The sequence below is a fragment of the Plantactinospora solaniradicis genome, from assembly GCF_042658085.1.
Lineage (GTDB): Bacteria > Actinomycetota > Actinomycetes > Mycobacteriales > Micromonosporaceae > Plantactinospora > Plantactinospora solaniradicis.
Window position 1 is genome coordinate 1 of the sequence record NZ_JBHSPR010000046.1, and the last position, 44,663, is coordinate 44,663.

General features: G+C 70.4%; 37 protein-coding genes and 1 riboswitch. Of the genes, 9 read left to right on the top strand and 28 right to left on the bottom strand.

From position 1 onward, the window contains the following. Positions 1 to 188: 188 nt before the first annotated feature. From ACFP2T_RS35920 to ACFP2T_RS35950, 7 genes are all read right to left on the bottom strand, one after another. Positions 189 to 740, bottom strand: coding sequence for a hypothetical protein (locus tag ACFP2T_RS35920; protein WP_377429861.1), 552 nt, complete (start codon positions 738 to 740; stop codon positions 189 to 191). 30 nt (positions 741 to 770) lie between these two features. Next, entirely contained in the window at positions 771 to 2,162 is a 1,392-nt protein-coding gene (locus ACFP2T_RS35925; RefSeq protein WP_377429863.1) for a glycosyltransferase, read from the bottom strand. Continuing rightward, positions 2,159 to 2,767 (bottom strand): hypothetical protein, encoded by a 609-nt coding sequence (locus ACFP2T_RS35930; protein ID WP_377429866.1) that lies wholly within the window; start codon positions 2,765 to 2,767, stop codon positions 2,159 to 2,161. The genes ACFP2T_RS35925 and ACFP2T_RS35930 overlap by 4 nt, the downstream gene beginning before the upstream one ends. Positions 2,768 to 2,778: 11 nt before the next feature. Continuing rightward, complete coding sequence (locus ACFP2T_RS35935) at positions 2,779 to 4,023, bottom strand: glycosyltransferase family 4 protein (protein ID WP_377429869.1); 1,245 nt, start codon at positions 4,021 to 4,023, stop codon at positions 2,779 to 2,781. Between the two features lie 103 nt (positions 4,024 to 4,126). Continuing rightward, positions 4,127 to 5,194: a Gfo/Idh/MocA family protein gene (locus tag ACFP2T_RS35940; protein WP_377429871.1), complete on the bottom strand. Its 1,068-nt coding sequence runs from the start codon at positions 5,192 to 5,194 to the stop codon at positions 4,127 to 4,129. After that, on the bottom strand, positions 5,191 to 6,300 hold the full coding sequence (locus ACFP2T_RS35945; RefSeq protein WP_377429873.1) for a DegT/DnrJ/EryC1/StrS family aminotransferase: 1,110 nt from the start codon (positions 6,298 to 6,300) through the stop codon (positions 5,191 to 5,193). The genes ACFP2T_RS35940 and ACFP2T_RS35945 overlap by 4 nt, the downstream gene beginning before the upstream one ends. A gap of 151 nt (positions 6,301 to 6,451) precedes the next feature. Further along, on the bottom strand, positions 6,452 to 7,120 hold the full coding sequence (locus ACFP2T_RS35950; protein WP_377429876.1) for a TetR/AcrR family transcriptional regulator: 669 nt from the start codon (positions 7,118 to 7,120) through the stop codon (positions 6,452 to 6,454). A gap of 162 nt (positions 7,121 to 7,282) precedes the next feature. On the opposite strand from ACFP2T_RS35950, the gene ACFP2T_RS35955 reads away from it, so the two are divergent. From ACFP2T_RS35955 to ACFP2T_RS35975, 5 genes are all read left to right on the top strand, one after another. Beyond that, positions 7,283 to 8,179 carry an ABC transporter permease gene (locus tag ACFP2T_RS35955; RefSeq protein ID WP_377429879.1) on the top strand — a complete coding sequence of 299 codons (897 nt, stop codon included), beginning with the start codon at positions 7,283 to 7,285 and terminating at the stop codon, positions 8,177 to 8,179. Next, positions 8,172 to 8,993: an ABC transporter ATP-binding protein gene (locus ACFP2T_RS35960; protein ID WP_377429881.1), complete on the top strand. Its 822-nt coding sequence runs from the start codon at positions 8,172 to 8,174 to the stop codon at positions 8,991 to 8,993. Before ACFP2T_RS35955 ends, ACFP2T_RS35960 begins: the two co-directional genes overlap by 8 nt. A gap of 238 nt (positions 8,994 to 9,231) precedes the next feature. Then, positions 9,232 to 10,833, top strand: coding sequence for a D-ribitol-5-phosphate cytidylyltransferase (locus ACFP2T_RS35965; protein WP_377429884.1), 1,602 nt, complete (start codon positions 9,232 to 9,234; stop codon positions 10,831 to 10,833). Positions 10,834 to 10,890: 57 nt separating this feature from the next. Further along, entirely contained in the window at positions 10,891 to 12,582 is a 1,692-nt protein-coding gene (locus ACFP2T_RS35970) for a CDP-glycerol glycerophosphotransferase family protein (RefSeq protein WP_377429887.1), read from the top strand. 13 nt (positions 12,583 to 12,595) lie between these two features. After that, entirely contained in the window at positions 12,596 to 13,423 is an 828-nt protein-coding gene (locus ACFP2T_RS35975; protein WP_377429955.1) for a GNAT family N-acetyltransferase, read from the top strand. Between the two features lie 209 nt (positions 13,424 to 13,632). On the opposite strand, the gene ACFP2T_RS35980 is transcribed toward ACFP2T_RS35975, so the two are convergent. After that, positions 13,633 to 14,478, bottom strand: coding sequence for a C39 family peptidase (locus ACFP2T_RS35980; protein WP_377429890.1), 846 nt, complete (start codon positions 14,476 to 14,478; stop codon positions 13,633 to 13,635). Between the two features lie 407 nt (positions 14,479 to 14,885). Continuing rightward, positions 14,886 to 15,026: riboswitch (cyclic di-AMP (ydaO/yuaA leader) on the bottom strand. Positions 15,027 to 15,282: 256 nt separating this feature from the next. Between ACFP2T_RS35980 and mdlC the strand changes: the two genes are divergently transcribed. Then, a complete protein-coding gene (gene mdlC, locus ACFP2T_RS35985; RefSeq protein WP_377429892.1) occupies positions 15,283 to 16,884 on the top strand; it encodes a benzoylformate decarboxylase in 1,602 nt (533 codons plus the stop codon). 37 nt (positions 16,885 to 16,921) lie between these two features. Here mdlC and ACFP2T_RS35990 read toward each other — a convergent pair whose 3' ends face one another. Together ACFP2T_RS35990 and ACFP2T_RS35995 are read right to left on the bottom strand one after the other, a co-directional pair. Then, the gene (locus ACFP2T_RS35990; protein WP_377429895.1) at positions 16,922 to 18,526 is read right to left on the bottom strand and encodes a flavin monoamine oxidase family protein; all 1,605 of its coding nucleotides are present in this window, start codon (positions 18,524 to 18,526) and stop codon (positions 16,922 to 16,924) included. Between the two features lie 203 nt (positions 18,527 to 18,729). Next, the gene (locus tag ACFP2T_RS35995; protein WP_377429897.1) at positions 18,730 to 19,977 is read right to left on the bottom strand and encodes an NADP-dependent oxidoreductase; all 1,248 of its coding nucleotides are present in this window, start codon (positions 19,975 to 19,977) and stop codon (positions 18,730 to 18,732) included. Positions 19,978 to 20,116: 139 nt separating this feature from the next. Here ACFP2T_RS35995 and ACFP2T_RS36000 point away from each other — a divergent pair, with 139 nt between their 5' ends. Continuing rightward, a complete protein-coding gene (locus tag ACFP2T_RS36000; protein ID WP_377429900.1) occupies positions 20,117 to 20,617 on the top strand; it encodes an aminoacyl-tRNA deacylase in 501 nt (166 codons plus the stop codon). A gap of 45 nt (positions 20,618 to 20,662) precedes the next feature. Here ACFP2T_RS36000 and ACFP2T_RS36005 read toward each other — a convergent pair whose 3' ends face one another. The 4 genes from ACFP2T_RS36005 to ACFP2T_RS36020 all read right to left on the bottom strand — a co-directional run bounded on the left by ACFP2T_RS36005 (position 20,663) and on the right by ACFP2T_RS36020 (position 28,218). Beyond that, a complete protein-coding gene (locus tag ACFP2T_RS36005) occupies positions 20,663 to 21,742 on the bottom strand; it encodes a tartrate dehydrogenase (protein WP_377429903.1) in 1,080 nt (359 codons plus the stop codon). Then, on the bottom strand, positions 21,742 to 23,358 hold the full coding sequence (locus ACFP2T_RS36010; RefSeq protein ID WP_377429906.1) for an SLC13 family permease: 1,617 nt from the start codon (positions 23,356 to 23,358) through the stop codon (positions 21,742 to 21,744). Before ACFP2T_RS36010 ends, ACFP2T_RS36005 begins: the two co-directional genes overlap by 1 nt. 161 nt (positions 23,359 to 23,519) lie before the next feature. Further along, positions 23,520 to 26,045: a DNA gyrase/topoisomerase IV subunit A gene (locus tag ACFP2T_RS36015; protein WP_377429908.1), complete on the bottom strand. Its 2,526-nt coding sequence runs from the start codon at positions 26,043 to 26,045 to the stop codon at positions 23,520 to 23,522. Positions 26,046 to 26,121: 76 nt separating this feature from the next. Next, positions 26,122 to 28,218: a DNA gyrase/topoisomerase IV subunit B gene (locus ACFP2T_RS36020; protein WP_377429957.1), complete on the bottom strand. Its 2,097-nt coding sequence runs from the start codon at positions 28,216 to 28,218 to the stop codon at positions 26,122 to 26,124. Positions 28,219 to 28,433: 215 nt separating this feature from the next. Between ACFP2T_RS36020 and ACFP2T_RS36025 the strand changes: the two genes are divergently transcribed. Continuing rightward, entirely contained in the window at positions 28,434 to 29,381 is a 948-nt protein-coding gene (locus ACFP2T_RS36025; RefSeq protein ID WP_377429911.1) for a nucleotidyltransferase domain-containing protein, read from the top strand. Positions 29,382 to 29,421: 40 nt separating this feature from the next. Here the strand turns inward: ACFP2T_RS36025 and ACFP2T_RS36030 are convergent, their stop codons facing one another. From ACFP2T_RS36030 to ACFP2T_RS36040, 3 genes are all read right to left on the bottom strand, one after another. Then, the gene (locus ACFP2T_RS36030; RefSeq protein ID WP_377429914.1) at positions 29,422 to 30,465 is read right to left on the bottom strand and encodes an SDR family oxidoreductase; all 1,044 of its coding nucleotides are present in this window, start codon (positions 30,463 to 30,465) and stop codon (positions 29,422 to 29,424) included. Positions 30,466 to 30,533: 68 nt separating this feature from the next. Continuing rightward, entirely contained in the window at positions 30,534 to 30,941 is a 408-nt protein-coding gene (locus ACFP2T_RS36035; RefSeq protein ID WP_377429917.1) for a DUF4345 domain-containing protein, read from the bottom strand. 209 nt (positions 30,942 to 31,150) lie between these two features. Further along, positions 31,151 to 32,197, bottom strand: coding sequence for a questin oxidase family protein (locus ACFP2T_RS36040; RefSeq protein ID WP_377429919.1), 1,047 nt, complete (start codon positions 32,195 to 32,197; stop codon positions 31,151 to 31,153). 64 nt (positions 32,198 to 32,261) lie between these two features. Between ACFP2T_RS36040 and ACFP2T_RS36045 the strand changes: the two genes are divergently transcribed. Then, entirely contained in the window at positions 32,262 to 33,263 is a 1,002-nt protein-coding gene (locus tag ACFP2T_RS36045; protein ID WP_377429921.1) for an ArsR/SmtB family transcription factor, read from the top strand. Between the two features lie 37 nt (positions 33,264 to 33,300). Here ACFP2T_RS36045 and ACFP2T_RS36050 read toward each other — a convergent pair whose 3' ends face one another. The 11 genes from ACFP2T_RS36050 to ACFP2T_RS36100 form a co-directional block, all read right to left on the bottom strand. Continuing rightward, positions 33,301 to 34,629 carry a cation:proton antiporter gene (locus tag ACFP2T_RS36050; RefSeq protein WP_377429923.1) on the bottom strand — a complete coding sequence of 443 codons (1,329 nt, stop codon included), beginning with the start codon at positions 34,627 to 34,629 and terminating at the stop codon, positions 33,301 to 33,303. Between the two features lie 39 nt (positions 34,630 to 34,668). After that, positions 34,669 to 35,031 carry a chorismate mutase gene (aroH, locus tag ACFP2T_RS36055; RefSeq protein ID WP_377429925.1) on the bottom strand — a complete coding sequence of 121 codons (363 nt, stop codon included), beginning with the start codon at positions 35,029 to 35,031 and terminating at the stop codon, positions 34,669 to 34,671. A gap of 107 nt (positions 35,032 to 35,138) precedes the next feature. Then, on the bottom strand, positions 35,139 to 36,638 hold the full coding sequence (locus ACFP2T_RS36060; protein WP_377429928.1) for a tryptophan 7-halogenase: 1,500 nt from the start codon (positions 36,636 to 36,638) through the stop codon (positions 35,139 to 35,141). A 27-nt stretch (positions 36,639 to 36,665) separates the two neighbouring features. After that, positions 36,666 to 38,069, bottom strand: a complete 1,404-nt coding sequence (locus ACFP2T_RS36065; RefSeq protein ID WP_377429932.1) for an aminotransferase-like domain-containing protein — start codon at positions 38,067 to 38,069, stop codon at positions 36,666 to 36,668. 322 nt (positions 38,070 to 38,391) lie between these two features. Further along, positions 38,392 to 38,658 carry a hypothetical protein gene (locus ACFP2T_RS36070; RefSeq protein WP_377429935.1) on the bottom strand — a complete coding sequence of 89 codons (267 nt, stop codon included), beginning with the start codon at positions 38,656 to 38,658 and terminating at the stop codon, positions 38,392 to 38,394. Between the two features lie 213 nt (positions 38,659 to 38,871). Further along, complete coding sequence (locus ACFP2T_RS36075) at positions 38,872 to 40,068, bottom strand: ABC transporter permease (protein WP_377429937.1); 1,197 nt, start codon at positions 40,066 to 40,068, stop codon at positions 38,872 to 38,874. Next, a complete protein-coding gene (locus ACFP2T_RS36080; RefSeq protein WP_377429940.1) occupies positions 40,065 to 40,832 on the bottom strand; it encodes an ABC transporter ATP-binding protein in 768 nt (255 codons plus the stop codon). The genes ACFP2T_RS36075 and ACFP2T_RS36080 overlap by 4 nt, the downstream gene beginning before the upstream one ends. Next, positions 40,829 to 41,926, bottom strand: coding sequence for an efflux RND transporter periplasmic adaptor subunit (locus ACFP2T_RS36085; protein WP_377429943.1), 1,098 nt, complete (start codon positions 41,924 to 41,926; stop codon positions 40,829 to 40,831). Before ACFP2T_RS36085 ends, ACFP2T_RS36080 begins: the two co-directional genes overlap by 4 nt. A 68-nt stretch (positions 41,927 to 41,994) precedes the next feature. Beyond that, the gene (locus tag ACFP2T_RS36090) at positions 41,995 to 42,606 is read right to left on the bottom strand and encodes a hypothetical protein (protein ID WP_377429946.1); all 612 of its coding nucleotides are present in this window, start codon (positions 42,604 to 42,606) and stop codon (positions 41,995 to 41,997) included. 182 nt (positions 42,607 to 42,788) lie between these two features. Further along, positions 42,789 to 43,370 (bottom strand): hypothetical protein, encoded by a 582-nt coding sequence (locus ACFP2T_RS36095; RefSeq protein ID WP_377429949.1) that lies wholly within the window; start codon positions 43,368 to 43,370, stop codon positions 42,789 to 42,791. 17 nt (positions 43,371 to 43,387) lie between these two features. Then, on the bottom strand, positions 43,388 to 44,663 hold a 1,276-nt coding region (locus ACFP2T_RS36100; protein WP_377429952.1), incomplete at its 5' end, for an alpha/beta fold hydrolase.

Below are 44,663 nucleotides of genomic sequence, written 5' to 3' on the forward strand. Positions count from 1 at the left end.
TGCCGATCCTGGGCGTCGGACTCATCGTGGTCGGGGTTCAGTCCGTGCTGTTGTCGATCATCGTCGGGCTGACCCGGGTCGACGACCTGTAGCAGGCACCTCCACCGGCGGCCGGGCACGGCCCGGTCGCCGGTGGATTCGGCGCTCTGTTCGTCGGCGCTGCTGGCGGCGGTGCCGCCTCGCACTGCTCAGCCGGTCGAGCGGTGCCTCTCGTGCAGGTTCAGGTCGAGCTGCATCGTCGCGACCAGATGCGGGTACCGACGGGCGAGCTGCCAGCCGAGCGTCACCCCGTAGAGATCGGCGGCCACCACCCGGTCCACTTCGGTGAAGTCCACCTCCGCGAGCCGCTTGTGGAACGTCCGGGCCAGCAGACGCGGCCGATTCATCCGGTAGAACGGCGTGAGCACCCGGTTGTGGACCCGGCGCACCGGGTGCCGGCGCTCGGCACCGTCGAGGGTGTACACCCGCAGCCGCGGATGGCGACTGACCTCGGCCCACTGCTCCGGCTCGGGCTCGGCCCAGGCGTCCGTGTCCAGCATCGCCAGGTCGACCTCGACGCCCTCGGCCAGCAGGTTGACGACGTAGTTGCGGACCCGCTCCGGCACGTGGTGGTCGAACGCCAGCAGCACGACCCGAACCGGGGCGGCGGACGACTTCCCGGATGCCGCCACTCCGGTGCCGCCGGGGTCGACCGGGCCGTTCGACGGGGCTGGATCGACCGGTTCCGCGCGCTCGCCCATGATCACTGACTCCTTCTCCGCACTCACGGCTCAGCCCTCCGACCCGGGCGCCGGCAACGGTCGCCGGACCAGCGACCGCATCCGCTCCTCCAGGGGAGCGAGCAGCCCGTCCCGGGTGAAGCCGTCGGCGTGCCGCCGGGCCACCGCCCGCTGCTCGGGGGTGAGGTCGCGGGCCGCCTTGCCGGCCTGGACCATCGTGTGGGCCACCGCGTCGACGTCCAGGCTGTCCGCGTTGAACCAGAGTGGGTAGCCCGCCAGCACGTCCTTGGCGGCGATCCCGGGCGCGTGCACCGAGACGATCGGCCGCCCGGTCGCCATGTACTCGAAGATCTTGCCAGAGGTGACGTAGCGGCCTCCGCCGGCGAGGAACACCAGCACGTCGCTTTCCTCGTAGACCCGGGCGACCTCGGTCTTCGAGACCGGGCCGCGGTACCGGATGCCCAGGTCCGGCCCCTCGAAGCCGGCCGGGTCGTCGCCCTCCTCCGGCGGCAGGCCCAGCCGCTGCCGGAGGTCATGGTGGGCATTGCGGAAGAAGCCGAGGTGACCGTGGATGTTCAGCTCGGCGTCGGCCAGGTCCGGGTGCCGGCGGGCCCGCGTCCACGCCTCGGCCAGCTCCTTAACCGGCTGCTTGCTGGTCATGGTGCCGAGGTAGTCGAAGCTCAACGGCCGGGTCCGGTCCGTCGGCCGGTCGCCGGGCGACGAGGTCAGCAGGTCGGCGTCCCAGCCGTTCGGCACCACCATCATCCGGTCCGCCACCCGGGGGTAGCGCTCGGCGTGCCAGCCGCGCAGCGCCTCGTTGACGAAGACCGAGGTGGCGGCGCCGCCCAGAATCCGCTTCTCCCACTGCCAGGCGGGATGGCCGTCGGGGAAGGCCGGGCTGTCGGTGAACAGGTCCAGCGTCCACGAGTCGCGGTAGTCGACCACGTACGGCACCCCGGTGATCCGGCTGAACAGCCAGGCCGCCCCGAACGACGCGAACGGGTTGCCGGTGGCCAGCACCACGTCGAACCGGTTCCGGGCGTGCAGCTTCAGCCCCCGGGCGACCGCGTTCAGCCCCCACGAGGCGTAGTTCTCGGGGAAGCCCCGGTCCTGGCTGAGGTTGTACAGCTTCTGGGCCAGCACCGGCATCGAGCCACGGAACCGGCCGTACTGCCGCAGGTCCTTGTTCCAGGCGAACTGGTTCAGTGACGGGCGTTCGACGCTGACCCTCGGGTCGATCGTGGCCGTCAGTTCCTCGTCGACGGATCCGATGACGTTGTAGAGGAAGTCCAGCGGTGCCGCGCAGGCGGTGACGTCCCAGCCCTTGGCGGCAAGATGGTTCGCGGTCGCCCGGGCCCGGTAGACGCCACTCGCCCGCGAGGGCGGGAAGTAGAACGAGAGGTACAGGACGCGCGGGCGCATCGGTGCACGCCGGACTTTCATCTGCTTTCCTTTGCGGCGGCGGAAGCGTGGGAAGGGGGCGCCGGGACAGCCGGCTGACGCGGGACGCGCCCGCCGGAGCCAGGGTAGTCATAACGGTAGGCGACCCTCGGCGCAGGCGAGTCGGTGCCGTCAGGCTCCGCGAGGAGACGCGCGGCCGGTGGCATCGACGCCGGGTCGCTCACCACGAACAGATCGAACGGCGGCCTGCCGGCGAGTACCTGGCGACGGATCAGGCGCAGCCGCAGTTCGGCGGGATCGTCCCCCTTCCGGAACATCAGGGCACGATGCACCGGCGAGGCGATCCGGCGCTCGTACGCTCCGCCGGCCCGGCGGACGAACGTCTTCATCGGACCCCGGCCGGCCGCCCGGAACACCAGTCCCGGGCCGCTGAACAGCAGCGCCCGCTCGACCTTCCGGATCGGACCGCGCGTCTCCAGCCTGGTGAGGTCGACGACCTCCACCTCGGGGTGGAACCGTTCCCGGCTCCACGGCCTCGTCGCCGCGACCAGGACCACCGCCCGCCCTCCGTCGGCCACCACCTGGGCGGACTCCTCGATCACGGCCCGCCTGCGGGTGGCGCCCAGCGCCAGGAAGAGTACGTGCATGATCGCTCTCCTCAGGACCGTCGCGCGGGAACCGACAGGGCATCGGAGGTTCCCGCCGGTGCGTCGGCGAACCAGATGCGGTGGTGCGCCCGCGCGACCGCGGGATAGCTGTACCGGGCCGCGAGTTCGCGGCGGGCCAGCGACAGGTCCACCCCCTGCGGGAAGCGCGACCGCAGCCGCCGGTACCCGGCGACGATCCCGTCCGGGGTGTCCTCGACGTCGATCAGCTCGCCGGCCGACTCCTCGACCCCGGCCAGCGTCTCCTCCGGTCCGCCACACCTGGTGACCAGGACCGGCATGCCGGCGGCGGCGGCCTCGATCACGGTCACCCCGAAGGTCTCGAAGCGGCTCGGATGCACCAGCAGATCGTGCTCGCGCATCAGCCTCAGGGCCTCGTCCGGCGCGACCGCCCCGGTCTGGGTGACGGCACCGGCGACCCCGAGTTCGACGGCCCGCTCGGACAGCCTGCCGGCCAGTTCGCCCGCGCCCACCAGGGTCAGGGTCAGGGTCGGATCCTCGGCCCGGCAGACGGCGAACGCCTCCAGCAGCAGGTCCACGCCCTTACGCGGAATGAGGCCGCCGACGTACAGCCAGCGGCGCAATCCGGTGACCGGCTCCGGACGGGACACGTCGAAGTCGATCGGGTTCGCGATGAACCCGATCCGGTCCGCGTGGTGCGGGAACGCCGCCAGCAGGGGCGCGCGGACCGCCTCACCGACGGCGAAGAACCCGTCGGCCCGGTGCAGTACCTCGTCGTACATCGCCCGCGCCTCGGGGGTGTCCAGCACCTGGTCGAGGAACGTGGCGTGTTCGGTGACGAAGATCCGGGCGTCGGGCCGGGCGTTGCGGATCGCGGCCCATCCGCCGGGCAGTCCGACGTGGGCGTGCACCACCGGAGCCTCGATCGGCTTCCCGCCCAGCGCCGCCCCGAGGGCCGCGGCGTGCCGGTGCGCGATCTCGGCGTGCCAGCGACCGCGCGGAATCGGCACCGGCACGTACCGCAGGTTGGCGCCGCCCACGGTCGGGGTCTGCGCCGTGGCCAGCCCGAGCAGTTCCGCATGGGCCCGGCCGACGAGTTCGTCGTCGCGGTCCGACAGTGCCGCCACCCACGCGTCGCCGTGGTACACCGTCACCCGGTCGCAACCGGGTGCGGTCGCCCCGACCATGGCCTGGACGAACGCTCCGCGGAACGGCATGTCCCGGGTGGGGTACCAGGGCGTGACGATGGCCACGTCTTTCACAGGAGTTGCCGCCACCCGGATGTACCTCCAGCTCTCTGCGCTCGGGACCCTCGATTGCGGACCAGGTTGCCGTACCGGGCGAACCGCCCGGTAACCGGGCGCCTGCCGGCACCGGCGCCTACCGCGAGGCGACCTCGTCCACACCGGACCGTGGAGCGGGCGCTGAGCCTGCCCGGTCCGAACCGCCCGGACCGACGTCGATCGTGCTGCCGTCGGAGGCCGACCGCAGCACCGCGGCGGCAACCTCGACCGTACGCAGGCCCTGGCGGAGCGTCACGATGTCGCTGTCCTTGCCCTCCACCGCGTCCCGGAACCGCTCGTGCTCCACCAGCAGTGGCTCACGCTTCGGAATCGCATACCGGACCATGTCGCCCTCGGCCACGCCCCGGAACGCGCGCAGCGCCTCCCACTCGGTGTCGATGGCGCCGTTGGCGTAGAAGGTGAGGTCGGCGGTGAGCGTGTCGGCGACGAAGCAGCCCCGGTCACCGGTGATCACAGTGGACCGCTCCTTGAGCGGGCTGAGCCAGTTGACCAGGTGGTTGACCATCGTCCCGTCGGCGAGCTGCCCGACGACCGCGACCATGTCCTCGTGCAGCCGGCCGCTGCGGAAGACGGTGCGCGCCGACAGCGAGCGGTACTCCTGGCCGGTGACCCAGCTGGTCAGGTCGATGTCGTGGGTGGCCAGGTCCATCACCACGCCCACGTCGGCGATCCGGTGCGGAAACGGGCCCTGCCGCCGGGTGACGACCTGGAACACCTCGCCCAGCTCGCCCGCCTCCAGGCGGATACGCAGGCTCTGCAACGCGGGGTTGTACCGCTCGATGTGTCCGACCCCGGCGACCAGGCCGGCCGCCTCGAACGCCTCGACCAGCCGGGTCGCCGCGTCGACGGACTGCGCGAGCGGCTTCTCGATCAGCGCGCAGACGCCGTTCGCGGCCAGCTCCAGGCCGACCTCCTCGTGCAGCGCCGTCGGGCAGGCCACCACGGCGTAGTCGAGCTTCAACGCGAGCAGGTCGGCGACGGTGGGCAGCACCGGCACCCGCAGCGCGCCGGTGGGGTCACCGGCCGGCTCCACGACGCCGACCAGGTCCACGCCGTCCAGGCCGGACAGCACCCGGGCGTGGTTGCGCCCCATCGCACCGAGGCCGATCAGTCCCGCACGCAACGTCCGCGCCTGGCCGCTCACCTGGCACCCGCCAGGCTGTTCGCGGCGTTCGCGATCCGCTCCAACTGGTCCGGGGTCAGCGCGGGATGGATCGGCAGCGAGACGACCTCCCGGGCGGCCCGCTCGGTCTCGGGCAGGTCCCAGGGGCCGGGCTTGCCGTCCTCGCCCAGGTACGGCTTGAGCCGGTGGATCGGGGTCGGGTAGTAGACCGCGTTGCCCACCCCCTGCTCCAGCAGTCGCCGCTGGGCGGCGTCCCGGTCCCCGGTGATCCGCACCGTGTACTGGTGGTAGACGTGCCGCGCCGCGTCGGCCACCGGCGGGGTGATCACGCCGGTGATCCGGGAGTCGAGGAACTTCGCGTTCGACCGTCGCTGCTCGGTCCAGTCGGGCAGTTGCCGCAGCTGCACCCGGCCGATCGCCGCCGCCACGTCGGTGAGCCGCATGTTCGCGCCGACGATCTCGTTCGCGTACCGCTGCTCCATGCCCTGGTTGCGGAGCAGCCGCAGGGTCCGGGCGAGTTCCGGGTCGGCGGTGGTGATCATGCCGCCCTCCAGGGCGTGCATGTTCTTGGTCGGGTAGAAGCTGAAGCAGCCGGCGGCGCCGAAGGCACCGACCGGCTGGCCGCCCAGGGCCGCGCCGTGCGCCTGGGCCGCGTCCTCGACGACGGCCAGGTTGTGCCGCTGCGCGATCGGCATCAGCCGGTCCATCGCGGCCGGGTGGCCGTAGAGGTGTACCGGCATGATCGCCACGGTGCGCGGGGTGATCGCCGCCGCGACCGCGTCCGGGTCCACGCAGAAGCTGCCCGGCTCGATGTCGACGAAGACCGGCTCCGCGCCGACCAGCCGGACCGCGTTCGCGCTCGCCGCGAAGGAGAACGACGGCACGATGACCTCGTCGCCGCGCCCGATGCCCAGCGCCAGCAGGGCCAGTTGGAGAGCGGAGGTGCCCGAGTTGACCGCGACACAGTGCCGGCCGGCCACGAGCTCGGAGAACTCCTCCTCGAACGCCGCCACCTCCGGGCCCTGCACGACCTTGCCGCTGCGGAGCACCCGCACCGCGGCCTCGATCTCGGCGTCTCCGATGACTGGTTTGGCAGGCGGGATCAGGTCTGCGTTCTGCCCGGCCATGGGCATCCTCCTGTATCTGGGGGGATCGCGGTTGGCATGCGATGCTAATTCGTCGTGCGGTCGGCGAATCGGGTGGTGCGGGGTAGGTCACGACCTGAGGATGGACCCTCGGCCGGGCGTGACCCCGGCCTGGCCGTCGGTGCTGGGTTGATCAGGTCGACAGGGCGACGCCCACGCTCCCTCCGGCGGCGATGGCGTCCTCCACCGGGTCGGCGGCGACGTTCCCCACGCCCAGTCCGGCCGCGATCGCGGCGGCCATTCGCGGCAGGTAGTCGTCCGGGAGTGGGGTGCGGGCAACGGCGAACCGCCAGTAGAGCGGACCGATGATCAGATCGACCGCGGCGTCCGGGTCCGTTCCCTCCGGAAGCTCGCCACGACCGACCGCGCGGTCCAGCAACAGTGTGCCGATGTCCCGCTGGTTGGCGCGCAGGGCCTCTTGGAGGGTCTGGGCGATCTCGGGATTCCGGGCCGCCTCGGCGAGCAGGTCCGGGATGATCTGCGAGGCCAGGCGGTGTCCCAGGGCTCGGGCCACGATCCGCAGCAGCACCTCGAGGTCACCCCGTAGGCTTCCGGTGTCCGGCAACGGTAGGCTCTGCCCCGCGACCCGGGAAACGATCTCCAGCACCATCTCCAGCTTCGAGTTCCACCGGCGATAGATCGCCGTCTTGCCGACGCCGGCCCGGCGTGCGACCGCCTCGATCGAGAGACGCCCGTATCCGACCGCGGCGAGTTCCTGCATCACGGCCATGCGCAGGGCAGCGGTGATCTCCCCTCGGAGTACCGCCGCTCCCGCCGGAGCACGCCGGTTGTCGGTCGCCACGTGGGCCAATATAGCGCGACGACGGTACGGTTGCGTCCCGACGTAGTTTGGACTACCTTCCACGGAGCGACGGCCCACCGGCGTTCCCCCGCCCTGGCTTCGGCCCGGGAAAGTCGCGCGCATCTTGACGCTTGCAGCCCGAACAGATCGGAGCGCCCAGCTATGGCCACCACGGCGGTAGCAAACCCCGATGCAGAGCTGACCCAGGCAGAGCTGGCGGCCCGGTACGGCCTGTCGGTCGCCGGTGAACGGCCCGGCCTCGTCACGTACATCAAGCAGCTCTGGTCCTATCGGCACTTCATCTCCGCCTACGCCAACGCGAAACTGGCGGCGACGTTCAGCACCGCCCGGCTGGGTCGGATCTGGCAGGTGCTGACCCCGCTGACCAACGCGGCGGTCTACTACCTGATCTTCGGGGTGGTGCTCAACACCAGCGGAGAGATCGACAACTTCATCGCCTATCTCTGCACCGGCCTGTTCGTCTTCACCTTCACCCAGTCGGTGGTGAGCGGCGGCGTCCAGGCGATCACCGGGAACCTCGGACTGATCCGGGCGCTGCACTTCCCCCGGGCCGCCCTGCCGATCGCGATCACGCTGACCCAGTTCCAGCAGTTGCTCGCCTCGATCGTCGTACTGGCCGGCATCGTGCTGGTCGACGGCGAGCCGCTGACCCTGGAATGGCTGCTGCTGGTGCCCGCGATGCTGCTCCAGTCGGTGTTCAACGCCGGGGTGGCGATGGCGATGGCCCGACTCGGCTCCAAGGTCACCGACCTGAAGCAGGTCGTGCCGTTCGTGATGCGCACCTGGATGTACGGCTCCGGCGTGCTCTACAGCGTGGCCAACTTCGAGAAGCACCTGCCGGAGACGGTCGCCTGGCTGGTGCAGCTCAACCCCCTGCTGGTGTACATCGAGCTGATGCGGCACGCGCTGATGGAGACGGCCCCGGTGACCGCGTCGCAGACCCAGTCCTGGCTGCTCGGCATCGGCTGGGCGCTGGTGGCCTGTGTCCTCGGGTTCATCTACTTCTGGCGTGGTGAGAAGGAGTACGGCCGTGGCTGAGCAGACCGTTACCCAGACCGACCTCTCGGCGACCACCGGCATCGGCGGTTCCCGGATCCCCACCGTCGTCGTCGACGACGTGCACATCGTCTACCGGGTGCACGGCGCCGGTGCGGGCGGCAACGGCAACCCGGTCGCCGCCCTGAAGCGGATGGTGACCGGCGGCAAGAGCGGCGCGATCACCGAGGTGCACGCGGTCAAGGGCGTCACCTTCACCGCGTACCGGGGTGAGGCGATCGGCCTGATCGGCAGCAACGGCTCCGGAAAGTCGACGCTGCTGCGGGCGATCGCCGGACTGCTCCCGGCCAGCCGGGGTGCCGTCTACACCCAGGGGCAGCCGTCGCTGCTCGGCGTGAACGCGGCGCTGCTGAACGACCTGTCCGGGGAACGCAACGTCGCGCTGGGCTGCCTGGCGATGGGGATGTCCCCGGCCCAGGTGAAGCAGGTCACGCCGGACATCATCACGTTCTCCGGGATCAACGAGCGAGGCGACTTCAGCTCGCTGCCGATGCGGACGTACTCCTCTGGCATGGGCGCCCGGCTGCGGTTCTCCATCGCCGCCGCGAAGAAGCACGACGTACTGCTGATCGACGAGGCGCTCGCCACCGGCGACGTACGGTTCCGGCGGCGCAGCGAGCAGCGGGTCCGCGAACTACGCGCCGAGGCCGGAACGGTGTTCCTGGTCAGCCACGGCATCAGCACGATCCGGGACACCTGCGAGCGGTCGATCTGGCTGGAGTCCGGGCTGATCCGGGCAGACGGCCCGACCGACGAGGTCGTCGCCGAGTACGAGAAGTTCATGAACCGGACGTAACTTTCCGCAGCGAGGAAACCCGGCCGACGAGCGGCGTCGCACCGCCGTCCGGAGGCCAGCGGTACCGGCGGCCGGGCGGTCAGGAAGCTGATGCCCGGCCGGTCCCGCGCTAGGGTCCTAGGGGTTACGGAGTCCGGCCCGGTGCGAATTCGCCCGCCATACGCCGTTTCGGCCAAAATGGCTGAACGACCGAGGGAACACCGGCACATCGATGGTGCAGAGTCAGTGAGGATCGGCAATGGCGCATGACCCGGCGACGACGCCGACCGGCCAACCGGCCACCGCCGGATGGCGGCCCAACCGGACGGTGGCCGTGGTGTTGGCCGGCGGCACCGGAACCCGGGTCGGGCTGGGCATCCCGAAGCAACTGCTGAAGATCGCCGGGAAGCCGATCCTCGAACACACCATCGCGGTCTTCGAGGCCGCCGCCGAGATCGACGAGATCATCGTGCTGATGGCACCGGGCCACCTGGACGCGGCCCGACAGATCGTCGGCAAGGCCGGCTTCCGCAAGGTCACCGGAGTCATCGAGGGCGGCGACACCCGCAACGCGACCACCCGGCTGGCCCTGGACGCGATCGGGCCGGACGACTGCAACGTCCTCTTCCACGACGCGGTCCGGCCGTTGCTGAGCCCTCGGATCGTCCGGGAGTGCGTCAACGCCCTCTGGACGCACGCCGCCGTCGACGTGGCCATCCCGTCCGCCGACACGATCATCCAGGTGGACGAGGACGACTGCATCACCGACATCCCGGTCCGGGCCCGGTTGCGCCGGGGCCAGACGCCGCAGGCGTTCCGGTCCAGCACCATCCGGGAGGCCTACCGACTGGCCGCCGACGACGCCGGGTTCAGCGCCACGGACGACTGCGGAGTGGTGCTCCGCTACCTGCCCGACGTCCCCATCAAGGTCATCGAGGGTTCGGACGAGAACATCAAGGTGACCCACCCGGTCGACGTGCACCTGGCGGACAAGCTGTTCCAGCTCGCCGCCGCACAGGCGCCCCGGCTGGTGGACGAGCGGGCGTACACCGAGGAGCTGAGCGGACGGACCGTCGTCGTCTTCGGCGGCAGCCACGGCATCGGTCACCGGCTGGCCGAGGTCGCCCGTGGGTACGGCGCCGACGTGTTCCCGGTCAGCCGGTCGAGCACCGGCACCCACGTCGAGCGGGCCGACGACGTCGCCGACGCGCTGCGGACCGCCTTCGAGGCGACCGGCCGGATCGACCACGTGGTGGTGACGGCCGGCGTGCTCCGGATGGGGGCGCTCGCCGAGATGGACGAGCCGACCATCGAGCAGATGTTCCAGGTCAACCTGATGGCCCCGGTCACCATCGCCCGGCAGGCGCTGCCCTACCTGCGGCAGACCCGGGGCCAGCTGTTGCTCTACACCTCCAGCTCGTACACCCGGGGACGGGCCCGGTACGCCCTCTACTCCGCCACCAAGGCCGCCGTGGTGAACCTGACCCAGGCGCTCGCCGACGAGTGGTCCGAGTTCGGCGTACGGGTGAACTGCGTCAACCCCGAACGGACCGCGACGCCGATGCGTACCCGGGCGTTCGGCGATGAGCCGGAGCACACCCTGCTGGCGGCGGACACCGTCGCCCGGGTCTCCCTCGACGTCCTGCTCTCCGGGCTGACCGGCCAGGTGGTCGATGTCCGGCGCTCCCCCGGCGACCCGTCCGGCCCACCCGTCGAGCCGAACGCCGGCTCGGCCGAGCCGCTGACGGACCCGACCGCTCCGGACCCGGCCGCTCCGCAGGACGGGAACGGGACTCGCGGCCCCATCGCCCGACAGCGCTCCACCGAACTGCTGCCGCCGGACCGGGTGGGCACACCGTAGCCACATCGTCGTCGGAGTCCGTGCCACCGCCCGGTATTCCGGCAGGGAAGGAAGATCATGCGTGGTGATCTGGTCAGGAAGCTGGCCATCCGGTGCCTCAGCGCCGGCCTGGCGGTCCTGTCCTTCCTCACCCTCGCCCTGACCTCGGCCGAGCTGGTCGGGCTCGCGCTGGCGGTGGCCGCCGCGGCCTCGGTCTGGGCCGAACGGCGGATCAACCCACGCTCCGATCTCGTCGCCGAGCCGGTGCTGCTGATCGCGGGCGTCCTCGTCGGGTACGCCCGGCTGGTTCCCGAGGCCCGGTGGACGCTGGTGGTGACCGGGGCGGCGCTGCTCGGGCTCACCCTCGCCGAGCGCCCGCTGCGGGACGCCGCGCAGTGGGAGGTCCGGTCGGCCAACCTCGGCGTACGCTCGTCGCCGCTGCTGGTCGCCGGGCGGCTCGGCCCAGCCGTCCTGCTCCTGCTGGTCGCGCTGGCCGCCAGCGCGGCGCTGACCCTGCCGGCCTGGCCGGCCCTGGTCCTCACCGTGCTGGTCGGCGCGGGCTGTGCCGTGGGTGCGATCGCGCCGATCGCCCTGCGCCGGCTCCGGCCGTCGGCCGGACAGAGTCCGGTCACCCAGGCGCTCCGCCGGCACCAGCCGGAGTTCCTGCTCTACTTCTCCGCCCCACCCGGGTCGGAGTACCAGGTCATGATGTGGCTGCCGTACCTGGAGCGGATCGGCCGACCGTTCATGGTGCTGCTGCGCGAACCGAACTTCCTGGCGCCGGTCTCGGCCGCCACCAGCGCGCCGGTGGTGGTCTGCCCGACCCCGCGCTCGATCGACGAGGCGATGGTGCCGAGCCTGCGGGTGGCGTTCTACGTCAACCACGGCGCCAAGAACAGCCACTCGATCCGGTTCGCGCACCTCACGCACATCCAGTTGCACCACGGCGACAGCGACAAGGCACCCAGCGCCAACCCGGTCTCGGCGATCTTCGACAAGATCTTCGTCGCCGGGCAGGCGGCGATCGACCGGTACGCCCGCAACGGCGTGGTCATCCCGAGGGAGAAGTTCGCGATCGTCGGCCGACCGCAGGTGGAGTCGATCGCCGTCACCCGCGAGCCCATCCGGAACCGGGCCGAGAAGGTCGTGCTCTACACCCCGACCTGGACCGGGCACCACGCCGACGTCGACTACTGCTCGCTGCCGGTCGGCGAGACCCTGATCCGCCGGCTGCTGGACCGGGGCACGACGGTCATCCTCCGGGCGCACCCGTACACCTCGCAGAATCCGGCGTCGGCCCGCCAACTCGCCCGGCTCGAACAGGTGCTGGCCGAGGACCGGGCCGCCACCGGTCGGCAGCACGTGTTCGGCGCCGACGCGGCCCGGAAGATGACGCTGGTCGAGTGCGTCAACCGGTCGCACGCGCTGGTGTCGGACGTCTCCGCGGTGATCTCCGACTACCTCTACTCCGGGAAGCCGTACGCGGTCACCGACCGGGTCGGCGAGGGCGAGCGGTTCGTGCAGAGCTTCCCGCTGGCCGGCTCGGGCTACGTGCTTCGGTCCGACATGTCCAATATGGACGACGTGCTGGACCAGTTGCTCGACACCGATCCGCTGGAGGAGAACCGCTGGCAGACCCGGACCCGGTACCTGGGCGACTTCCCGGCGCAGACGTACGCCGACGGGTTCCTCGACGAGGCCCGCCGGCACCTCGACGCCGGAACGGGGGCGCCGACGGTGCCCGCTCCCCGGCCCGCGCCCGTGTCATGATCCACACGTGAGGATGATCAGGGCCAGTCACGACCGGGACGAACTCGCCGGCCTGCTGCGCCGCGACCCGCACTTGCACGCGTACGAACTCGGCGACCTCGACGACTTCTACTGGCCGTACACCAGTTGGTACCGCCTGGGCGACGCGGTGGCGCTGGTCTACCACGGCGGCGGCACCCCGGTCCTGCTGGCACTCGACCACTCCCCGGGGGCGCTGACCGAGCTGCTGACCGCGCTCGTCCCGCTGCTCCCGCGGCGCTTCGACGCCCATCTGTCGCCGGGCGGGGAGGCGGTGCTGGCCCGACACTTCGGGGTCGAGCCGCGCGGCACGCACCTGAAGATGGCCCTCACCGACGCCGGCAGGCTGGACCGGGTGGCGCCGGCCGGCGAGCTGCTCGGACCGGCCGACGTACCCGAGTTGGCCGTGCTCTACGCGGCGGCCTACCCGGAGAACTGGTTCGACCAGCGGATGATCGAGACCGGCCAGTACGTCGGGGTGCGTCGCGACGGCGAACTGCTCGCGGTGGCCGGGGTGCACGTCTGGTCCCCCAAGTACCGGGTGAGCGCCCTGGGCAACGTCACCACCCACCCCCGCGTCCGGGGGCAGGGACTGGCCACGGCGGCGGTGGCGGCGCTCTGCCGGCGGCTGCTGGACACCGTCGACCAGGTGACCCTGAACGTCAAGGCGGACAACGTCGCCGCGATCGCGCTGTACCGACGGCTCGGCTTCACCCCGGTCGCCGAGTACGGGGAGTTCGTCGTCGGGCGCCAGACGCCGACGACCCCGCCCGCGGCGCCGGCGCCGGCGCCGACGACCCTGCCCCCGGCGCCAGCGGCCTGACGGCGGCCCGGGTTCCGGCACGGGTCCGCGCCGCGAGGCCGTCTCGCGTCCGGCTCGGCCGGCGCCGCCCGGATCCGGGCAGGAAGTCGGAAACAGTGTCGAATGGGTGCCGGACGACGTCCGCCGGCCCACTCATCCGCCCGCGTCGGCACGGGACGCACGGACGGATGAGGTGGGCCGGCGGACGGAACCGAACCGGCGCTACCGGGTCAGGACGAGTAGCCCCGGGTGGCTGCCCAGTTTGCCAGGTCGATGGTGGTCATCCAGTAGGTGCTGTCGTCGCCCGGGATGGCCGGGTCGGCGATCTTCACCGTACGTCCGTCGTCGCGGTAGCCGACCACGGTCAGGTAGTGGCCGCCGGGGTAGCCGTGCCAGCCACCGTCGACATCCGTGGCCGAGCCCGCGATGTTGGCCACCACGGCGTACCCGTTGGTGACCGCGTGTACGACGTCGGCCTGGAGCTGGTCCATCTGGGCCGGGCTCGCCGCCCCACCGGAGAGCATGGTGCTCCGGTAGAAGTCGGTGCCGATGACCTTGTTGAGCACCCGGGTGGTGTCCTGGGCGGAGTTCGTTCCGTTCATGGTGGTGCCGAGGTCACCGGCCACCTCGTCCTGGCTCGGCCGCTCGCCGCGGACGGTCAGGGCGATCCGGGTGGCCGCCGGGCCGCAGTACCAGCCGTTGATCTGGGCCTGGAACTGGTAGTCGAGCACCTTGCTGGCCGGCGGCGCCGGCCGCTTGCTCGGGGTGCTGGTCGGGGCCGCCTTCGCCGCGCTCGACGCCGCACGGGTCGGCTCGGCGGTCGCCGGGTCCGACGGGCTGGCCGGCGCGGCCGTTCCCGGTGCGGTCGTCTCCGCCGCCTCGGCCTGGGCGGCGGACCGGCCCAGTTCCGCGACGGCCACGGTCGAGGTGTCGGTGGGCGTCGCGGACTGCCCGGTCGAGGCCAGCGCGACGCCGGTGGTGGACGCCGCCGCCGCGACCACGGCCGCGGCGAGCGCGAGCCGGGTACGGCCTCCGGACGTGGCATTTCTGAGCCGCTGGTAAACGGGATGGTTCAACGTGATCCTCCAGGGAAATACGCGTTACCAGTCGTTTGAATTCGACCGGTCACGCGTCGTTTCTATCCGCTGTCGAGAATGCGACGCGATGCCACGCTTATCAGCGCGGAAACAGTTCTTCCGGCCTGGCCGTCCAAGGCACACCGTGGTTCGGCACCATCTCCGAGCCGCTGCGGGCCGGCCGGCGCATTGCGCACCGGGGCCGGGCCTCACCGGGGGCCGAGAAGCTCACCGGGGCCAGCGGCCCCGAGCCGTCCTCGCGTCACAAACCGCTATCTGGCCGGGGTCAGCGACCCGCTTCGGGCCGGGGGGCCGGGGGCAGGGGCACGGCAACCGGTAGTCGGCGCGCGGTGAAGCGATTGAGCTGGGGGGATGGGCCGGAGCCCGGGGGGTACGGCACGTACAGGTTCTCCTTCCGACTCCGCCTACCGGGTTAGCTGACGGATTCGGGCGGGAAGGCCGCCCTACCGCGGGCCGTGGCTCGCGGATTCACCCCAGATAACTGTGGGTCCCCGGTTCGTTACTTAACGACTCGACGGGTCTGCTCCGGTGTCACCCGCATGGCAACCAATGGGCCGGACCAGACCCGCCGACATTACTGGCCCGGTTCCGTCCATGCCAACCCCTCTCAGCAGCGGAAACAGTGACCGACGCCGCGATTTCGCCCGATCGTCCCCCGCTTCGGGCCGCCGACGGGCCGTACGGATAAAGCGGCATGATCATGTACGCGTACGGTATGACGGAAATGAGCGGGTTAGCCCGGTGGTCCGCCCGTGGGACGAGGACTCCAGGAGGCTCCATCCGATGACAACGGTGCACGAAGCGACCTACGACCTGCTCCGTTCCCTCGGCCTGACCACCGTGTTCGGTAACCCGGGGTCGACCGAGGAGCCATTCCTGAAGAACTTTCCGGCCGACTTCACCTACGTACTGGCCCTCCAGGAGGCCTCCGCGGTCGCGATGGCGGACGGCTACGCCCAGGCGAGCGGAAGACCCGTACACGTCAACCTGCACACCGCACCCGGCACCGGAAACGGAATGGGCAGCCTCGTCACCGCCTGGCACAACAAGACACCGATGATCGTCAGCGCTGGCCAACAGACCCGGACGATGAATTTGTTCGAACCGATGCTGACGAATGTGCGCCCGACCCAGTTACCCGAGCCGTACGTCAAATGGAGCCATGAACCACTGCGTGCCCAGGACATCCCGGAGGCGTTCATGCGGGCGTACGCCACCGCCGTGCAGGCACCGGCCGGCCCGGTCTACCTGTCGCTGCCGCTCGACGACTGGGACGAGCCGGCCTCCGGCCCTCCGGTGGTACGCCGGGTGAGCACCCGGGTCGCGCCCGATCCGGAGGTACTGGCCAAGTTCGTCGAGATCCTGGCGCGGAGCCGGAACCCGATGCTGGTGATCGGCGCCGGCATCGACCGCAGCGGCGGCTGGGCCGAGGCCGTCGCCCTGGCCGAACGGCTGGGGGCACCGGTCTGGCAGCCGCCGTTCGCGGACCGCATCGGCTTTCCGCAGGACCACCCGCAGTTCCAGGGGCTGCTGCCGCCGGCCATCGGCCCGCTCGCCGAGAAACTGGCCGGCTACGACACGGTTCTGGTGATCGGGGCACCGGTGTTCCGCTACTACCCGTACATCCCCGGTCCGCACGGATACCTCCCCGGGGGTACCCGGCTGCTGCACGTCACCGACGATCCGTCCGAGGCGGCCCGGGCACCGGTCGGGGACAGCCTGGTCGGGGACGTCACGCTCGCCTGTGCCGCACTGGCCGCGCAGCTGCCCCCGATGGACCGGCCGATGCCGCCGGCCCGGCCCGGCGCGCCGACCACCGAGCCCGGTGTTCCGCTCTCCCCGGAGGCGCTCTTCGCCGCCCTCGCCGACGAGTGGCCGACGGACGGCATCGTCGTGCCGGAGTCCCCGTCCAACCTCAGCGCGCTGCACCGACAGCTGATCATCACCCGGCCCGGGTCGTACTTCAAGATGTCCAGCGGCGGTCTGGGGTTCGCGCTGCCGGCGGCGGTCGGCATCGCGCTGGCCGAGCGGGACACCGGGCGGCGCCGGCCGGTGATCGGGGTGATCGGGGACGGTTCGTTCCAGTACTCCCCGCAGGCGCTCTGGACCGCGGCCCAACAACGGCTGCCGGTGGTGTTCGTGGTGCCGGTCAACCAGGAGTACGGCGTCCTGAAGGCCTTCGCCGAGCTGGAGAACGCCTCGGGGGTGCCCGGCCTGGACCTGCCGGGGCTCGACATCCCCGGCATCGCCCGAGGCTACGGCTGCACGGCCTACCAGGTGGAGACGGTCGACGAGTTCCGGGCCGCCTTCCGGACCGCGCTCGGCACGGACGGCCCGAGCGTACTGGCCGTGCCGATCAGCCGGGACGTCGCGCCACTGCTCTGAACGCGGCGCCCCGCGCCTCCGCTGCCCGCCGTCGTGTTCAGTCCGACATCACCCGTCGGTGCAGCGCGGTGACCACCGTCCGGGCGGAGACGAACGAGCCGTGCTGCCAGGCCGTCTCGTGGCTGAGCCAGTCCCCGGCGAAGTAGACCCGGCCGGCCGGCTGGAGCAGCAGGTTGTAGCCGGCGGTGCCGTGTGGCGGAGAGGTCCAGGCCCCCTCCAGGTAGCGGGTGCGGTCCCAGGCGTGCGAGTACGAGGTTGCCAGCTCGGTGCGGTACTTGTCGCCGTGGATCTTCACTCCCTGGGCGACCGCCCGCTCCGCCCGCTGGGCCGGGGTGAGTGCGCTGTACGTCCGCGCGTTCGCCCCGGTGTTGTAGTAGCCGACGATCAGCCCGCGCCGGCCGTGGAAGCCGGACGACGGGTACCAGATGTGCGACAGGTCGAGATCGGTCTCCGTGATTCCCCCGTAGATGCGCTGGTCCAACTCCCACCAACGGCTGCGGTACTCCAGACCGATCTTTCCGGAGGCGGTGGTCGGGAAGCTGGCGAGCGCGGCGGTCACATCGGTGCCCAGGTTGTGCGGCACCCGGGCCATCAGGTGCGGCGGCATCGTCGCCACGCAGAAGTCGGCCCGGATCATCCGGTCCCGGCCACCCTGCCGGTACGTCACCTCGACCTTGCCGCCCCGGTCGGTCACCCCGGTCACCTCGGCGCCGAGCTGGATGCGATGCGTGCCGACGGCCCTGGCCAGCGCCTTGGGGATCTGGTCCATCCCGCCGACCGGCTGGAACATGAGCATGGCCTGGTCGTAGCCGAGCTCGAAGGAGAAGTACCGGCCGACGTTGCTGGCGAAGACGTCGGCCAGTGGTGGTGGGGCACCCAACGGAACGCCCTCGTCGTTCCCCGCGCCCGGATAGTCGAGGTACCCGCGCCGACCGGTGCCGGTGTACGCCCATCCGTTGGTGCGTCCGCCGATCGCGCCGTAGCTCTGCAGGAACGACAGCAGTCGCTGCTTGTCGTCGGCGCTGAGCCGGTCGTCCAGCGCGCCCTGGTCGGTCGCCTTTGCCAGCAGCTCGGAGACGTAACCGTACACGTCGGCCTTGGCGGTGCGGTAGCGCACCGGCGCCGTCATACCGGCCGACTCGTTGTAGATCCACGCGTCCGCGTTGGCGTTCGTGAACACCTCCACCGGGACGCCCAGCTCGCGGCAGTAGTCCATGGTGACCATCCACTGCGCTATCCGGCCCGGTCCGGCGTTGAAGTAGACCCCGTCGGAGAACCTGGCCCGCTGGGTGTGACCGTCGAGGTCGGTCTCCACCGAGCCGCCCCGGATGGTCAGGTTCCGGCCGCCGGCCCGGCTCCGCGCCTCCAGCACGGTGCAGTCGTACCCCGCCTTGCCCAGCTCGTACGCCACCGCGAGGCCGGCAACGCCGCCGCCGAGGACCACGACCCGGGCGCCTGATCGACCGGTCAGGTGGAAGTCCGACCGGGTCGGCGCACGGAAGGCCGGTACCACCGATGCGGCGGCGCTCGGGGCGAGCCCCAGGGCGCCCATCGTGGCGAGCATCGCGCCCGCTCCGCCGCTGACCCCGACCGCACGCAGAAAACCCCGACGACTCACCGCGGACTGCTCATGATCGTTCATGCCGCCCCCTGTATGAAGATCCATGGGACGCCGAGTCTGTAAGGGGTGTGTTTCGACAACCAATCAGAGAAGGTTGCCGATTTGTTTCGAACCGTCGCGTGGCCCGCCGTCCATTGCGGACAGCGGGCGACAGCGCACCGGCGGACGGCGCCCGACGGCCCAGACCCGACGACGGCCACCGCCCGACGGCGCCGACCCGGCGGTCAGTCGCCGAGCCGGACGAGCATCTTTCCGGTGTTGGCGCCGCGAAGCATGCCCAGGAAGGCGGCCGGCGCCTGCTCGATGCCCTCCACCACGGTCGTCTCGCTGCGGAGCGTGCCGTCGGCCAGCCAGCCGGTGGCCAGCGCGATGTACTCGGGGAACCGCTTGAGGTGGTCGGTCACGAGCATGCCGCGCAGGGTGAGCCGCTTGCTCACGGCCAGCGAGAGGTTGGCCGGACCGGGCACCGGAGCGGTGGCGTTGTAGGTGCTGATCGCGCCGACCAGCGCGACCCGGCCACCGACGTGCAGGGCACCGAGGGCCGCCACGAGATGGTCCCCGCCGACGTTGTCCAGGTAGACGTCGATGCCTCCGGGCGCGACCGCCGCCAACTGGCTCGCGACCGAACCGGCCCGGTAGTCGATCGCGGCGTCGAACCCGAAGTCGTCGACCAGGCGTCGCGCCTTCTCCGGGCCGCCGGCCGAACCGATCACCGTGGCGGCACCCAACTTGCGGGCGAGTTGCCCGGCGACGGTGCCGACCGCACCCGCGGCGGACGAGACGAAGACGACGTCGCCAGGACGTACCGGGGCGGTGTCGGTGAGCGCCACGTACGCGGTCAGTCCCGGCATGCCGAGCACCCCCAGGTACGCCTCGACGGGCGCGATCGTCGTGTCGACGACCGTCGCGTCCGCACCGTCCAGTACGGCGTACTCACGCCAGCCGAGGAAGTGGGAGACGCTCGCCCCGACCGGGATCCCGTCCACCTGGGACGAGACGACCTCGCCGACCGCGCCACCCTCCAGCGCGGCGCCGAGCCGGAACGGCCGGATGTACGACTTCCGGTCGTCCATCCGCCCCCGCATGTACGGATCGACCGACATCCAGGTGTTCCGGACCAGGATCTGGTTGGGCCGTAACGCCGGCACCGCGCTGCGGACCAGCTCGAAGTTCTCCGGGCCGGGCTCGCCGGTCGGGCGGGCGACGAGCCGGATCTCCCGGCCGACGGGTCCGCCCTCCTCCCCGGAGCGCGGGGTCACCGGGGTTCGAGGCTGGGTGCTGGCATCGGTGGACATCGTCGACTCCTTCCTTACCTGTCGATCCAGTGGTACCCGGCGCTGGGCGCCGCGCGCCGGGTACCGGGCGTGCCGTGGCAGTGGCCGGAGACCCGTGCCCGCGCCGCCGCAACCGGCCCGGAGCCGGGCGGCCACTACGGCCGTACCCCGGTGGAGCAGGATCGATGCGTCGGTCATGCAGGCCAGTCAACCGCCGGGCGAGCCGTCGGTGAATGGTTGCCCTCGCCTCGATGTCCGGGCGTCCAGGCCGGGGTCACGGTGCTCCGCCGCGTCGGATCGGACCGGGACCGCCGGATCGGCGCGGTACGGTGCAGTCATGTCCGGTGCCGCCCTCGACGCCCTCACCTCGGCCGGGATCCCACACCGGGTGATCCGGCACGGCCCGGTGCGGAGCGTGGCCGAGGCCGCCGAGGTGATCGGGGTCGCGGTCCCGGACGTCGTGAAGACCATCGTGGTACGCCGGGGCGAGCACGACTTCGTCTTCGTGCTGGTACCCGGTGACCGGGTCATCTCCTGGCCGAAACTGCGCGCGGTGCTCGGCGTCAACCGGCTGTCCCTGCCCGGTGCCGACGAGGCCAGGTCGGCGACCGGCTACGAGCGCGGCACGATCACCCCGTTCGGCTCCCACACCGCGTGGCCGGTCGTCGCGGACGAACGGATCCGTGGCCGGACCATCACCCTCGGCACCGGCGAGCACGGCGCCGCCGTCGCACTAGCCGCCGACGAGGCGCTGGCCGCCCTCGCCACCCCCAGCACCTCCACCACCATCGCCGACGTCACCGACCCCGAACCGCCCGTACGTAGGCCCTCCGGTTAAGAAGGGGCCCTTCTTCTACAGAAAACGATAAGAAGGGGCCCTTCCTTACACCAGATGGCGGAGCAGGGCGTCGGTGACGGCCCGGGTGTCGGCCGTGCCGCCGAGGTCCCGGGTTCGGGTAGCGGGATCGAGTAGGCATGCCTCGATCGCCGCGACAACGTCGGTGGCGGCGTCGGGGTGGCCCAGGTGGTCGAGCATCATGGCGGCGGACCAGACCGCGCCGAGTGGGTTGGCGACGCCCTGGCCGGCGATGTCGGGTGCCGAACCGTGCACCGGTTCGAACATCGACGGAAACGCACGGGTCGGATCGAGGTTGGCCGACGGGGCGATGCCGATACTGCCGGCCACGGCTGCGCCGAGGTCGCTGAGGATGTCCCCGAACAGGTTCGACCCGACGATCACGTCGAACCGTTCGGGTTGCAGGACCAGTTTGGCGGCGAGCGCGTCGATGTGCTCGGAGTCCCAGCGCACGTCGGCGTACCCGGCGGCCCGCTCCGCGACGACCTCGTCCCAGAACGGCATCGTGTGCACGATCCCGTTCGACTTGGTGGCCGAGGTGACGTACGACCGCCGGGTCCGGGCCAGCGCGAACGCGTAGTCGACGATGCGGGAGACTCCGGCCCGGGTGAAGACCGCCTCCTGCACCGCGAGTTCCTCCGGGGTCCCCCGCCCCAGTCGCCCGCCGATCTCGCTGTACTCCCCCTCCACGTTCTCCCGGACCACGACCAGGTCCACCTCGCCCGGCCGGGCGCCGCGGACCGGGCTGACCACCCCCTCGAACACCCGGATCGGACGCAGGTTGACGTACTGCCGGAACGTCCGGCGGATCGGGATGAGCAGCCCCCAGAGCGAGACGTGGTCGGGCACCCCCGGCCAGCCCACCGCGCCGAGCAGGATCGCGTCGGCGGGGCGCAGTCGTTCGAGGCCGTCGGCCGGCATCATCGCGCCTTCCGCGAGATACCGCTGGCAGGACCAGTCGAACTCCTGGTACGACAGGGGAATCCGGTGCCGCTGCGCCACCGCGTCGAGGACCTGCCGGGCCGCTGCGGTCACCTCGACGCCGATGCCGTCGCCGGGGATGACCGCGATCCGCTGCGGATCCGTCCCGCCCTTCGCCGGCGCCATCAGCCACCCAGCCCGACGATCGCGACCATCAGCGGAAGGAGCAGCAGGATCAGGATCGCGCCCAGGATGTCGAAGGAGAAGCCGGAGCGGATCATCTTGGTGATCGGTACGACGCCGGAGCCGTAGACGATCGCGTTCTGTGGGGTGGAGACCGGCAGCATGAAGCCGAACGACGCCGCGAAGGTCGCCGCCAGCGCGGGCACGAACGGGTTGACCCCGGCGGCGACGGCCACCGGAATGATGATCGGTACGACCACCGCAGCCGATGCCGTGTTGCTCGTCGTCTCGGAGATGATGATCGCCAGCACCACGGCGAACGCGGTGATCGCGACGACGCTGCTCAGCCCGAACAGGTCGGCGCTGCCGTCACCGATCGTCTTGGCCAGGCCGGTCTCCTCCAGCAGCGCGCCGAAGATGATGCCGGTGCCGAAGAGCAGGATCGTGCCCCAGTCGATCCGGGCCGCGTCGCTCCAGTTGAGCGTGTACTGCCGGCTACCCCAGTCGGTGGGGAGCAGGAACAGCAGCGAGGCGCCGAGTACGGCCACGATCCCTTCGTTCAGCCGCCCGCTGATCCACTCGTACTGGCTGGAGTCGCTGCCCCAGGCCAGCGCCACCACACCGGGGGTGATCCACAGCACGACCGTCACGGTGAAGGCGATCAGGGTGTTGCGTTCGGCGCGGGACAGCGGACCGAGCTTGGCCCGCTCGCTGGCGACGTACTCGGCGACGCCTTCGATGTGCCGGATCTCGGGCTTGTTCAACAGCAGCAGCACGACGGCGAGGGCGAGGAACATCAGCGCGCAGATCGGGAACGCGACGACCATCCACTCGGCGAAGGAGATCTTCTCTCCGGTGGCCTCCGCGATCAGGTCCCGACCGATCAGGTTGGGCGGGGTGCCGACCGGGGTGAGCAGCCCACCGACGCTGGCCCCGTAGGCGAGCATCAGCATGAGCGCGATGCCGACCCGGAGCCGGGTCGGGTCGAAGTCGGCCTTGGCGATACCCCGGTCCTGCATGAGCTTCGCGATCACCGCGAGGATGCCCAGCGCGGTCGGCAGCAGCATCGCCACCGTGGCGGTGTTGGAGACGAAGGCGGAGAGGGCGCAGGTGATCAGGCCGAAGGTGATGATGACCCGCCCGGTGGTCCTGCCGACCCCGGGCAGCGACAGCATCCGGAAGGCGAACCGCCGGGCCAGCCCGTGCTTGAGCATCGCCTGGGCCAGGATGAACGCGCCGATGAAGGTGAAGACCGTCGAGGATCCGAACGGTCCGAGCACGTCGGCGGCCGGTGCGACCCCGAGTACGACGACGGCGGCGACCCCGATCAGCCCGCCGACCGGGATGGGTACCGGTTCGGTGACCCAGAGCACGATGACGCCGAGCAGGATGCCGGCGAGGGTCTGCTGGTTGCCCGCCATGTCGATGGGCAGCGCCAGGAAGACGATCGAGACCAACGGGGCGAGCCAGAGGCCGGTGGTCCGGCGTCCCCGTTCGAACCGCTCCTCTGCCGGGGAGAGGCGCTGCTCCCCGAGGCTGCGGTAGGTGCTGCCGCCCAGTAACGCCTTTTCCACATCGGTCTTGGCCGGAGTGCCGCCGGTGTCGCTGGTGATGGCCACGACAACCTCCATCGGTTCCGCTGGGGCCGGGACGGGGGTCCTCCGGTGGTGCCGGAGGTGCCCCTGACCCAGTCAGTTCCCGATGATTGGCGGCTCAAGACCGCTTCGCGGCAATTCTTGTGGACGAATGTCTCGATCCCTTGTCGACGCTGCCGAGCGGGTCAGCCGCGCTCGATCAGGTGACCCACCTTGTCCGGACCGAACATGGCCACGCCGGAACCGTCCCGGCGCTGATCCGGCTCGGGCAGCGTCATCGGCTCCCCGCGCTTGCTGATGCCCACCGGGCGCGGGCCGACCCAGGCGACGACCAGCCGGGACTCGCCCTTGAGGAAGCGCTGCGCCCGTACCCCGCCGGTCGCCCGGCCCTTGGCCGGGTAGAGGGCGAACGGGGTGACCTTCACCCCGCTGCCGCTGGAGGTGACCACCATCGGCTCGCCGTGCTCGTCCTCGTCGGTGCGGACCGCGCCGAAGAAGACCACCTGGGCGCCGGCGCCGAGGTTGATCCCGGCCATGCCGCCGCCCTTGGTGCCCTGCGGCCGGACGAGGGTGGCGGGGAACCGCAGCAGCGAGGCGTCGGAGGTGACGAAGACCAGCGTTTCGGCGCCGTCGGTGAGCCAGGTGGCGCCGATCACCTCGTCGTCCTCGCGGAGGCCGATCACCTCGAACTCGTCCGACCGGACCGGCCAGTCGGGGGCGCAGACCTTGACCACGCCCTGCCGGGTACCGAGTGCCAGGCCGGGCGACCCGGCGTCGCGGTCACCGAGCGGAGCCAGGCCGACCACCGTCTCCCCCGGCTCCAGCGGCACCAGTTCCGAGGTGGACATGCCGCCGCTGAGCGAGACCGTGCCGGCCTGCTCCGGCAGCACCGGCAACGGGAGTACGTCGGTCTTGAACGCCCGCCCGGTGCTGGTCACCAGCAGCACCTGACCACGTGCGGTGGTGTGCACGACCCCGCGTACCGCGTCGTGCTTGGTCCGGCCGTTGCGGCGGCGCCCCTCGGCGCTCTCCTCGGACTCGGCGGCGGTCCGGGCGACCAGCCCCGTCGCGGAGAGGATCACCTGGCAGGGGTCGTCGGCGACCTCCAGCGGTCCGGCCGGTACGGATGCCGCCAGCACCTCCTTGAGGTCACCGTCGATCAGGGTGGTACGCCGCTTCGTCGCGAAGTCCTCGACCACGGCCGCCAGCTCCTCGGAGACCACCTTGCGGAGCACGGCGTCGTCGTCCAGGATCGCCGACAGCGCGGAGATCTCGTCCCGCAGCCGTTCCCGCTCGACCTCCAGCTCGATCCGGTCGAACTTGGTGAGCCGGCGCAGCGGGGTGTCCAGGATGTAGGTGGCCTGGATCTCGGAGAGCCCGAACTGGGCCATCAGGCCGTCCTTGGCGGCCTGGGCGTTCTCGCTGCCGCGGATCAGCCGGACGACCTCGTCGATGTCGAGCAGCGCCATCAGCAGACCGTCGACCAGGTGCAGCCGGTCCCGCCGCTTCTGCCGCCGGAACGTGCTGCGCCGGGTCACCACCTCGTACCGGTGGGCCAGGAAGACTTCGAGCAGGCGCTTGAGCCCGAGGGTCTGCGGCTGCCCGTCCACCAGGACGAGGTTGTTGACCCCGAACGACTGCTCCAGCGGGGTGAGCCGGTAGAGGTCGGCCAGCAGCGCCTGCGGGTTGACCCCGACCTTGCACTCGATGACCAGGCGGGTGCCGTTCTCCCGGTCGGTGAGGTCCTTGACGTCAGCGATGCCCTGCAACCGGGCCGCCTGCCGCTGCCCCTTGCGCGGGCCGGACGTGATCATCTTGCCGCGTACCTCGTCGGTGATCGCCTCGATGATCTTCTCGGCGCCCACCCCGTACGGCAGCTCGACCACCGTGATGGCCTGCCGGCCCCGGCTGCCCTCCAGCGGCCCGGTCTCGACCCGGGCCCGCATCCGCACCACGCCCCGGCCGGTCTCGTACGCCCTGCGCACCTCGTCCAGGCCGAGCAGTATCCCGCCGGTCGGCAGGTCCGGGCCGGGCACGAACTCCATCAGCCGGTCCAGGGACGCGTCCGGGTGGTCGATCAGCCAGCGGGCCGCCGCGACGACCTCACCGAGGTTGTGCGGGATCATGTTCGTGGCCATCCCGACCGCGATCCCCGAGGTGCCGTTGACCAGCAGGTTCGGGAACGCCGCCGGCAGCACCGAGGGCTCGGTCAGCGAACCATCGTAGTTCGGCCGGAAGTCGACCGTCCCCTCGCCCAGCTCGCTGACCAGCAGCATCGCCTCGCGGGACATCCGGGCCTCGGTGTAACGCGCCGCGGCCGGTCCGTCGTCCGGGGATCCGAAGTTCCCGTGCCCGTCGATGAGTGGGGCGTTGAGCGAGAAGTCCTGCGCCAGCCGGACCATCGCGTCGTAGATCGCGGTGTCGCCGTGCGGATGGTACTTACCCATCACATCCCCGACGACCCGGGCGGACTTCACGTGGGCCCGGTCAGGCCGGTAGCCCTGCTCGCTCATCGAGTAGAGGATGCGTCGGTGCACCGGCTTGAGGCCGTCCCGCGCGTCGGGCAGGGCACGCGAGTGGATCACCGAGAAGGCGTACTCCAGGTAGGAGTCCTCGACCTCGGTGGCCAGCGGATTGTCGAGAATCCGCGCCCCCGCCTGGTCGAAGGCGGAAAGGTCGGCCTTCGGTCCCTTGCCCGTACGGCGTGCCATGACTTCGCGCTCTCTTCCGTCGCTCGGCCGGTACGCCCGGCCGCTGTCGTTCGAACCCTGCTCGCTGGGCGACGCCTCAGGCGTCGATGGCGTCCTGGTCGACCCGGTTCGCCGACTCGATGAGCCAGTTCTTCCGGGGCTCGACCTTCTCACCCATCAGCAGTTCGAGGACTTCCTCGGCCGCCTCGGCGTCGTCCATGGTGATCCGCCGGACCGAACGGCTGGCCGGATTCATCGTGGTGTCCCAGAGTTCGTCGGCGTCCATCTCACCGAGCCCCTTGAACCGGGGAATCGGGGTGACGACCTGCTTCTTGGTCTTCTCCAGCCGGGCGACGGTGCTGGCCATCTCCGCCTGGGTGTAGGTGTAGAAGGTCTCCGGGTTCTTGCCCTTGGTGCTGATCTTGTGCAGTGGAGGCACCGCCGCGTACAGCCGGCCGGCCTCGATCACCGGCCGCATGTACTTCGCGAACAGCGTGATCAGCAGAGTACGGATGTGCGAGCCGTCGACGTCCGCGTCCGCCATGATCAGGATGCGCCCGTACCGCAGCGACGCGGGATCGAAGGTACGTCCCGAGCCGGCGCCGAGCACCTGGATGATCGCCGAGCACTCCGCGTTGTCCAGCACCTGTTGCAGGCTGGCCTTCTGGACGTTGAGGATCTTTCCCCGGATGGGCAGCAGCGCCTGGTACTCCGACGAGCGGGCCATCCGGGCGGTACCCAGGGCGCTGTCCCCCTCGACGATGAACAACTCGCTGCGCTCGACCCCGGTGGAGCGGCAGTCCACCAGCTTCGGCGGCATCGACGCGCCCTCCAGCGCGGTCTTGCGCCGGGCGGCGTCCTTCTGCTGCTTCTGGGTGAGCCGGACCCGGGCCGCGTCGACGATCTTCTGCAGCACCGTACGGGCCTCGGCCTTGGTCTTCCGATCGTCCAGCCAGGCCCGGATGTGCTGCTCGACGACCGCCTGGACGACCTTGGTCACCGGCGCGGTGGAGAGTTCGTCCTTGGTCTGCGAGGTGAACTGCGGCTCGGGGATCCGCACGTGCACGACCGCGGTGATGCCCTCCAGGATGTCGTCGAGGACCGGCGGATCCTCCTTCGGCTTGAGCAGGCCGCGAGCGTTCCGGATCGCCTCGACCAGGGCCCGGGTGGCGCCGCGCTCGAAGCCCTTGCGGTGGGTGCCGCCGTGCACGTTCCGGATCGTGTTGGTGAAACACTCGACGGTCCGGTCGTAGCCGGTGCCCCAGCGGAAGGCGACCTCGACCTCGGCCCGGCGCTCGACGTTGCTCTGCATCACCCCGTTGGCGTCGGCGGCGTTCTCCCGGTAGCTGCCGGTTCCGGTGATCAGCAGCGTGCCGGAGACCGGCTTGTCCGCGGACGGGGCCAGGAAGTCCACCATGTCGGTGAGGCCGTTCGGGAAGTGGAACGTCTCCGCGCTGATCGCACCGCCGGTGGCGTCCCGCAGCACGTACGTCACACCGGGCACCAGGAACGCGGTGTGCCGGAGCTTCGCCCGGACGGCGTCGACGTCGAGCCCGGCACCCGTCTCGAAGTAGCGGGCGTCGTACCAGTAGCGGATGGAGGTGCCGGTGGACTCGCCGCGCTTCAGCTTGCCGAGCAGGCGCAGACCCGGGCGCGCGCTGAACGCCGCACCCGGACCCGGGGAGTCGAAGACTCCGGGGACACCGTGCTGGAACGACATCTGGTGGATCTGCCCGCCGCGCCGGACGGTCACGTCGAATCGCCGGGACAGGGCGTTGACCGCCGAGGCGCCCACGCCGTGCAGGCCGCCGGAGGTCTTGTAGCCGGAGCCGCCGAACTTGCCGCCCGCGTGCAGCCGGGTGAGGACCAGCTCGACGCCGGAGAGCCCGGACTTGGCGTGCACGTCCGTCGGGATGCCCCGACCGTCGTCGTCGACCTGCACCGAGCCGTCGGCGTGCAGAGTGACCTCGACCCGGGTCGCGTGACCGGCGACACCCTCGTCCGTGGAGTTGTCCACGATCTCGTTGAAGAGGTGACCCACACCACGGCTGTCGGTCGACCCGATGTACATACCGGGCCGCTTTCGGACCGCGTCCAGACCCTCGAGGTGGGTGAGGTCGTCGGCTCCGTACAGGATTTCAGGCTGTGCAGTCAACGAGGTGAACTCCCAGAATTGCCGGTGTGCGCCGGTGATCGGCGCTGGCCGTCGGGCCGGGCCCCACGCCGGTAGCGAGCGTACCCACTCCGCCGGTCAGGGCTGCGGACCGTCCGGCCCGACCGGCCCGCGTGGCGAGGAACATCACCCGATTGTCGTCGCCGGGTACGACAGGGACCGACCCGGGTGGGGCTGGCGGGACCGGAGTGACTCCCGGTGCCGGGTGGGACCACCGGTACGGCAGCATGACAACCATGTCGAGGAGACCACCGTCGGCGCCCCAGCTACCGGCCGGCACCCAGGTGGTGCTCCGGCAGACCGCCGCCGACACCGAGGGCGTACGGGTGCAGCGCGGCGCCACCGGCCGGGTCGTCGGGTACGACGAGACCGACGACGACTACCTGGTCCAGCTCGCCGACGGACGACGGTTACGGAGTCCTCGCGGACAGCTCGCGCTGCGCAAGGCGCACCAGCAGTCCGCGGCGGTCGGTACGGGGCCGCCGGCCGTGGACGGAACGGATCTGCTCGCCCGGCACACCGTCTACGCCGCCGTCGTCGGCTCCCGCGCCTTCGGCCTCGACACCGAGGGGTCCGACACCGACATCCGAGGCGTCTACGTCGCGCCCACGCCCGCGTTCTGGTCGCTGACCAAGCCGCCCAGCCACCTGGAGGGGCCGGGACCGGACCAGTTCTCCTGGGAGGTCGAGCGCTTCTGCGAGCTGGCGCTGAAGGCCAATCCGAACCTGCTGGAGGTGCTGCACTCGGGCACCGTGCTCACCCTCACCCCGGTCGGCGAGGAACTCCTCGCGCTGCGGCCGGCCTTCCTCTCCCAACTGGCCTACCAGACCTACTCCGGCTACGTGCTCAGCCAGTTCAAGAAGATCGAAGCCGACCTGCGGCAGTACGGCCAGCCCCGGTGGAAGCACGTGATGCACCTGCTCCGGCTGCTTCTCTCGGCGGGCGACCTGCTCCGGCACGGTCGGCTGACCCTCGACGTCGGCGCACACCGCGACCGGCTGCTGGCCGTACGCCGGGGCGAGGTCGCCTGGTCGGCGGTGGAGAGTTGGCGCCTCGCCCTGCACGCCGAGCTGGACGACGCGCTCAGCCGTACCCCGCTGCCCGCCGCGCCCGACACGGCCCGGGTCGGCGCCTGGCTCTACTCGGTACGCGCCCGTGGGGTGCCGGCGCGGGCCCGGTCGTGACCGGGCCCCGCCGGCGACTGTTCCGCCGGGCCTCGCCCGGTCACCCGGCGTCGCCGCCGGCCGGAATCAGGTCCCGTACCCGGTACGCCTCGACGAGGCGGTCCATCACCGCGTCCAGCCGGGTGTCGATCCGCTGCCGGGCCGGGTCGGCGTCGTGCCAGTCCACCATCTCGCGTGCCCCGCGCGCGAACGGCACGGTGGCCACGTAGTCGGGCACCAGGCCGCGCAGCTTGGAGTTGTCGAACACCATCGAGTGCGCCTTGTCGCCGAGCAGGGCGGCACCCCAGTTCGGGTCGGCCGCCGCGATGGCGTCCGACGGCACGTGCACGATCCGGGCCGACACCCCCGCCGCCGCGGCCAGCGTCTCGGCGATCTGGTTCCAGCTCAGCACCTCGTCGGAGGTGATGTGGAAGACGTCGCCCACCGCGGCCGGATGGCCGAGCAGTGGGACCAGCCCGCTCGCGAAGTCGGTGTGGTGGGTGAGAGTCCACAGTGACGTGCCGTCCCCGTGTACGACGATCTCCCGGCCCCGCCGCATCCGGTCCAGCACGGTCCAGCCACCGTCGAACGGCACCAGGGTGCGGTCGTACGTGTGTGACGGGCGGATGATCGTGGCCGGGAACCCTTCGTCACGGTATGCCCGGACGAGCAGGTCCTCACAGGCGATCTTGTCTCGGGAGTACTGCCAGAAGGGGTTGCGCAGCGGCGTGGACTCCACGATCGGCAGCCGGGCGGGCGGGGTCTGGTAGGCCGACGCCGAGCTGATGAAGACGTACTGGCCGGTGCGCTCCCGGAACAGCTCCATGCTGGTCCGGACCTGGCCCGGAGTGAACGCGATCCAGTCGACGACCGCGTCGAACTCCCGACCGCCCAACGCCGCGCGGACCGAGTCCGGATCGCGGATGTCCGCCCGCAGCACGGTCGCCTCCGCCGGCAGCGGCCGCCGGGTGGTGGTGCCCCGGTTGAGTACGGTGAGTTCGATGCCGCGCTCGACCGCCAGCTGGGAACAGGCGGAGCTGATGATTCCGCTGCCGCCGATGTAGAGAACCTTCAGTGCGCTGATGGTGCTACCTCCTGTGGTCATCGCCGATCCTCCAGAGAAGGCTGCCAGCACGGCCGGCGATCCGCCAGGGTCACGACGAACGACCGTCATCAGGACGCCGGGGGCTCCGTCCGGCGGGCGGCCCTGGCGACGCCGGCCTGCCACAGCAGGACCAGCGGAACCACCACGAGTTCGACGACGAGCGTGCCGAGATAGACCGGGTGCGGCCAGCCCGAGGCGAGCACGGCCAGCAACCTGGCGAATCCGCCGAGGATCACCACGCCGAGGGTGAGCCGCAACACCGTGCTGGCGCGTTCCACCCGTGGCACCGCCCACCAGGCCAGGACACCGGCGGCGAACCAGAACGTGCTGGCGTACCGGAACCCACTGTCCACAGTGGCGTCCACCGGCCCGGCACCGGGGAGCGCGGCGGGCCCGGCCAGCATTCCGGACAGGCCCGAGGCCACCGCGACGGTGGCCAGGAGCCCGAGCACCACCTGCAGACCGCGCCGGTTCACGTCGCTCTCCCCCCGTCGCGCCGGCTCCACTCCCGCGATCCGGAACCGGCCCCGGTAGGCGGCCGACCGCCGGAACCCATGGTAGGCGCGGCGTACCCCGGAGCCGTACGCGAGTCCGGCCGGGCTGCCGTGCCCGGCTGCGCCTCTCGCCCGTCCGGCGGGCAGGGGCCGAGCTGCTCCCGCGAGCCGAGGGCCCGACATCGGGGGTGTCAGCGGATGAGCTGCCCGGCCCGGAGCGCGGCCGCCAGTGCCTCGGGATCGCCGGTCCGCTGGTACACGTCGGCCGCGGTGTCGGCGAACTTGATGACGTGCTCGTCGCCGTGTCCGACCGCCCAGTCGAGCAGGTCGGTCACCGCGTCCGGGCCGCCGGTCGGGGCGGGCAGTTCGGCCGGATCCGCCGCCTGGCGAGCCCCGTACGCGCTGCTCACGGCCGCGCTGGCCGACCAGGCCGCGGCCAGGCTGGCCGACCAGAGAGTCGGCGGCAACGCCGGCAGGGTGTGCAGGACGGCGTTGGGCGCGGTCGCGGTGTGCACCAGCAACACCGGGCTGCCGTGCCCGTGGCGCAGGTACCGCAGGGTCGCCGCGGTGACCAGGTCGGCCAGGATCGCGCGGGCGTCCTCCGGTCCGGTCGGTGCCCGCAGCGCCGCGACTCCGCTGGTCCAGCCGGCGAGGTCGGGCAGTCGGCCGAGCCGTTCCGCGACGCTGCCGTGCGGCACGTCCAGGTTCGGAACGGCCGCCAACGCGGCGGACGCCGACATCCGGCCGCCCGGGGTCGCGCCGCCGGGCACCGAGCGGAACCGGGCCGCCCAGAACGCCAGTCCGTGTGCGAGTTCGACCAGTACCGGCCCGCTCTCGTCGCCGGCCAGCAGCGCCCGGACCGCATGCCCGACCCGGATCACACCGTGCGTGGTACCCGCCACGATGCCCGGCAGCAGCCGGGGCCACCAGCGGCCGAGCACGTCCCGCCACGGTTGCTCGGTGACCTCGCGGGTCAGGTACGCCGTCCAGTCACCGATCCGGCGCTCGTCTCCCAACGCCTCCCGCCAGTTCAGGTCGGTGACCGCGGCACGGGCCGCCGGCAGCTCGTCCAGCCGCCCGACGTACCGGTCGAGCCAGCCCGTCACCCGGGCCGCGTGCCCGCGCCGGACCAGCACCTCCACGGCCATCGGGCCGTGATTGGTCAGGACGTTCTCGCCCCACTCCGGTCCCGCGTGGTGCAGCCGCTCGTACGCCTGAGGTAATACCGCAGTTGTCATGTGGAGAAGCCTGCCGAGCGTCGCCGTGGTTGGCCAGGATTAGCCCAGGCCCTAATCTACCCACGTGATCCACCTTCATCTCAGCACCGAGGACCTCAGCCGGATCCGCTTCGCGATCTCCCCGATGAAAGAGGTGGTGACCAGCGTGCGGGCGCTCTCCGCCGACTCCGCGACCAGGCTGCACGCGCCCTGGGCCCGACAGCTCGGCGGCCGGCTGGCCGAGGACGACCTGGATCTGCTCACCGCCCTGGTCCGACCGGCCGGCTACATCCCCGATTTCCTGATGCCCTCGCCGTCGCAGCGGTTGTCCAGTTTCGAGGCGGGACTGGCCGAGGTCGCCGCCACCGATCCGGCCGCCGTCGCCGGGCAACTGGCCCACCTGGCCGACCACCGGGTCGCCCAACGTGGGCCGGGCGGTACGCGCCGGACCGCGCTGCTCCGGGACCTCGTCGCCGCGCCCGAGGCGGCACTGGTCAGGATCGTGGCCGTACTCGAACGGTACTGGCGGGCGGCCGTCGCGCCGTACTGGCCACGGATCCGGGCACTGCTACAGGCCGACCTGACCTACCGGCTGGAGGAACTCGCCAGCGGCGGCCTGCGGCAGCTGTTCCGGACGCTGCATCCGCTGGTGAGCTTCCATGACGACACCCTGCGGATCGTCAAGTACTACGAGGGGCACGCCGATCTCCGGCACCGTGGACTGCTGTTGGTGCCCTGCGTGTTCGCCTGGCCCGACGTGATAGTCCGGACCGCCGATCCGGGTACGCCCACCGTGACGTACTCGCCGCGCGGTCTCGGCCGGCTCTGGGAGAGTTCCGCCGTCGCGCACGACTCACCGCTGGCCGTGGTCCTCGGGCGCAGCCGGGCCGCCATCCTCGCCCAACTGGACCTGCCGATGTCGACCACCCAACTGGCCTGCCAGCTCGACCTCGCCGCGCCCACCCTCAGCGTCCATCTCAAGGCCCTGCACGGAGCCGGCATCGTCTCGGCCAGGCGGGACGGCCGGTCCGTCCTCTACCACCGCACGTCGCTCGGCGACTCGCTGCTGGGCGGTGCCCCCGGATAGGGCCGTCCCTTGGCCACGTCATCCCGACGCCGGGGCGTCAACGGCCCGATGCCGCACCCGCGCCGCTCGACGCGGAGACCGCGAACCGCTCCTGCAACCGCGACTCCTCCTCCGGCGTGGTCTCCAGCCGCCGCATGGCCACCCGGAGCAGCGGCGGCGCCATCACCGAGGTGACCACCGCCACCAGGACGATGATGGTGTACGAGGCGGTGTTGAGGATGCCCAGCCGCAGGCCCACCATCGCCACGATCACCTCGATCACGCCGCGGGCGTTCATGCCGGCACCGAGCGCCAGGGCCTCCCACCGGTTGAGCCGGCTCAGCCGGGCGCCCAGGTACGCGCCGGCGAACTTCCCGACGATCGCGGTGAGCAGTACGGCCACGGCGGCGGCGAGCACGGTCAGATCGGTCAGGGCCCGAAGGTCGATCCGCAGCCCCGCCGTCGCGAAGAAGACGGGGGCGAGGAAGGCCAGTACGACCGTCCGGAGGGAGGCCGTCCGGGCCCGCGCGAACTCTCCGCTCGAACCGATGAGGATGCCACAGACGAAGGCGCCGAAGACGGCCTCCAGCCCCAGGCTGTGGGTGCCGGCCGCGGCCAGCAGGATCATCGCGGCGGCGGCGGCGACGGTCTGCTCCTCCGAGCCGCTGCTGAGCCGCAGGGCCAGCCGGACCACCGGGCGGCCCACCAGTACCGCGACCACCACGACGAGGATCAGGTAGACGAGGGCCAGCGTGACTCCGCCGGCGGTCAGCCCGCCGACGGCCATCGCCGAGACGACCGACAACATGAACCAGCCGAATGCGTCGTCCACCATGCCGGCCACGAGCGTCAACTGCCCGACGTCGCGATGCATGAGGTTCATGTCCATCAGCGTCTTCGCGATCACCGGGATCGCGCTGACGCACATCGCCACACCGAGGAAGAGCGCGAACACCGTCGCGTCGCTGTTGACCGCGAGCAACGAGGCCAGCGGGTAGCCGAGGGCGATCCCGAAGGCGAGCGGAATGACCAGCCCGGAGATGCTGACCCGCAGCGCGGTGCCGCCGCGCCGACGCAGCATCGACAGATCCAGTTCGATACCGGTGAGCCCGACCAGCAACAGCACGGCGATCTGCCCGACGGCGTCGAGCATGTGCGCCTGGTCGGCCTGGGCCGGCAGCAGCCAACCGGAGATCCCGGGAGCGAGCCAACCGAACAGCGACGGCCCCAGGAGCACTCCGGCGCTGAGCTCACCGACGATCGGCGGCAGCCCGAGCCGTACGGCCAGCCGGCCCAGCAGGATCGCCAGCAGCAGGAGCAGCCCTACCTGGAGCAGGAAGACCAGCAGCGGATGCGCGGCGATTGGTGGCACTGGAGCGGCTAGCACGTGGGCTCCTCGATCTCGGTGGGAGTGGTCGGCAGGGACCTACTGCGCGATGTCGCGACGCAGGGCGATGGCACCGCGCAGGTAGACGTGTCGGATTTCGCCGCGCGTCCGCTCGGTTTCGACGTACGCCATCAGCCGGACCACCCTGGGCAACGCCCCCGGCACGTCGATCTCGGCCGCGCAGAGCAGCGGGACCTCCCCGAAGCCGAGCTTGCGGGCGGCGGCCGCGGGAAACTCGGCCGTCAGGTCGGAGGTGGTGGTGAAGATGACGCTGACGACGTCGTCGATCATCAACTCGTTGCGGGTCATGACCTCGGTGACGAGTTCGGCGGTAGCCTCCAGGATCAACTCCCGCTCGTTCGCCTCAACCTGGGTCGCGCCTCGGATCGCTCGCAGGGCCATGTCGCTCCTTCGCCGTCTGGGCGGCGCCGGCTCATCGGGCCGCATTGGTGAATCGGTTGTCCCACCCTATGAGCCGGCCGACTGGTCGCGGATTCCGGCGCTCGACGTCACCGGGACCCGCTCGGCGCCTCCCAGAACATGCCGTCGGTCGAGGCGATCAGTCCGCCCTCGAAGATCGGCGCCTCCGCGCCCGCGTACTCGCCCAGCTGAGCACGGGTCTGCACCTGCGCGCCCTCCCGCATCGCCTGCCGCACCACCGACGACTTGAACAGCGGGGCCATGTTGTGCTGCTCCTGGCTCACCAGGTTGTCGACCGCGTCGGCGAACTCCGTCGACCGCTCCTTGAACCTCATCGCGGCCGACTCGGCGTCGGAGAGTTCGAAGTCGGTGGAGGTCATTCCGGCGACCAGCGACACGAACGACTCCAGCTCGGTGTGGCTGTTCCGGGTCACCTTCTTCGCCTGCCAGAAGTACGAGTTCTCGTCGACGTGCATGTCGTAGAACGACATCAGGAACTCGTAGAAGACCCCGTACTCCCGGCGGTAGCGGACCTCGAACTCGTCGAACGCCGGCTGCTCGTCCAGCCGTCCGGCCAGCACGGTGTTGATCGACCTGGCAGCGAGCAGGCCGCTGTAGGTCGCCAGGTGTACCCCGGACGAGAACACCGGGTCCACGAAGCAGGCCGCGTCGCCGACCAGCGCCATCCCAGGCCGCCAGAACGTCGTGTGGTGGTACGAGTAGTCCTTGCGGACCCGGATCTGCCCGTACTGACCGGTGGTGACCCGGGTCGCGTCGGCCAGGTACTCCTGGATCAGCGGACACTCGTCGATGAGGTCGTGCAGGGCCTTCTCCGGATCTCCCTGGATCTTGGCGGCGTCCTCCCGACGAACCACCGCACCCACGCTGGTCAGCGTGTCGCTGAGCGGGATGTACCAGAACCAGCCGCTGGGGAACGCGGCGCACAGGATGTTCCCGAAGCTCGGCGGTGGGAGCCGCTTGCCGTTCTCGAAGTACCCGAAGAGCGCCAGGCTGCGGAAGAACTCCGAGTACTCCCGGTTTCCGCCGACCCGCTTGTAGATCCGGCTGGTGTTCCCGGACGCGTCGACGACGTACCTGGCGAAGGCCTGGCGCTCCGTGCCGGCGGCGTCGACGTAGTTGACGCCGACCACCCGGCCGTCGTCCTCGATGACGTCCGACACCGAACACTGCTGGCGGACCTCGACGCCCTTCCGGACCGCGTTGTCGAGCAGGATCTTGTCGAACTTGCTCCGCTCCACCTGGTAGGCGAACGAGGTCGGGCCGGCGATCTTCGGCGAGACGGAGAAGGTGAAGTTCCACGGGGTGGGATTGGCGCCCCACCGGAAGGTGCCACCGTGCTTCTGCAGGAAGCCGGCCTTGGCCAGGTCCTCCGTCACACCGAGCAGCCGGCCGATGCCGTGGATGGTGGACGGCAGGAGCGACTCGCCGATCTGGTACCTGGGGAAGGTCTCCTTCTCCAGCAGCAGGACCCGGTGTCCCTGCATCGCCACGAGTGATCCGAGCGTCGAGCCAGCCGGCCCGCCGCCCACCACCACCACGTCGAATTCTTCTTGCCGTGACGTGTTCATCGTCCGCCTCTCAGGAGCACCGTATGGTCATGCCTCGCCGCTGACACCTGCATCGGGCGGCCCGAGGCGGTCCCCGTGCCGACGGGTCTCCGCCTCGATGAAATTCGCGAGTCGCGCGACGCCCTGCTCGATCTCGTCCGGCGTCAGATAGCTGATCGACAGCCGGAGGCCGTGGTCGCCACCGCCAAGGGGGTAGAAGTACTTCATCGGGGTCCAGATCACGCCGAAGTCCTGCGCGGACCGGGTCAACGCTGCGTCGTCGGTACGGAACGAGACCTGCATGGTCAGGAAGAAGCCGCCGGTGGGACGGTTCCACCGGACACCCAGCGCCGCCCGGTGGTCGGCCGGAAGATGCTGTTCCAACTGCCGGAGCGTGCACTGCATCGCGTCGCCGTAGTAGCTCGCCGCCTTGGCGTTCAGCTCCGAGATCCTGCCGTCGACGCCGAGCAGCGTGCCGGCGACCACCGCCTGGCTCAGCGACGACGTGTTGACCGTCACCATGCTCTTGATCTTGGATAGCTCGTCCGCCAGCAGGCTGGTCCGGCCCTGGTCGTCCACGATCCGCTGATCGGCGATGACGAACCCGACCCGGGCACCGGGGAAGACCGTCTTCGAGTACGACCCGAGGTGGACGACCGTACCGGCGCGGTCGAGAGACTTCAGCGTCGGCAGCGGCGACCCGGGACTGACCAACCGGTACGGGCTGTCCTCCAGGATGAGAAGGTCGTAGCGCTCGGCCAGCTCCAGTAGCTCGGCCCGGGCCTGCGGACCGATCGTCATACCGGACGGGTTGGAGTGGTCGGGCACCACGTAGAAGGCCCGGGGGCGCCGCCCGCGGGCGCGCTCCTCCAGGATGACCGCCTCCAGCACGGCACAGGAGAACCCGCTCTCCGGCTCCTCGACCGGAGCCAGGGCGATGTCCAGCAGCAGGGCCGCACCCGTGATGCCCACGTAGCAGGGGCTGGAGACCAGCAGGACGTCGTCCGGACCGGTGATCAGGGCGCGCAGCACCAGGAGCATCGCCTCCTGCGCGCCGACCGTCACCACGATCGACTCCGCCGGAACGTCGATGTTCTCGTCCACCCGCAGCGAGTCGGCGATGATCTCGCGGATCTGGCCAGCGGTGGTGCCGTACTGGTACATCGCGGTGCGAATCTGCTGTGGCGAGCCACCCCGGTCGATCAGGTGGTCCAGATACCGGCGGATGTGACCGAAGATCTCCTCGGTATCGAAGAAACCGTCGTACGGGCGGCCCGGCGCAAAGGAGATCGCCTCCGGATAGCGCAGGGTAACCTCATTCAGAAAGGTCATGCTGTCCAGGACCGGATCGGAGATGCTCGCGTGCAGGTCGACCTTTCGCAGACCCCGCGATTCTTCGGCTGATGCGGCTCCACTTGAGCCGACATTATCGCCGCCGTGCCGTCCCGCCATGGAATTCCCTCCGGCGCCCGCGTAATTGGGAGAGCCTGTCCTGGCACTTAGAATCGCATGGCCGGGCTTGCTGGACAATGTCGTCCAACCGACTATCAGCGGAGGCCGCGCGTCCAACCGGACAGAAATCAGTTGGACGTCCCCGTGCGATCGGTCGACAGTTATTCCAGTAGCGGCATTCCGGGCCGGCAGGGTCGAACCGGTTGGGCCGCCGCGCGACGGCCCAACCGGTCCTTTTTCCACCGGCTCGCCGACTCGACGAACCGGGCGGATCGCGGGGTGGGGGGCGGGTCCCGCGACCCGTGCTCCGGAAGAGACCCCGCTACGCGAGCCCCTGACAGGCCTCGTAGGCAGCCTGGTACTGGGGCGAACCGGGATCGATTCCGAGTTCGTCGGGGATGCGGTAGCCGCCGGAGGCGTCCGGTTCCGGAAAATTCGTCACCCCGTACGAGCGCATGCAGGCCGCGTACGACGTCGGACCACTCGTCGCCGACGCACCGGGCACCACCGAAGGGGTCGAACCGATCGGCTGATCAACCGCACCCGGCGGCTCCCCGGCACACCCGCTCAGCAAGAGAACGGCACCCACGACGACGATGTGCAATAAGCGGGCCACTACTCCTCCGCGTTCCTGTTCCAGATCAGCTATTTTTACGGTATCGGGGGTTTCAGAAAAGTATCGACGCTGGCGGATGAATGGAGAAGATTCGCCCGGAAGTCGAGACCGGATCGGGACGCCAGACGCAACGGTGCCCGGCATGTACGGAGCAAGCCTCGCCGCATGCCGGGCACCGGATAATGGTCAGGAGGTGCGCAGCGCCTCCGTCGGCTGCATACGGGCGGCGCGGAGCGCCGGCAGCAGTCCGGCGATGACACCGATGGCCATCGCGGCGCCCAGTCCTCCGGCCCACGCGAGGGGCGGGACGACGATCGCCCAGTTCTTGATACTCACATAGACCGCCGTAGCGACGGTTCCGCCGGCCACCCCGACGACACCACCGAGCGCGGACAGCAGGATCGCCTCGGAGAGGAACTGCAGCCGTATGTGCCCCCTGGTGGCGCCGAGGGCCCGTCGCAGGCCGATCTCGGACCGTCGTTCCAGCACCGAGATGACCATCGTGTTCGCCACCCCGATGCCGCCCACCAACAGGGCCACCGCGCCGAGTCCAAGGAACAGTCCGTTGAGCGCGGACTCGGCCGCGGCACGGGCCACGAGCGCGGCCGACGGCTGGGTGACCTTGACCTCGTCCGGGGACTGCGGGTTGGCCGTGGCGGCCAGGACGCCGAAGACGTCGTTGACCTGGTCGGTCGCCGCCCGCACGTACACCGTCGACGGGTGACCGTCGAAGTTGAGGTACTTCTGGGCGGCCTGATAGCCGACCAGCACCGAGCCGTCGATGTCCGGCGTCAGGGTCGCCGAGTTCAGGATGCCCGCGACGTAGAACCACTGACCGCCGACCCAGATCCGCTGGTCCGGATAGATCCGGTAGATGCCCAGCCGCTCGGCTGCGGCGGAGCCGAGTACCACGACCGGCTCGGTGGCCGTGGCGGCGTTGAGGTAGTCACCCTCGGCCACAGTCGTTCGTACCGCGGCGGGCAGGTCGAGGCTGGCGGCGACGACGCTGATGGCGTTGCTGTTGAAACTGGGGATGTACGGGTTGCGGTAGGCCTTGGCGTCGGTCGAGCCGGTGCTCTCCACCGCCTCGACCGGACCGATCCGGCTGATCATCCCCGGCGCCTCCTTGGGCAACTGGGCGTCCTCCCCGCTGATGTTCTGCCCTGGCGTGACGACGAGCAGGTTCGTGCCCAGCTTGTCGATCTCGGCCAGCAGGCCGGCCTGGGAGGAGGCGGACAGGCCCAGCACCGCCACCATCGCCGCGACACCGATGGCGATGCCCAGGGCCGACAGGGCGGCCCGCATCCGTCGGGTCCGCAACCCCACGCTGGCGGTGCGCGCCAGGTCTGCGGGGTGCAGCCGGCGCACCGTTGTCGTCGTCATGGCAGGTGCCTTTCGGTGGGTGCATCCGGTGGCCACGCCTCTCGGACGTCCGCGACGATGTGTCCGTCGAGGACCTCGATCCGCCGGGGCAGCCGCACGGCCAGCTCATGGTTGTGTGTGATCACCACGATCGTCGCGCCCTCGGCATGCAACTCCAGGAGCAGCTCGAAGATCGCTCCTCCGGAGATGCTGTCGAGGTTGCCGGTGGGTTCGTCGGCCAGGACGATGTCCGGATTGCCGACCAGCGCCCGCGCGATCGCGACCCGCTGGCGTTCTCCGCCCGACATCTGTGGCGGCCGGTGGTCCATCCGGTGCCCGAGCCCGACCCGCTCCAGCGCGACTGCCGCCGCCTCGACACGCGCCCGGTGCCGCACCCCCGAATACAGCATTCCGTCAGCGACGTTGTCCAGGGCCGTGGAGTGCTCCGCCAGGAAGAACTGTTGGAAGACGAAGCCGATCCGGGCGGCCCGGAGCGCCGCCAGGTCCCGGTCGGACATCGTGGCGACGTCCTCACCGACGATCCGCATCGTTCCCGAGGTAGGCCGGTCCAGCGTGCCCATCACGTGCAGCAGGGTGGACTTGCCAGAGCCCGACGGGCCCTCGATCGCCACCAGGTCACCCCGGTGAACCGTGAAGGTCGCCTTGTCCAGGGCGAGCACCGGCGATTCGCCGGGGTAGACCTTGGTCACCTCGTCCAGTTCCAGAACCGGCTCGACGGCCGGCAGGCCATCGGTCGCCGCCGCCGGCGCCTCCACCCCGATCATGACGCCGGCACCACGACGTTCTGGCCGGCGACCAGGCCTTCACCGGACACCTCGACCCGTCCCCCGCTGTCGTCGAACAGACCGCGCTTCACCGCGACCAGCCGATGTGCCCCGTCGGCATCGACCACCTCGACGGCATACCCGCCGCCGGCCAGCGCGAGCAGCGCGTTGACCGGTACGGACAGGACGTCCTTCACCGTCTCCGAGACGATCGAGACCTGCACCGGTGCCTGGTCGAGCTGACCGGTCTCCTTCGGCGCCGACGGCGTGATCAGTACCTCGATCGTCGTACTCGTGTCGGTCTTCGTGGCCACCTTGCCCACCGACGACACCTTGCCCTTGGTGGTCTTGCCCGTCGGCAGCGTGATGGTCACGTCGTCGCCGACCGCCACCGAGCTCTGCTGGCTGGCGCTCAGCTCCACCGTCACCTGCCGCGCCGTCGAGGACGCCTTCATGATCGACTGGTTCGGCCCTGCCGATCCACCCCGCACGCCCTTGACCTCGGTGATCCGGATTTCGTTCGCCGGAGCGAAGATCATTTGCCCCAGCTCCAACTTGCCGGTCTCGTCCATTCCGACGTCGTCCTGCAGCCTCTGGACCGCCTTGTAGGTCTGCTTGCCGAAGTAGTCGGAGTTCGGATCCAGCGCCGACTTGCTGGCGTAGCCGAGGGCGACGAGCGCCTTGTTCAGCTGCCTGACGTCGACGCCCTCGGTGCCCCAGGAGAGTTCCCGGTAGACCGGCACGTACCCGCCGTTCAACACGACGACCGGCTCGCCGTCCACCCAGTACAGCGGCTTGCCCTGCCGGATGACGTCGCCGACGGCCGGCAGTTTCGTCAAGGTGCCGCTGGCCTTGTTGACCAGTTCGTAGTCGCCCGCGTAGCCCAGCGTGCCGTTCTGCATGCTCCGGGCGGACAGATCCCCCTTGGTGACCTGCGCCAGGCCCATCGGAGCGCCACTGTCGATTGTGGTGGCGGGCGACCGGGCGCCGAACGGGTCGACGAACACGTAGACCGCGACCGCTCCGACCGCCACCGCGACCGTGACCACCAGCACGACGATGAACTTCCGCCCGCGTCCTGGTCTCTTCTTCATGTTGGCACGCCGGTCCTGCCGGTTGGGGAGACTCACGTCCGTCCCATCCGCCGAGATCTTCGTGATGCTCACGAGCCACCGCCTGCGGGACCGGGACCGCCACCGCCGTTGTTGTTCGGACGTGCATTCTCCGGCTGGAAGTCAGCGCAGGCCTTCTCCGCATTCTTGAACGCGGTCGACTTGGGGTCGATCTTCGTGGGGTCGAACTCCATCCGGCCACTCTCATCCGGATCCGGGAACCCCGGCAGGCCATTCTGGCGCATACACTGGGCGTACTTGAGCTTTTCCGCCACAGGCCACGTGTCCTGCTGCGGCCCCCCACCGCCCTGGGTGTTCCCCGCGTACTGCTTGCACTTCTCGTGTGCGTCCCTGAACGTTGGTGAGTTCGGGTCGATCTCGCGCGGTAATTGTGCCCGGCCGTCCGCCGGGTCGGGGAAGTTGGGGATACCGTTCGTACGCATGCACTGGGCGTACGCCGTCGGGTCGCCCCTGCCGTCCGCCGCCGCCGACGCCGTCGGCCCGCCCTCAGCCGCCGGTGCCGAGGCAACCGTCTTCGACGGTTCGTCGCCGTCGCCGCCACAACCCGCCGCGCCGAATGCGAGAACCGCCAGCATGGCCGCCCCGATCGCGCCGAGGCGGACGCGCCCATTACTGCTCGTCTTGAAACCGATGCCGTTCACGGCGTCCTCCAGTCGCTGAGATTTCCAGCTGTCCAGACCTTTCTACGGCAGCCACGGTTTCACCAAGGTTTCACTCGAACGCTGCTGGTCGATCTGTCCGGTACATATGCGACAGCCCCGGCCGGCCTTTACGCTCGGCTGACCGGGGCTGCTCGACATCGCCAGGTTGGACCGGCTCCGATCTAGCGCGGAGGAGGCGGCGCGTCCGTTGGCAGGAACTTGTCACAGACCTTCTGCGCGTCCGCGAACCCCGGCTTGTTGGGGTCGTACGCAAACATGCCGTCGACCGAGTCCGGGAAGTCTGGTATCCCGTTCTGACGCATGCATGCCACGTACTGTGTCGCGTCGAACGAGGGCGCGACCGAGGGGGGTGGTGGCATCATCTGCCCGGCTTTGGGCTTGAACTCCTCACAGGCTTTGTCAGCTTTCTTGAACTCCGGCGAGGTAATATCGATCCCATCCTTCTGTCCGATCCGGAGAACGCCGTTCGGACCGGGATTAGGATAGTTGGTAATGCCGTTCTCCCGCATGCAGGCGGACAAGGCGGCGGCTTTCGATGCCGGACCCGGAGCGGCGTCAGATGACGGGAGTCCGCTCGCCGTCTGGTTGGAGCCGTTCGATGAGCCGCCGAAACGGGTACCGATCAGATAGCCGGCAGCGACCAGGACGACCGCCAGCACGACGCCGAATCCGATCAGTAGACGTAACGACCCTCCCCGACCGGCAGGCGGTGGACTCTCGACAGTGGTCAGATCATCTTCCATGGCCCCTCCAGCCTAGATCACTTGTCCGCTCTCTTCAGCCTCGCGGATATCAACCGAGCGATCTCCGAAAGGGGTTTTCCTCGCATCATCCCGTGATGGTCCGAGTCAATCTCGACGCTGTCAACCGTTCCCTCGACATAGGGCGTCCAACTGTCGGGAACATTGGCAGGTGGCGACGAGGAGCCACGCCCGTCCTCCGCGACGAAGAGCAACAAATCACCTCGAAAGCAGGCGGGTGTGAACTGCTCCGCCAGGTGAATGTTGTTGATGTTGACCCTCATGATGTCGGCCTGCATCCGAGGCATCGGCCGTCCGTCTCCCCGCGGGGCCTTCGCCCGTTCCTGTCCGCCGGCGGGGTAGCCGTCGAGAACTGTCAGGAACTCCACAGCCTCGCCCAGATCCTGGAGCAGAGTGGCCATCGCATGCGCGACAATTCCGCCGAACGACCAACCGAGCAGGTGGTACGGCCCCGTCGGCTGGACGGACCGTATCTGAGCCACGTAGTCCGCCGCCATCTCGTCGAGCGTCTCGGGCAGCCGCTCGTCGACGCCGAAGCCTCGTGCCTGGAGCCCGTAGACCGGGCGATCCGCCGGAAGTTGGCTGGCAAGATCGGTGTAGCACCAGCTCAACCCGGGGCTGGGATGGACGCAGAACAGAGGCGGCAGGTCTCCTTCTACCCGGATCGGAAGGAGCAGACCGAGGCCGTCGGTATCGGTGCCACCGCTCATTGACCGGGCGACCCCGGCCACGGTCGGAGCGGCGAACAGGTCCCGGATGCTCACCTGGGCGTCGAATACCGTCCGGATCTTGGCTACGAGCCGCATCGCCGAGAGTGAGTCGCCGCCGAGGTCGAAGAAGGATCGGTCTGCGGGTACCTGTGCTACGCCGAGGATGTCGGCGAACAGTCCGCAGAGCAGTTCTTCGGTCGGGGTGGCTGGTGGGCGGCCTTCGGTCTGTCCGGCCGATTCGGGTGCGGGCAGGGCCGTCCGGTCGAGTTTGCCGTTGACCGTGACCGGTAGCGATTCCAGCGGCACCACGACGGTCGGGACCATGTACTCCGGCAGCCGCCCGGCGGCGAACTCGCGCAGTTCGGTGACGTCGATTTCGGCGTCGCCGTTGGTGGGTACGACGTAGGCGACCAGGCGTTTCACCTCGGGCTGGTCCTCCCGGACGATGACCGCGACCTGGCCGACCGACTCGTGCCCGGCCAGGACGGTCTCGACCTCACCGGGTTCGACCCGGAAGCCACGGATCTTGACCTGCTCGTCCGCCCGACCCGCGAACTGTAGTTGC

Bases quoted from the DNA above. Each gene is read 5' to 3' on its own strand.
- mdlC (WP_377429892.1), top strand. From the start codon at position 15,283: ATGACAACGGTGCACGAAGCGACCTACGACCTGCTCCGTTCCCTCGGC.
- ACFP2T_RS35975 (WP_377429955.1), top strand. From the start codon at position 12,596: ATGATCAGGGCCAGTCACGACCGGGACGAACTCGCCGGCCTGCTGCGC.
- ACFP2T_RS35970 (WP_377429887.1), top strand. From the start codon at position 10,891: ATGCGTGGTGATCTGGTCAGGAAGCTGGCCATCCGGTGCCTCAGCGCC.
- ACFP2T_RS35930 (WP_377429866.1), bottom strand. From the start codon at position 2,767: ATGCACGTACTCTTCCTGGCGCTGGGCGCCACCCGCAGGCGGGCCGTG.
- ACFP2T_RS35990 (WP_377429895.1), bottom strand. From the start codon at position 18,526: ATGAACGATCATGAGCAGTCCGCGGTGAGTCGTCGGGGTTTTCTGCGT.
- ACFP2T_RS35995 (WP_377429897.1), bottom strand. From the start codon at position 19,977: ATGACCGACGCATCGATCCTGCTCCACCGGGGTACGGCCGTAGTGGCC.
- ACFP2T_RS36075 (WP_377429937.1), bottom strand. From the start codon at position 40,068: ATGACGACGACAACGGTGCGCCGGCTGCACCCCGCAGACCTGGCGCGC.
- ACFP2T_RS36060 (WP_377429928.1), bottom strand. From the start codon at position 36,638: ATGAACACGTCACGGCAAGAAGAATTCGACGTGGTGGTGGTGGGCGGC.
- ACFP2T_RS35925 (WP_377429863.1), bottom strand. From the start codon at position 2,162: ATGAAAGTCCGGCGTGCACCGATGCGCCCGCGCGTCCTGTACCTCTCG.
- ACFP2T_RS35955 (WP_377429879.1), top strand. From the start codon at position 7,283: ATGGCCACCACGGCGGTAGCAAACCCCGATGCAGAGCTGACCCAGGCA.
- ACFP2T_RS36085 (WP_377429943.1), bottom strand. From the start codon at position 41,926: ATGAAGAAGAGACCAGGACGCGGGCGGAAGTTCATCGTCGTGCTGGTG.
- ACFP2T_RS36095 (WP_377429949.1), bottom strand. From the start codon at position 43,370: ATGGAAGATGATCTGACCACTGTCGAGAGTCCACCGCCTGCCGGTCGG.
- ACFP2T_RS36040 (WP_377429919.1), bottom strand. From the start codon at position 32,197: ATGACAACTGCGGTATTACCTCAGGCGTACGAGCGGCTGCACCACGCG.
- ACFP2T_RS36065 (WP_377429932.1), bottom strand. From the start codon at position 38,069: ATGGCGGGACGGCACGGCGGCGATAATGTCGGCTCAAGTGGAGCCGCA.
- ACFP2T_RS35920 (WP_377429861.1), bottom strand. From the start codon at position 740: ATGGGCGAGCGCGCGGAACCGGTCGATCCAGCCCCGTCGAACGGCCCG.
- ACFP2T_RS35965 (WP_377429884.1), top strand. From the start codon at position 9,232: ATGGCGCATGACCCGGCGACGACGCCGACCGGCCAACCGGCCACCGCC.
- ACFP2T_RS36030 (WP_377429914.1), bottom strand. From the start codon at position 30,465: ATGACCACAGGAGGTAGCACCATCAGCGCACTGAAGGTTCTCTACATC.
- ACFP2T_RS36005 (WP_377429903.1), bottom strand. From the start codon at position 21,742: ATGGCGCCGGCGAAGGGCGGGACGGATCCGCAGCGGATCGCGGTCATC.
- ACFP2T_RS36025 (WP_377429911.1), top strand. From the start codon at position 28,434: ATGTCGAGGAGACCACCGTCGGCGCCCCAGCTACCGGCCGGCACCCAG.
- ACFP2T_RS35945 (WP_377429873.1), bottom strand. From the start codon at position 6,300: ATGGCCGGGCAGAACGCAGACCTGATCCCGCCTGCCAAACCAGTCATC.
- aroH (WP_377429925.1), bottom strand. From the start codon at position 35,031: ATGGCCCTGCGAGCGATCCGAGGCGCGACCCAGGTTGAGGCGAACGAG.
- ACFP2T_RS36080 (WP_377429940.1), bottom strand. From the start codon at position 40,832: ATGATCGGGGTGGAGGCGCCGGCGGCGGCGACCGATGGCCTGCCGGCC.
- ACFP2T_RS36015 (WP_377429908.1), bottom strand. From the start codon at position 26,045: ATGGCACGCCGTACGGGCAAGGGACCGAAGGCCGACCTTTCCGCCTTC.
- ACFP2T_RS36000 (WP_377429900.1), top strand. From the start codon at position 20,117: ATGTCCGGTGCCGCCCTCGACGCCCTCACCTCGGCCGGGATCCCACAC.